Source organism: Buttiauxella sp. (assembly GCF_035271705.1).
Taxonomy (GTDB): domain Bacteria; phylum Pseudomonadota; class Gammaproteobacteria; order Enterobacterales; family Enterobacteriaceae; genus Buttiauxella.
In genome coordinates, this window is the sequence record NZ_DATERI010000150.1 from 1 (window position 1) to 47,756 (window position 47,756).

General features: G+C 50.0%; 45 protein-coding genes, 1 rRNA gene and 2 pseudogenes. 28 read left to right on the top strand and 20 right to left on the bottom strand.

From position 1 onward, the window contains the following. Positions 1–379, bottom strand: a 16S ribosomal RNA gene (locus VJY99_RS13705); the annotation flags it as partial. A gap of 499 nt (positions 380–878) precedes the next feature. Between VJY99_RS13705 and VJY99_RS13710 the strand changes: the two genes are divergently transcribed. Together VJY99_RS13710 and mdtD are read left to right on the top strand one after the other, a co-directional pair. Beyond that, a complete protein-coding gene (locus tag VJY99_RS13710) occupies positions 879–1,577 on the top strand; it encodes a FadR/GntR family transcriptional regulator (RefSeq protein ID WP_324119320.1) in 699 nt (232 codons plus the stop codon). Positions 1,578–1,619: 42 nt separating this feature from the next. After that, positions 1,620–3,002, top strand: coding sequence for a multidrug transporter subunit MdtD (gene mdtD / locus VJY99_RS13715; protein ID WP_324119322.1), 1,383 nt, complete (start codon positions 1,620–1,622; stop codon positions 3,000–3,002). Here the strand turns inward: mdtD and rbsR are convergent. The 7 genes from rbsR to kup form a co-directional block, all read right to left on the bottom strand. Continuing rightward, a complete protein-coding gene (rbsR, locus tag VJY99_RS13720; RefSeq protein WP_324119324.1) occupies positions 2,999–3,991 on the bottom strand; it encodes a ribose operon transcriptional repressor RbsR in 993 nt (330 codons plus the stop codon). The genes mdtD and rbsR overlap by 4 nt on opposite strands. 2 nt (positions 3,992–3,993) lie before the next feature. Next, positions 3,994–4,923: a ribokinase gene (gene rbsK / locus VJY99_RS13725; protein ID WP_324119326.1), complete on the bottom strand. Its 930-nt coding sequence runs from the start codon at positions 4,921–4,923 to the stop codon at positions 3,994–3,996. 70 nt (positions 4,924–4,993) lie between these two features. Next, positions 4,994–5,881 (bottom strand): ribose ABC transporter substrate-binding protein RbsB, encoded by an 888-nt coding sequence (gene rbsB, locus VJY99_RS13730; protein ID WP_324119328.1) that lies wholly within the window; start codon positions 5,879–5,881, stop codon positions 4,994–4,996. A 28-nt stretch (positions 5,882–5,909) separates the two neighbouring features. Then, positions 5,910–6,875, bottom strand: coding sequence for a ribose ABC transporter permease (gene rbsC, locus VJY99_RS13735; RefSeq protein ID WP_324119330.1), 966 nt, complete (start codon positions 6,873–6,875; stop codon positions 5,910–5,912). Next, the gene (gene rbsA, locus VJY99_RS13740) at positions 6,872–8,386 is read right to left on the bottom strand and encodes a ribose ABC transporter ATP-binding protein RbsA (RefSeq protein ID WP_324119332.1); all 1,515 of its coding nucleotides are present in this window, start codon (positions 8,384–8,386) and stop codon (positions 6,872–6,874) included. The genes rbsC and rbsA overlap by 4 nt, the downstream gene beginning before the upstream one ends. 7 nt (positions 8,387–8,393) lie before the next feature. Continuing rightward, positions 8,394–8,813 carry a D-ribose pyranase gene (rbsD, locus tag VJY99_RS13745; protein ID WP_324119334.1) on the bottom strand — a complete coding sequence of 140 codons (420 nt, stop codon included), beginning with the start codon at positions 8,811–8,813 and terminating at the stop codon, positions 8,394–8,396. Positions 8,814–9,092: 279 nt separating this feature from the next. Beyond that, positions 9,093–10,961 carry a low affinity potassium transporter Kup gene (gene kup, locus VJY99_RS13750; protein WP_324119336.1) on the bottom strand — a complete coding sequence of 623 codons (1,869 nt, stop codon included), beginning with the start codon at positions 10,959–10,961 and terminating at the stop codon, positions 9,093–9,095. A 225-nt stretch (positions 10,962–11,186) separates the two neighbouring features. On the opposite strand from kup, the gene ravA reads away from it, so the two are divergent. Continuing rightward, positions 11,187–12,680: an ATPase RavA gene (gene ravA / locus VJY99_RS13755; protein ID WP_324119338.1), complete on the top strand. Its 1,494-nt coding sequence runs from the start codon at positions 11,187–11,189 to the stop codon at positions 12,678–12,680. Then, a complete protein-coding gene (gene viaA / locus VJY99_RS13760; protein WP_324119340.1) occupies positions 12,680–14,131 on the top strand; it encodes an ATPase RavA stimulator ViaA in 1,452 nt (483 codons plus the stop codon). Before ravA ends, viaA begins: the two co-directional genes overlap by 1 nt. A gap of 4 nt (positions 14,132–14,135) precedes the next feature. Here viaA and asnA read toward each other — a convergent pair whose 3' ends face one another. Continuing rightward, entirely contained in the window at positions 14,136–15,128 is a 993-nt protein-coding gene (asnA, locus tag VJY99_RS13765; RefSeq protein WP_324119342.1) for an aspartate--ammonia ligase, read from the bottom strand. A gap of 156 nt (positions 15,129–15,284) precedes the next feature. Here asnA and asnC point away from each other — a divergent pair, with 156 nt between their 5' ends. The 13 genes from asnC (at position 15,285) to VJY99_RS13830 (ending at position 26,749) form a co-directional block, all read left to right on the top strand. Further along, complete coding sequence (asnC, locus tag VJY99_RS13770; protein ID WP_324119344.1) at positions 15,285–15,743, top strand: transcriptional regulator AsnC; 459 nt, start codon at positions 15,285–15,287, stop codon at positions 15,741–15,743. An 89-nt stretch (positions 15,744–15,832) separates the two neighbouring features. After that, a complete protein-coding gene (gene mioC / locus VJY99_RS13775) occupies positions 15,833–16,282 on the top strand; it encodes an FMN-binding protein MioC (RefSeq protein WP_324119345.1) in 450 nt (149 codons plus the stop codon). A 372-nt stretch (positions 16,283–16,654) separates the two neighbouring features. After that, positions 16,655–18,544 (top strand): tRNA uridine-5-carboxymethylaminomethyl(34) synthesis enzyme MnmG, encoded by a 1,890-nt coding sequence (gene mnmG, locus VJY99_RS13780; protein ID WP_324119347.1) that lies wholly within the window; start codon positions 16,655–16,657, stop codon positions 18,542–18,544. Between the two features lie 67 nt (positions 18,545–18,611). Next, a complete protein-coding gene (gene rsmG / locus VJY99_RS13785; protein WP_324119348.1) occupies positions 18,612–19,235 on the top strand; it encodes a 16S rRNA (guanine(527)-N(7))-methyltransferase RsmG in 624 nt (207 codons plus the stop codon). Positions 19,236–19,854: 619 nt separating this feature from the next. Then, positions 19,855–20,235 (top strand): F0F1 ATP synthase subunit I, encoded by a 381-nt coding sequence (atpI, locus tag VJY99_RS13790; protein WP_324119350.1) that lies wholly within the window; start codon positions 19,855–19,857, stop codon positions 20,233–20,235. A gap of 8 nt (positions 20,236–20,243) precedes the next feature. Then, the gene (atpB, locus tag VJY99_RS13795; RefSeq protein ID WP_324119352.1) at positions 20,244–21,062 is read left to right on the top strand and encodes a F0F1 ATP synthase subunit A; all 819 of its coding nucleotides are present in this window, start codon (positions 20,244–20,246) and stop codon (positions 21,060–21,062) included. Between the two features lie 48 nt (positions 21,063–21,110). Next, positions 21,111–21,350, top strand: coding sequence for a F0F1 ATP synthase subunit C (gene atpE / locus VJY99_RS13800; protein WP_004393045.1), 240 nt, complete (start codon positions 21,111–21,113; stop codon positions 21,348–21,350). Between the two features lie 61 nt (positions 21,351–21,411). Beyond that, positions 21,412–21,882: a F0F1 ATP synthase subunit B gene (gene atpF, locus VJY99_RS13805; protein ID WP_324119417.1), complete on the top strand. Its 471-nt coding sequence runs from the start codon at positions 21,412–21,414 to the stop codon at positions 21,880–21,882. Positions 21,883–21,896: 14 nt separating this feature from the next. Further along, the gene (gene atpH, locus VJY99_RS13810) at positions 21,897–22,430 is read left to right on the top strand and encodes a F0F1 ATP synthase subunit delta (protein WP_324119419.1); all 534 of its coding nucleotides are present in this window, start codon (positions 21,897–21,899) and stop codon (positions 22,428–22,430) included. A 12-nt stretch (positions 22,431–22,442) separates the two neighbouring features. After that, positions 22,443–23,984 (top strand): F0F1 ATP synthase subunit alpha, encoded by a 1,542-nt coding sequence (gene atpA / locus VJY99_RS13815; protein ID WP_324119421.1) that lies wholly within the window; start codon positions 22,443–22,445, stop codon positions 23,982–23,984. A 50-nt stretch (positions 23,985–24,034) separates the two neighbouring features. Further along, positions 24,035–24,898 carry a F0F1 ATP synthase subunit gamma gene (gene atpG, locus VJY99_RS13820; RefSeq protein WP_324119423.1) on the top strand — a complete coding sequence of 288 codons (864 nt, stop codon included), beginning with the start codon at positions 24,035–24,037 and terminating at the stop codon, positions 24,896–24,898. 28 nt (positions 24,899–24,926) lie between these two features. Continuing rightward, positions 24,927–26,309 (top strand): F0F1 ATP synthase subunit beta, encoded by a 1,383-nt coding sequence (gene atpD / locus VJY99_RS13825; protein ID WP_324119425.1) that lies wholly within the window; start codon positions 24,927–24,929, stop codon positions 26,307–26,309. 20 nt (positions 26,310–26,329) lie between these two features. Then, positions 26,330–26,749, top strand: a complete 420-nt coding sequence (locus tag VJY99_RS13830; protein ID WP_324119427.1) for a F0F1 ATP synthase subunit epsilon — start codon at positions 26,330–26,332, stop codon at positions 26,747–26,749. A 66-nt stretch (positions 26,750–26,815) separates the two neighbouring features. On the opposite strand, the pseudogene VJY99_RS13835 reads toward VJY99_RS13830, so the two are convergent. Further along, positions 26,816–27,274: pseudogene (locus VJY99_RS13835) on the bottom strand (right-handed parallel beta-helix repeat-containing protein); the annotation flags it as partial. Positions 27,275–27,717: 443 nt separating this feature from the next. On the opposite strand from VJY99_RS13835, the gene glmU reads away from it, so the two are divergent. From glmU to phoU, 8 genes and pseudogenes are all read left to right on the top strand, one after another. Beyond that, positions 27,718–29,085 (top strand): bifunctional UDP-N-acetylglucosamine diphosphorylase/glucosamine-1-phosphate N-acetyltransferase GlmU, encoded by a 1,368-nt coding sequence (gene glmU / locus VJY99_RS13840; protein WP_324119429.1) that lies wholly within the window; start codon positions 27,718–27,720, stop codon positions 29,083–29,085. A 192-nt stretch (positions 29,086–29,277) separates the two neighbouring features. After that, positions 29,278–31,107, top strand: a complete 1,830-nt coding sequence (gene glmS / locus VJY99_RS13845; RefSeq protein WP_324119432.1) for a glutamine--fructose-6-phosphate transaminase (isomerizing) — start codon at positions 29,278–29,280, stop codon at positions 31,105–31,107. 99 nt (positions 31,108–31,206) lie between these two features. After that, positions 31,207–31,929 (top strand): annotated as a pseudogene (gene rluF / locus VJY99_RS13850) (23S rRNA pseudouridine(2604) synthase RluF); the annotation flags it as partial. A gap of 143 nt (positions 31,930–32,072) precedes the next feature. Next, positions 32,073–33,113, top strand: coding sequence for a phosphate ABC transporter substrate-binding protein PstS (pstS, locus tag VJY99_RS13855; protein WP_324119434.1), 1,041 nt, complete (start codon positions 32,073–32,075; stop codon positions 33,111–33,113). 183 nt (positions 33,114–33,296) lie between these two features. Then, complete coding sequence (gene pstC / locus VJY99_RS13860) at positions 33,297–34,259, top strand: phosphate ABC transporter permease PstC (protein ID WP_324119436.1); 963 nt, start codon at positions 33,297–33,299, stop codon at positions 34,257–34,259. After that, positions 34,256–35,146, top strand: coding sequence for a phosphate ABC transporter permease PstA (gene pstA, locus VJY99_RS13865; RefSeq protein WP_324119438.1), 891 nt, complete (start codon positions 34,256–34,258; stop codon positions 35,144–35,146). Before pstC ends, pstA begins: the two co-directional genes overlap by 4 nt. Before the next feature lie 47 nt (positions 35,147–35,193). Then, positions 35,194–35,967, top strand: a complete 774-nt coding sequence (gene pstB, locus VJY99_RS13870) for a phosphate ABC transporter ATP-binding protein PstB (protein WP_324119440.1) — start codon at positions 35,194–35,196, stop codon at positions 35,965–35,967. A 13-nt stretch (positions 35,968–35,980) separates the two neighbouring features. Continuing rightward, on the top strand, positions 35,981–36,706 hold the full coding sequence (gene phoU, locus VJY99_RS13875) for a phosphate signaling complex protein PhoU (protein WP_324119442.1): 726 nt from the start codon (positions 35,981–35,983) through the stop codon (positions 36,704–36,706). 123 nt (positions 36,707–36,829) lie between these two features. Here the strand turns inward: phoU and yieH are convergent, their stop codons facing one another. Continuing rightward, a complete protein-coding gene (gene yieH, locus VJY99_RS13880) occupies positions 36,830–37,495 on the bottom strand; it encodes a 6-phosphogluconate phosphatase (protein ID WP_324119444.1) in 666 nt (221 codons plus the stop codon). Between the two features lie 305 nt (positions 37,496–37,800). Between yieH and VJY99_RS13885 the strand changes: the two genes are divergently transcribed. Beyond that, entirely contained in the window at positions 37,801–39,138 is a 1,338-nt protein-coding gene (locus VJY99_RS13885) for an NCS2 family permease (RefSeq protein WP_324119445.1), read from the top strand. Between the two features lie 99 nt (positions 39,139–39,237). On the opposite strand, the gene VJY99_RS13890 is transcribed toward VJY99_RS13885, so the two are convergent. Both VJY99_RS13890 and VJY99_RS13895 read right to left on the bottom strand, forming a co-directional pair. Beyond that, entirely contained in the window at positions 39,238–39,576 is a 339-nt protein-coding gene (locus tag VJY99_RS13890; RefSeq protein WP_324119446.1) for a RamA family antibiotic efflux transcriptional regulator, read from the bottom strand. 21 nt (positions 39,577–39,597) lie between these two features. Continuing rightward, on the bottom strand, positions 39,598–40,713 hold the full coding sequence (locus VJY99_RS13895) for an MBL fold metallo-hydrolase (RefSeq protein WP_324119448.1): 1,116 nt from the start codon (positions 40,711–40,713) through the stop codon (positions 39,598–39,600). A 188-nt stretch (positions 40,714–40,901) separates the two neighbouring features. Here VJY99_RS13895 and VJY99_RS13900 point away from each other — a divergent pair, with 188 nt between their 5' ends. Continuing rightward, positions 40,902–41,474, top strand: coding sequence for a TetR/AcrR family transcriptional regulator (locus VJY99_RS13900; protein ID WP_324119450.1), 573 nt, complete (start codon positions 40,902–40,904; stop codon positions 41,472–41,474). On the opposite strand, the gene VJY99_RS13905 is transcribed toward VJY99_RS13900, so the two are convergent. From VJY99_RS13905 to rpmH, 7 genes are all read right to left on the bottom strand, one after another. After that, positions 41,471–42,037: an NADPH-dependent FMN reductase gene (locus VJY99_RS13905; RefSeq protein ID WP_324119452.1), complete on the bottom strand. Its 567-nt coding sequence runs from the start codon at positions 42,035–42,037 to the stop codon at positions 41,471–41,473. The two genes, VJY99_RS13900 and VJY99_RS13905, sit on opposite strands and share 4 nt — an antisense overlap. 34 nt (positions 42,038–42,071) lie before the next feature. Beyond that, positions 42,072–42,800, bottom strand: a complete 729-nt coding sequence (locus tag VJY99_RS13910) for a hypothetical protein (protein ID WP_324119454.1) — start codon at positions 42,798–42,800, stop codon at positions 42,072–42,074. 219 nt (positions 42,801–43,019) lie between these two features. After that, positions 43,020–44,384, bottom strand: a complete 1,365-nt coding sequence (gene mnmE, locus VJY99_RS13915; protein ID WP_324119456.1) for a tRNA uridine-5-carboxymethylaminomethyl(34) synthesis GTPase MnmE — start codon at positions 44,382–44,384, stop codon at positions 43,020–43,022. A gap of 222 nt (positions 44,385–44,606) precedes the next feature. Next, on the bottom strand, positions 44,607–46,253 hold the full coding sequence (gene yidC, locus VJY99_RS13920; RefSeq protein WP_324119458.1) for a membrane protein insertase YidC: 1,647 nt from the start codon (positions 46,251–46,253) through the stop codon (positions 44,607–44,609). Positions 46,254–46,255: 2 nt separating this feature from the next. Further along, a complete protein-coding gene (gene yidD, locus VJY99_RS13925) occupies positions 46,256–46,513 on the bottom strand; it encodes a membrane protein insertion efficiency factor YidD (RefSeq protein ID WP_008926397.1) in 258 nt (85 codons plus the stop codon). Then, a complete protein-coding gene (gene rnpA, locus VJY99_RS13930) occupies positions 46,477–46,836 on the bottom strand; it encodes a ribonuclease P protein component (RefSeq protein ID WP_008926396.1) in 360 nt (119 codons plus the stop codon). The genes yidD and rnpA overlap by 37 nt, the downstream gene beginning before the upstream one ends. Positions 46,837–46,850: 14 nt before the next feature. Further along, positions 46,851–46,991, bottom strand: coding sequence for a 50S ribosomal protein L34 (gene rpmH / locus VJY99_RS13935; protein WP_003849659.1), 141 nt, complete (start codon positions 46,989–46,991; stop codon positions 46,851–46,853). Between the two features lie 597 nt (positions 46,992–47,588). Here rpmH and VJY99_RS13940 point away from each other — a divergent pair. After that, positions 47,589–47,756: DnaA N-terminal domain-containing protein (locus tag VJY99_RS13940; RefSeq protein WP_324119472.1), on the top strand; the 168-nt coding region annotated here is incomplete at its 3' end.

Here is a 47,756-nt window from a genome sequence, read left to right on the forward strand (position 1 = left end):
GCCCATTGTGCAATATTCCCCACTGCTGCCTCCCGTAGGAGTCTGGACCGTGTCTCAGTTCCAGTGTGGCTGGTCATCCTCTCAGACCAGCTAGGGATCGTCGCCTAGGTGAGCCATTACCCCACCTACTAGCTAATCCCATCTGGGCACATCTGATGGCAAGAGGCCCGAAGGTCCCCCTCTTTGGTCCGAAGACGTTATGCGGTATTAGCTACCGTTTCCAGTAGTTATCCCCCTCCATCAGGCAGTTTCCCAGACATTACTCACCCGTCCGCCGCTCGTCACCCAGAGAGCAAGCTCTCCTGTGCTACCGCTCGACTTGCATGTGTTAGGCCTGCCGCCAGCGTTCAATCTGAGCCATGATCAAACTCTTCAATTAAAAGCTTGATTTGCTTCAACTCGTGAAGCGGTGCTCAAAAATTAACTTTCGTAATAATTCAACTAAATGAATTACTGCTTGGTCACTCTTCAAGACTTGATATTTTTTTGATACCCGAAGGTATCTGAGATATCAATCCTGCGAGTGCCCACACAGATTGTCTGATAAATTATTAAAGAGCAGTGAGTTGGCCGCTTTCGCTTGCTAACTCGAGGTGGCGTATACTACGCGTTCCTCATTCAGAGTCAAGCGTTTATTTTCGCTTTTCATCTGGCTGACAAGCCGGTTTGTAAGCCGTTGTGCCGTGTCAGTGGAGGCGCAGTATAGGGATTTTCTGGAAGCTGACAAGTGTTTATTGCAAAAAGATTACCAAGCGTCTTTTTTTTCGCCAAAAGCACTGCAAAAGGCGTGTAACGCGGGATAAATGCTGTTTTAAGCATCAGAAAAGGAGACCTGGTGGCATACTACTAATAGAAACAACGCTAAAGGAATTGCATTTATGTCTCTCTCTGCTCAAAAACTCGCAGCTCAAAAGAACCTTTCCTATGTTCTTGCGGAAAAACTCGCTCAACGCATTCTCAAAGGCGAGTATGAAGCGGGAAGCATCTTGCCTGGTGAAATTGAATTAGGTGAACTCTTCGGGGTAAGCCGCACAGCTGTACGAGAAGCAGTAAAGACATTAACAGCAAAAGGAATGGTTTTACCTCGTCCCCGCATCGGGACTCGCGTTATGCCACGCGCCCACTGGAACTTCCTTGATAAGGAACTACTCACTTGGTGGATGACAGAAGAGAACTTTAACGATGTGGTGGATTACTTCCTTATTATGCGTAATAGCCTGGAACCCCAAGCCTGCGCCTTAGCCGCGATAAATGGTACACGTGAGCAGAAAGCCTTCCTCAACGAGAGGATGGCAGAGATGGTTAAATTGAAAGGCTCATTTGACCGTCAACGTTGGATAGAAGTCGATATGGCCTACCACGAGGAAATTTATGCAATGAGTGGTAACCCTTTCCTTTGTTCTTTCGCTAACTTATTCCGTTCTATTTATTACAATTACTTCACCGCCATAACCGATAAAGAAGTTATCAAGCTCGATTTGCACCAGGCAATCGTTGATGCCATTACCCAGGGTGACAGCCAAGCCGCGTTAGTCGCAGGCCAGGCACTATTAAAAGAACCCTTCGAACACGGGTAAAGCCTCACTTTCTCCTGCGCGCCTTAAAACATCAGGACAAAAATGACTAAAACAGCTCGCAGTATGGCCGGGTTACCGTGGATAGCGGCGATGGCCTTCTTTATGCAGGCGCTGGATGCCACAATTCTAAACACCGCGTTACCCGCAATTGCCCATAGCCTTGGCCGTTCGCCACTGGCAATGCAATCCGCGATCATCAGTTACACCCTTACCGTAGCCATGCTAATTCCCGTCAGCGGTTGGCTAGCCGACCGTTTTGGCACACGACGCGTGTTTATGGTCGCGGTATCTATCTTTACTCTCGGCTCGTTCGCCTGCGCGATGTCCAATTCACTCGGCGAGTTGGTTGTCTTCCGTGTAATACAGGGAATAGGTGGGGCGATGATGATGCCGGTCGCACGGTTAGCGTTAATACGTGCTTATCCGCGCAGTGAATTACTGCCCGTTTTAAATTTCGTCACCATGCCTGGACTGGTCGGCCCCATCTTAGGTCCGCTTCTTGGTGGTGTTTTAGTGACATGGGCAAGTTGGCACTGGATTTTCCTCATTAACATACCGATAGGTATTCTTGGGCTTATCTACGCCCGTAAGTACATGCCGAACTTTACGACTCCGCATCGTGGGTTCGATATAACTGGCTTTCTGTTGTTTGGTTTGAGTCTGGTGTGTATTTCGAGTGGAATGGAATTATTCGGCGAACGCATTGTTGCCAGCTATATAGGCATTCTGGTTATCATCAGCGGGCTTCTTCTATTAGCTGTTTATATCTGGCATGCCCGTCGCCACCCAACGCCACTTATCGCGCTACCGATGTTTCGCACCAGAACGTTCTCTATTGGCATCACCGGGAATCTCGCCTCGCGTCTGGGAACTGGCTGCGTCTCCTTCCTTATGCCTTTAATGCTACAAGTCGGATTTGGCTATTCAGCGTTGATCGCGGGATGCATGATGGCGCCCACAGCCATGGGATCACTACTGGCGAAATCGACCGTTACGCAAGTATTACGCCGGCTGGGCTATCGGAAAACACTGGTGGGAGTCACGCTGGTCATCGGCTTGCTGATTGGGCAATTCTCATTACAGTCGCCGGGGATGGAAATATGGCTACTCATTTTACCGCTGTTTATTCTGGGGATGGCGATGTCCACGCAATTCACCGCAATGAATACCATCACACTGGCTGATCTCACCGATGAAAACGCCAGTAGCGGCAATAGCGTTCTGGCCGTAACGCAGCAGTTGGCAATTAGTCTTGGGGTTGCGGTGAGTGCCGCGGTGCTCAGGCTCTATGAAGGTATCGAAAGCATTAATACTGTCGAGCAATTCCAGTACACATTCCTGACTATGGGCGCAGTGACGTTGGTTTCAGCTCTGGTATTCTTGCTGTTACGCCCGAAAGATGGGCGACACATGATAAAACGCTAGACGGAACCGCGCTCTACCAGCTCAGGTGTCAGCAACAAGCGCTGTTGTTCCAGAGTGGGTTGCGCCATGCGATGGATCAGTACATCCACGGCCAACTCACCCAACTCATCTTTAGGTTGATGAATGGTCGTGAGTGGCGGCGTCATATAACGCGCAAGTTCTATATCGTCATAGCCGACAACCGCCATATCTTGCGGAACCTTCAAACCTGCTTGATACAACGCCTGATAAGCGCCAACAGCCATCGCATCGTTGCCCGTGAATACCGCATGCGGTGGCTGTTCCAGCTCAAGAAGTGATTTCATGGCCGTGAAGCCGCCCTGAAACTCAAAGTCACCGATGATTTCGAAGCCTTCATGGACAGCAAGCCCTGCGCGATTCATGGCATTTCTATAACCTTCGAGCCGCAACCGCGCGGGTGTTTTATCCTGCGGCCCGGTAATGCAGGCGATGCGGGTATAGCCTTTATCAATAAGATGTTGCGTCGCCCTTTCGCCACCTAATAAAGAGTTGTCCTGAATGACATCACTTTCGCCTTCAAACGGCGACCAGTCCATCATGACGGTAGGAATAGAAGGATAACGGCTCATAATGTCGGGCGAAGGAAGATGTGTTTCGGTGCACAGCAGCAATAAACCATCAACACGCTTTTGCAGCAGCGTTTCCAGATTGCGGTTCATGCGCTGCTCATCACCCTCGGTGTTACACAACACCAGACTGTAACCACGCTCAAAACAACTGCGTTCAACACCGCGCACCAGCTCTGAATAAAACGGGTTACTACTAGCGGTGATTAACATCCCGATAGTGTGCGTTTGATTAAGCTTGAGACTACGCGCCAGTGCAGAAGGTGCATAGTTGAGCGTTTTGATTGCCGCATCGACCTTAGCGCGAATAGCATCACTCACGAAACGATTGTTATTAATGACGTGCGAAACCGTTGAAGTCGACACTCCCGCCATTTTCGCAACGTCTTTCATGGTGGTCATGATTATCCTTGCTGCTGCAAAAAATCGTCGATTTCATGACGCCACGGCACGGAAGGCTGTGCACCTTTACGCGTCACGGCAATAGCAGCCGCAGCATGAGCAAAACGAATGGCATCAGCCATCGGCTTTTCTTCCAGCAATGCGGTGACCAACGCACCATTAAAGGTGTCGCCTGCAGCAATAGTATCCACGGCTTTGACCTTAAAACCAGCAACACGCTGCCCTTTGCCGTTTTCACTCAGCCAAACGCCACGGCTACCGAGCGTAATAATGACGGTTTCGATACCTTTCGCATGCAGTGCCTGAGCAGCAACCGCCGCGTCATCATCATTTTCAACACGAACGCCAGTGAGCTTTTCGGCCTCGGTTTCGTTCGGGGTGATCATATCCACCAGCCCGAGCAATTCATCGGATAACTCACAAGCTGGAGCAGGATTGAGCACAACTTTGGTTTGATTTTTATGGGCAATTTTAGCCGCAGCCAGCACACTTTCCAGTGGTGACTCAAGCTGCATTAAAAGCACTGAAGCTTCAGCGATTTTCTGATTCTGTTCTGCCACCAGCGCCGGTGTTAATGCCCCGTTTGCACCGGCGTGAATGCCAATTACGTTTTCCCCCGCACCATTCACGAATATCAGCGCAACTCCGGTTGAAGCACCTTTAATCGTGCTAATCGGGGAGGTATCGATTTTGTCACTCGCCAGTTGTTTGCAAACGCAACTTCCCGTGTCGTCGTCGCCAACACACGCAATAAAAGCAATGTCTGCGCCGCTACGCCCGGCAGCAACTGCCTGGTTCGCACCCTTTCCACCGAACGCCACCTGATACTCTTGCCCTGTAACGGTTTCACCCGGCGTCGGAAAATGTTCGAGGTTAAGGATATGGTCAGCGTTAATGCTGCCAAGGACGACGAGATTGCCTTTCGTTTTCATTTTTATGTCCAGTTAAGTGCGCCACTCCCGATGAGTGAGTGGCGCGATGCCCTACTTTTCTTATGTCGTCTTATTTAGTAACCAGCTTCAACTCAACCGGGATCTTGGAGTCGACTTTCTCGCCTTTCAATACTTTATCTGCGGTTTGTACACCGATAACACCAATCTGGTCAGCCATCTGGGCCACTGTCGCCCCCAGTTTGCCGCCTTCTACTGCTTTCACGCCATCATCGGTTCCATCGAAGCCAACCACCAGAACGTCGGATTTACCGGCAGTTTGCAGTGCACGCAGTGCGCCCAGCGCCATTTCGTCGTTCTGAGCAAATACCGCCTGCACCTCAGGATGCGCAGTCAGCAAGTTCTGCATAACGTTCAGGCCTTTCGTACGGTCGAAGTCAGCAGGCTGGCTCGCCAGAACAGTAAACTTGTGCGCAGCAGTCGCTTGTTTGAAACCTTCGCCACGTTCACGCGCAGCAGACGCACCAGCGATACCTTGCAGTTCGATAACTTTCGCGCCTTCACCCAGTTTTTTAGCGATGAAGTCACCCGCCATTTTTCCGCCAGCAACGTTATCAGAAGCGATGTGACTGACCACGGTGCCCTGATTCGCCATACGGTCGAGTGTAATCACAGGGATTTTAGCCTGGTTTGCCATTTTCACCGCATTGCCCACCGCATCGGAGTCGGTTGGGTTGATAAGCATCAGTTTGGTGCCACGAACGGTCAGGTCTTGCACGTTCGCTAACTCTTTCGCCGGGTTGTTTTGTGAATCCAGCACAATCAGGTTGTATCCCAGTTTGTCCGCTTCCTTTTGCGCGCCGTCTTTCAGTGAAACGAAGAACGGGTTATTCAGAGTCGAGACAACCAGCGCAATAGTGTCTTTAGCCATCGCGTTTGCGCTAACAGTGGCGCTCAATGCAACAGCGGAAACCAAGATAGCCAGTTTTTTCATATTCATATTCAGATGTCCTGTAGGGTTATGATTGTTACTGCTTTTTGTTGTCCACCAGCACCGCCAGTAAAATAACCACTGCTTTGACGATCATCTGGTAATAAGAAGAAACACCTAATAAATTCAATCCATTGTTCAGGAAGCCGAGGATCAGCGCACCGATCAGCGTCCCGACAATGCGCCCTTTGCCGCCCGCAAGGCTTGTACCGCCCAGAACTACCGCCGCGATAGCGTCCAGCTCATAGCCCGTGCCTGCCATTGGTTGTGCGGAAGAAAGACGCGCCACTTCGATGATCCCAGCCAAAGACGCCAGCAGACCACACAGTGAATAAACGATAATTTTGACTTTGTTTACGCTAATGCCTGACAAACGTGTTGCCGCTTCGTTACCACCCAGCGCGTAGATATAACGACCCAAACGCGTGTGGTGCAGCATGTACCACGCGGCCAGGAACACAACGCCCATAATCCACACTGGCGTTGGGATCCCCAACGGACGGCCAATACCAAACCAGCCAAAGAGATCGGCGTTATCAGAGAATCCAGTATTTACCGGGCTGCCATTGGTATAAACCATGGTGACACCGCGCAGCAAAAGCATCATCACTAATGTCGCGATAAACGCCTGCACTCGCCCTTTAGCAACAATGACTCCCGTCACCGCACCGATACCCGCACCCAACGCCAGTGCCCCAGCAACAGCCACCAGCGCATTGACTTCTAAGCCCACAATCGAAGCCGCTACCGCTCCGGTCAGCGCCAGTAATGAACCGACGGACAGGTCAATCCCGGAAGTGAGAATGACCAGTGTCATCCCCACCGCCATAATGGCGTTCACGGAGGTCTGCTGCAGGATATTGAACAGGTTATTAACGGTGAAAAAGTTCGGGCTAAGGCTCGAGACAATCGCAATCAGCACTAACAGAGCGATCAGCGATTTTTGATCAAGCAACCACGCTTTCGTGAACCAGCGACGGGTAGGAATAGACTGGGTACTCATTTTACAGACTCCTGATTCACACGATTTAGCTTGCCGACGGCCGCCGCCATTAATATCTCTTGAGTGGCTTCTTCACGGGTAAACTCCCCGCCGTGATGCCCTTCATGCATCACCATAATCCGGTCACTCATCCCGAGAACTTCCGGCATTTCAGACGACACCAGAATGATGCTTAACCCATCGGCTTTGAACTGGTTGATTAACTGATAAATTTCTTTTTTCGCCCCGACATCAACGCCGCGAGTGGGCTCATCAAGAATCAGCACTTTGGGGCGCGTCATCAGGCCACGGGCAATCGCCACTTTTTGCTGATTACCGCCAGAAAGCAGGCCGATAGGTTGTTCCATTGATGGAGTTTTGACGTTGAACAAACGGATAAAGTCTTGTACAGCCTGTTGCTCATCTTTGTGCTTCAGGCTGCCGCCATTGTGGCTGAAATAGCGTAGAGCAGTCAGCGACATGTTTTCTTTAACTGACATGCCAAGCACCAGTCCGTCACGCTTACGGTCTTCAGAAATATAAACGATGCCGTTTGCCAGGCCGTCTTGCGGCGAACGCGTCACAACTTCGCGACCATCGAGTGCCACATAACCACCGGTACGCGGCAGCGCGCCGTAGAGCACTTTCATTAATTCAGTGCGACCCGCGCCCATCAAACCGGCAACCCCAAGAATTTCACCTTTGCGCAGAGTGAAACTCACGTCATGTACGCCAGGGCCGGAAAGGTTATCTACCTGCAGAAGGATTTCGCCAGGTTGTTTATCCAGACGAGGATATTGCTCTTCCAGTTTACGCCCGACCATCATCTCGATAAGCGTATCTTCGGTCAGCGTCACCACTTCGCGTTCGGCAATAAACTGCCCATCGCGGAAGACAGTCACATCATCGCAAATCTCGAAAATCTCTTTCATACGATGGGAGATATAAACAATGCCGCGCCCCTGTGCTTTTAGCTCACGGATAACGCGGAACAGAGAATCGGTTTCAGTATCGGTCAGCGCATCGGTCGGTTCGTCCATCACGATGACTTTTGACTCGAAGCTCAGCACCTTGGCGATTTCGACCATTTGCTGATCGCCAATCGACAAGTCGCCCACCAGCTTCTGGCTGGTAAAGCGCAGGTTCAGTTTCGCCAGCAGCTTGTCTGCTTCAGCGTACATTTTCGTCCAGTCAATCTTGCCAAAACGGCCAACAAATTCACGGCCAAGGAAAATGTTTTCCGCAATGCTGAGTTGCGGAATCAGGTTGAGTTCCTGGTGAATAATACCGATGCCCGCTTCCTGTGAGGATTTCGGGCCATTAAAAGTGGTTTCTTTGCCAAGCCATAACAGCGAACCCGCATCACGTTGGTAAATGCCGGTCAGGACTTTCATCATGGTGGACTTACCCGCGCCATTTTCACCCACCAGCGCCATCACGCGCCCTGAGTAGACGTTCAACGCAGCACCTGAAAGGGCTTTTACGCCTGGGAACGATTTATCGATCCCTTTTAATTGCAGTAAGGGTTCCATGCCGGCCTCAGAAAGTTACGCCAGCACAGAGAATGATATTCGCGTACGGGGAACACTCCCCGCTGCGAATGACCGCATGTGCATCAGCGGTGTGCTGCTTGAACAGTTCATGACTGATGTAACGAATAGAAATGGTGTTTCCCTGGTGTTGTTGCAGTTGCTCGATGTACTTGAGCAACGTTTCGTGGAGCTCTGGATTATGTTGTTGGATTTCCTGAGCAAGGATCGCTGCTTCAACTTGCATCTCTTGTGTTACGACTTCAACAACCTGCATAAAGCCAGGTACGCCGTGAGTCAGAGCCAAATCTATACGCGGTGTATTGCGTGGAATGGGCAACCCGGCATCGGCAATCACCAGCGTGTCGGTGTGGCCAAGACGGGAAATAACGGACGAGATATCAGCGTTGAGAACAGTGCCTTTTTTCATTTTCTTACTCCACTAGCGAAACGTTTCGCTAGTGTAAAGTGTAGGAAAAGAAGAGGGGATAAAACAACTATGAAGTGATGAAAATGTGATCGTCATCGAAACGTTTCGCTCATCAGTTTCACAAGCGGTGAAATGAGAGCGTGCACAACCACAATAAATCACGAGCGCACGTTATTGGGTGGAAGTGCCGGAATTGGGTTCCTGGAGGGACGCCAAACCCGGTAGTCGCCACGGGTATCTATACAAAAAAACGCCCCTTCGATTGAAGAGGCGTTAGCGTTAAATCTCGACCTGAGTCCCTAACTCAATAACCCGGTTTGGCGGGATTTCGAATTGATCAGGTGCTCGTAGGGCGTTGCGTTGCAGCGCAAGGAATAACTTGCCACGCAAACGCAGAAGCAACGGACGCTTGCCGATAATCAGCGACTCATGTGACATAAAGAACGACGTCTCCATCATTCGGCAACTTAGCCCTTCCAAACCACAGCGGTGGAATACCTCTTCCACATTTGGCGTTTCACGCCAGCCGTAACTTGCCACCACTCGCCAGAAGGTTGGCGACAATTGCTCAATAGAAACGCGTTTCACATTATGAACGTACGGCGCATCTTCTGTTCGCAGCGTCAACAGCACCACCCTCTCATGCAACACTTTGTTGTGTTTGAGGTTGTGCAGCATCGCAAATGGAATCACGTTAAGCGCGCGAGACATATAAACAGCGGTCCCCGGCACGCGGACTGGCGGCGATTTTTCCAATGAGGCAATCATCGCTTCCAGTGAGTTTCCATGTTCATGCATACGACGCAGCAGACGGAAACGCTCGCTTTTCCAGGTGGTCATGATAATGAACATGACGAGTGCCAGGCAGAGCGGCAACCAACCCCCAGAGAAGATTTTAACGGCGTTGGCGGAGAACAGCGGGATATCAATAAACAGGAACCCAGCCCCCATAAGCAAGACCGCAATCTTGTTCCAGTGCCAGTTTTTACGAGCCACGGTGCAAGAGAGGATTGACGTCAGCACCATCGTGCCGGTAACCGCAATACCATATGCCGCCGCCAGATTGCTCGAATGCTCAAAGCTAACAATCACAATCACCACAGAGATATAAAGTATCCAGTTAATTGCTGGAACGTATATCTGCCCGGACTCCATTTCCGAGGTGTGGATGATGCGCATTGGCGACAAATACCCCAGACGCACCGCCTGACGAGTCAATGAGAAGACTCCAGAGATAACGGCCTGAGAGGCGATAACTGTCGCCAGTGTTGCCAGAATCATCAGCGGTATTAGCGCCCAGTCAGGCGCCAGCAAGAAGAACGGGTTCTTGATAGCTTCAGGCGTTTTCAGCAGTAACGCCCCCTGGCCGAAGTAGTTCAGCACCAGAGAAGGCAGGACCACAGCGAACCATGCAATACGAATCGGGAATTTACCGAAGTGCCCCATATCCGCATACAACGCTTCAACACCCGTTATAGAAAGCACAACCGCGCCAAGCGCAAAGAACGAAACCGTTTTATATTCCAGGAAGAAATGCACCGCCCACGCAGGATTCATCGCATGAAGCACTTCCGGGTTGGCAATAATACTGCGTGCGCCTAACACCGCCAGCACCAGGAACCACAGCAGCATCACCGGAGCAAACAGTTTACCCACCATCCCCGTGCCGTGTTTCTGAATCATAAACAGCAACGTCAATACGACGATAGAGAGCGGAACGATATAGGCGTCGAGCTGCGGCGCGGCTATCTCAAGCCCTTCGATGGCAGACATAACCGATATTGCCGGCGTGATGACCACCTCCCCATAGAAGAAGCTGCCGCCGATCAATCCCATGATCACCAGCACCGACGTCATTCTCGCCGAGGTATGACGCCCAGCCAAAGACATTAGCGTCAAAATACCGCCTTCACCGGCGTTATCAGCACGCATAACAAAGGTCAGATATTTAACAGAAACGACTAAAATCAATAGCCAGAAAATCAAAGACAAAAAGCCAAATACGGCGTCACGTTCAACACCAAATCCAAATTGACCAGACAGACATTCACGAAGGGTATAAAGCGGGCTAGTACCGATATCGCCGTACACTACCCCAATTGCAGCCAGCGTTATTGCAGGCAATGATTGTTTATTATCAGCGCTCATAGACTAATCTTTTGTTGGAATCCCGAAAGCGTGTGCTTAATCCCTTGGCCCACAAAAAGGCGCACAGTATGCACGATAATGAAGTAAATCGTACCCCTAAATACAACAGGCTTAACTTATGTCAGGGGAAAAAAAGCCGTTCATCAATCCATTAACGATAATACAGATGAACGATATACTCGCTTTTTCGCTTAGTGATAACCGCGTAAGGATGCAACGCTAATTATGGCTCAATCACATTTATTGGCTGAAAGAATTTCACGACTTAGCCAGGCTCTGGAAAAAGGATTGTTTGAACGAAGCCACGCGGTGCGTCTTTGCCTGTTGGCAGCACTGAGTGGTGAAAGCGTATTTTTGCTTGGCCCTCCGGGGATTGCCAAGAGTTTGATTGCGCGCCGTTTGAAGTTTGCTTTCCAGCATGCTCGCGCTTTTGAATACCTGATGACACGCTTCTCCACACCTGAAGAAGTGTTTGGGCCATTGTCGATTCAGGCTTTAAAAGATGAAGGCCGCTACGAGCGTCTGACTGCGGGTTATCTGCCAGAAGCTGAAATCGTCTTTCTCGATGAAATCTGGAAAGCGGGCCCTGCCATCCTGAATACCCTGCTAACCGCCATAAATGAACGTCGTTTTCGCAATGGCGCGAGCGAAGAAAAAATCCCAATGCGTTTGCTGGTGGCAGCATCCAACGAACTGCCGGAAGCAGACAGCAGCCTGGAAGCATTGTATGACCGTATGCTCATTCGTCTGTGGCTCGACAAAGTGCAGGACAAAGGTAATTTTCGCTCAATGCTCATCAGTCAACATGATGAAAACGACAATCCGGTGCCAGAGAGCCTGCAAATCACCGATGATGAGTATTTCAAATGGCAGAAGGAAATTGGCACCGTTGCGCTGCCAGATAACGTCTTTGAGCTGATCTTCACCTTACGCCAGCAACTCGAGAATGCCTCTGGCGCACCTTATGTTTCTGACCGACGCTGGAAGAAAGCTATTCGCCTGCTGCAAGCCAGCGCCTTCTTTAGTGGCCGAAACGCCGTCGCTCCAATTGATTTGATCTTGCTTAAAGATTGCCTGTGGCATGACACTGCGGCGATGAATCTGATGCAACAACAGCTTGAAATATTGATGACCGGACACGCGTGGCAGCAACATGCCATGATCGGTAAATTGGGAGCCATCGTGCAGCGCCGTATTCAGTTACAACAGCAACATAGCGACCGCGAAGCCATCACTGTCACCAAACAGGGCGGGATGTTTACTCGCCGTCCGCAGTACCAGTTACCTGATTATCTTGCGGGAGAAACTCTGACATTATTGCTGCAGCAACCGCTGAAACTGCACGATATCGAAGTTATCCACGTGTCTATTTCCCGCGAAGCCTGTGCGCTATGGTTACTAAAGGGAGGAGAACTGCGCGGTAAACTCAATGGCATCGGTTTTGCCCAAGTACTGAATATGGAAGTCGACTCCAGCCATCATCTGGTTCTGCGTGACGTCAGCTTGCAAGGCACGCGGTTGGTGATGCCCGGTAAGCAGCAACAAGGGATACCAGAGGAGATCAAACAGCAATTCGACGCCCTGGAAGAGACCCTCCACCAGCAACATGAACGTTTTAACGATCAACAAAAATGTCTGTTTATCCACAACGAATGGCTCGGAAAGATCGAAGCCAGCCTGCGAGACGTTGCAGAACAAATTAAACAGGCGCGGCACTAATGCTCAGCGTTGAGGCACTCGATCTCATCCTCGCGATTAGCGAGGGTGGATTAATTGAAGAGATTATTATCACGCTGCTGGCGGCACCGCAGTTAGCCGTGTTTTTTGAGAAATTCCCGCGCCTGAAAAATGCAGTGCTCAAAGATATACCGCGCTGGCGAGAATTACTCAAAGCGCGCTTGCGTGACACGAACGTGCCGCAAGAACTGGCTCGCGAAGTATTGTGCTATCAAGAAAGCCAATTACTCACCACCAGTCAGTTATCCGTAAAACTTCCCGAAATTTTACTGCTACTGAAAAGTGTCGATTCACCCTTTTACGGGCAAGCACAAACGCTGGTAACGGAGATGCCTCATCTGACGCCTGCGCAACACACACTATTTCTGCAACGCTGGCGCTTGAGCCTGGTGGTTCAGACCACATCACTTAACCAAGAGTTGCTGGAAGACGAGCGTGATCAGTTGCTGGCTGAAGTGCAACAGCGCCTGGCATTAAGCGGCCAACTTGAGCCGGTACTGGTCGATAGCGATAACGCAGCGGGGCGGCTTTGGGATATGAGCGCCAGTTCGCTTAAACGGGGTGATTATCAGCTCATCGTCCAATACGGTGAGTTTCTTGCCAGTCAGCCGGAATTACTCAGACTTGCAGAACAACTTGGCCGCTCCAAAGAGGCCAAAGCCGTACCGAGAAAAGATGCACCGACTGAAACCTGGCGCATGCTGGTACGCGAGCCCGCCACCGTTCCTGAACAGGTTGATGGCCTCCAGCGTAGTGATGACATCTTACGTTTGCTGCCGCCTGAGTTAGCAACGCTTGGCATCAGCGAACTGGAATTTGAGTTCTACCGTCGGCTGGTGGAAAAACAGCTGCTGACTTACAGATTACATGGCGATTCATGGCGCGAAAAAGTCGTCGAGCGTCCCGTTGTTCACCAGGATTTTGATGAACAGCCCCGCGGGCCGTTTATTGTTTGCGTCGATACGTCTGGTTCAATGGGTGGCTTTAATGAACAGTGCGCCAAAGCCTTTTGTCTGGCACTAATGCGTGTTGCGTTGGCAGATAACCGCCGCTGTTTCATCATGCTGTTTTCCAGCGAAGTGGTGCGCTACGAAGTGTGTGGCGCGGATGGTATCGAGCAAGCGATCCGCTTTCTGAGCCAGCGTTTTCGTGGAGGCACTGATCTTGCCAGTTGCTTCCGGGCGATTGCAGAAAAAATGCAGGGTAGTGAATGGTTTGATGCTGATGCGGTGGTCATTTCCGACTTTATCGCCCAGCGATTGCCTGACGAGGTCGTGACGAAGGTAAAGGATCTACAACGTATTCATCAACATCGTTTCCATGCGGTGGCGATGTCGACACATGGCAAACCCGGCATCATGCGCATTTTCGACCATATCTGGCGCTTTGATACCGGGATGCGTAGCCGCCTGCTACGTCGCTGGCGGCGTTAATCACTTACAGCAATGAATCCACTTTAGCGTGAAGTTCTGCAGGCCATACGCCGCACTGAACCTGGCCAATATGTGGCTGTTGCAACATCAGCATAACTAAACGAGATTGACCGATGCCACCACCGATAGTTTGCGGCATTTCACCTTTCAGCAGTGACTGATGCCATTCGAGTTGCAGACGATCATCATCACCCGTCACAGCCAGCTGGCGTTTTAGCGTTTCAGCGTCGACGCGGATCCCCATAGAAGAAAGCTCAAAGGCGTCTTCCAGAATAGGGTTCCACACCATAATATCGCCGTTCAAACCTTTGAAATCACCCAAGCTGCGAGTTGACCAGTCATCGTAATCCGGCGCACGAACGTCATGACGTTTCCCGTCCGCCAGCTTACCGCCAATGCCAATCAGGAAAACAGCCCCCAGTTCTTTAGCGATGGCACGTTCACGACCTTTTGCATCAAGGTCCGGGAAACGCTGCTGCAATTCTTCACTATGAACAAAGTGAATTTGTTCAGGCAGGAAACAGGTCAAACCGTACTGCTCGCTGACTGCGGCTTCCGTGGCTTTCATTGCAGCCCAGATGCTTTCTACAGTTTGCTTTAGCGTCCCGAGATGACGTTCCCCCTCACCCATTACGCGCTCCCAATCCCACTGATCGACATACACAGAGTGAATAGGCGTCAAACGGTCTTCATCGGGGCGCAGAGCTTTCATGTGCGTGTAAAGCCCTTCGCCCGCGCTGAAGTCGTGCTGGCCGAGTGTTTTTCTTTTCCATTTGGCCAGCGAATGCACCACTTCAAACTGCGCTTCAGGCAATGATTTCACCTTCACTTGCACCGCTTTCTCGCAACCAGACAAATTATCCTGAGTACCATCACCCACACGGCTGAGAATCGGAGCCTGGACTTCCATCAGACCAAGCTTTTCTTCCAGTTGACGGGAGAAATGGGACTTAACAAAACTTATCTGGCGTTGTTTAGCGATGTAGGCAGTTTTCATGGTTTTCTCTTTATTGTGTTGTTTTACTGACGATGATTAAGCAACAAACACGGCATAACATTCAATAATCAACAACAAAAAAGCCTTACTGGTTTTCAATCGACTAATTTAAGGCTATAAAATCTGAAGTATCGTTACTAATCATAGGAAAAAGTGATGGATAATTATCAGATCGACAATCTCGATCGCGGCATTCTTGACGCATTAATGGAAAATGCCCGTACCGCTTATGCAGAACTGGCTAAACAATTCGGTGTAAGTCCAGGCACTATTCACGTGCGTGTTGAGAAAATGAAGCAGGCGGGGATCATTACCGGTGCACGAATTGACATCAGTCCTAAGCGGTTGGGATACGACGTTTGCTGCTTTATCGGCATCATTTTAAAAAGTGCCAAAGATTACCCTTCTGCGCTGGCCAAACTCGAAAGTCTGGAAGAGGTCACCGAGGCGTATTACACCACTGGCCACTACAGCATCTTTATTAAGGTGATGTGTCGATCGATAGACGCCCTTCAACAGGTACTTATCAACAAGATCCAAACAATTGATGAAATTCAGTCCACCGAAACACTGATCTCCCTTCAGAACCCGATCATGCGTACCATCAAGCCATGACGGTTATTTTTAATACCCATATTATCCACAGGTAGATCGCAGGCCTTACACAGCGTACAATGCCCATCGTTTCGAAAAGGTGGGACACAATGACAGAAGTTACTCTGATTAGCGGCAGTACCCTGGGTAGTGCCGAATATGTCGCTGAACATCTGGCTGAAAAGCTCGATGAAGCGGGTTTTACTACCCAGACGCTGCATGGTCCCCTGTTTGAAGATCTTCCCGCCAGTGGAATTTGGCTGATTGTCTCCTCTACACATGGAGCCGGAGATCTTCCTGATAACCTTCAACCTCTCTTTGACGCTATAAATGAAGAACGCCCAGATCTGAGTGCTCTTCATTATGGTGCTATCGGGATTGGTAGCCGTGAATACGATACTTTTTGCGGTGCGATTGAGAAACTGGACACCCTTCTGACGGAATGTGGCGCCAAAAGAGTTGGCTCTTTATTGAAAGTAAACATCCTCGATCACGACATTCCTGAAGATCCAGCTGAAATTTGGGTCGGATCATGGAAGAATTTGCTCCAGGATTTGTAAAGATCCCACTTTTTTTTGTGTATAACTATGCTCAAAAGCTTGGGTTAACCAGTAGTTATCCCAATAACAACTGCTGTACACTTTTTGAGTTGTGGATAACTACCGCTTTTGATCCCAGCTTATACGTTCTGGGATCACTGGGTGTACACAGCTAACGATCCTTCTTAATCAATTGATCTCTCTGGCATAAAATCGGTTATCCACAGAACATGCCGATCCTAATAAGAGATCATAATAAAGAGATCTTTAAATAAAAAAGATCTTCTTTTAATTACCAAAGATCCCGGGACTTTCTCCATCGACTAAAGTTGAGTAGAATCGCCAACCCCGGGAGTCACTCATCCCCCATTTGCAAAACCGTGAGGCAGTACCATGTTTTATCCAGATCCTTTTGACGTCATCATCATTGGCGGGGGTCATGCAGGCACCGAGGCTGCAATGGCCGCTGCACGGATGGGTCAACAAACCCTACTTCTGACACACAATATCGACACGCTAGGACAAATGTCTTGTAACCCTGCGATCGGCGGTATTGGCAAGGGACATCTGGTTAAAGAAGTGGACGCTCTGGGTGGTTTGATGGCGAAGGCTATCGATCATGCAGGTATCCAGTTTAGGATACTAAACGCCAGCAAAGGGCCAGCAGTACGGGCAACTCGTGCTCAGGCTGACCGAGTGCTGTATCGCCAGGCTGTACGTACAGCACTGGAAAACCAACCGAATCTGATGATCTTCCAACAAGCGGTTGAAGATCTGATTGTCGAGAACGATCGCGTTGTCGGTGCAGTGACACAAATGGGTCTGAAGTTCCGCGCTAAGTCTGTGGTACTGACCGTAGGGACCTTCCTGGATGGCAAAATTCATATCGGACTGGATAACTACAGCGGTGGCCGTGCAGGTGATCCGCCATCCATTTCGCTATCACGTCGTCTGCGTGAGCTGCCACTGCGTGTCAGCCGCCTGAAAACGGGCACACCTCCACGTATCGACGCTCGCACCATCGATTTCAGTGTCCTTGCCCAGCAACATGGTGATACCCCAATGCCGGTATTCTCGTTCATGGGGAACGTTAATCAGCATCCTGCGCAAGTACCATGCTACATCACGCACACCAACGAAAAAACGCACGACGTTATTCGTAAAAATCTCGATCGTAGCCCGATGTACGCAGGCGTTATCGAAGGGATTGGGCCACGTTACTGCCCGTCCATCGAAGACAAAGTGATGCGTTTTGCAGACCGTAACCAGCATCAAATTTTCCTTGAGCCTGAAGGACTAACCAGTAACGAAATTTACCCAAATGGTATATCCACCAGCCTGCCGTTTGACGTACAGATGCAAATCGTCCGTTCAATGCAAGGCATGGAAAACGCCAAGATCGTGCGACCAGGCTACGCTATCGAATACGATTTCTTCGATCCTCGTGATCTCAAGCCAACACTGGAAAGCAAATATATCCAGGGCTTGTTCTTTGCCGGACAAATTAACGGCACTACCGGTTACGAAGAAGCCGCTGCGCAAGGTTTGTTAGCAGGTCTCAATGCTGCACGCTTCTCAGCCGAGAAAGACGGTTGGGCACCTGCACGCTCCCAAGCTTATCTGGGTGTACTGGTCGACGATCTTTGCACCCTCGGTACCAAAGAGCCGTATCGCATGTTTACCTCGCGTGCCGAATACCGTTTGATGCTGCGCGAAGATAACGCTGATCTGCGTTTAACCGCAGCGGGTCGTGAACTGGGACTGGTGGACGACGAACGCTGGGCACGCTTCAACGAAAAACTGGAAAGCATTGAGCTTGAACGCCAACGTCTGAAAGACATCTGGCTGCATCCGCATTCTGAAAGTGTCGAAGAAGTGAATGCCAAACTGAGCGCACCGTTGTCGCGTGAAGCAAATGGCGAAGATCTGCTGCGTCGGCCAGAAATGACCTATGCTGAGATGATGCAATTATCTGTTTTCGCCCCGGGCCTTGAAGATCCACAATCTGCAGAGCAGGTAGAAATTCAGGTCAAGTACGAAGGTTACATCGTTCGCCAGCAAGAAGAGATTGAAAAACAACAACGTAACGAAAATACGTTGTTACCTGCAACTCTCGATTATCGGCAGGTGAGTGGTCTTTCTAACGAAGTGATCGCTAAACTTAACGATCATAAACCAGTCTCGATTGGGCAAGCATCACGCATTTCAGGAGTCACTCCGGCTGCGATTTCGATCTTGCTTGTCTGGCTAAAGAAACAAGGTTTGCTACGCCGTAGCGCCTGATGAACATATTTCAGGGCCGGGTTTACCTGGCCTTTTTTTTGACTGATGTTGATGGATACAAACCGCCGTGCTTAACAAACTGAATCGCCTGCTGGATAGTGCAGGCATTACGTTGCCAGAAAACCAGAAACAACAGCTGATAGGTTATGTTGAACTGCTCCACAAGTGGAACAAAGCGTATAACCTGACCTCAGTACGTCATCCTGATGACATGCTGGTGCGCCATATTCTCGACAGCATTGTTGTAGAGCCATATCTGCAAGGCTCGCGTTTTATCGATGTCGGTACAGGACCCGGTCTGCCGGGGATACCTCTGGCAATTGTGCGCCCTGACTCGCATTTCACGCTGTTGGATAGTCTGGGTAAGCGTGTACGCTTCTTACGCCAGGTTCAGCATGAGCTGCACCTTGAGAACATCACTCCAGTACAAAGTCGCGTGGAAGAGTTCCCTGCTGAACCACCATTTGACGGTGTAATCAGCCGTGCTTTTGCGTCGATGACGGACATGGTGACTTGGTGTAAACATTTGCCAGCGGAGAACGGTCGCTTCTATGCTCTTAAGGGTTTACGCCCTGATGACGAGATTGCAACCTTGCCTGAGAACTTTAGCGTTGAAGAAGTGATTCGCTTGCAGGTCCCACAGCTCGATGGTGAACGACATTTGGTGATGATTAAGGCAAACAAAACTTAATATTTATCAAAAAAAAGTGAGAAATGATTGTTTCGAGAAGGTTAAAAATACCAAGGGAAAAGGATGAAACCCCTGGTTACATTTAACTATACTTTAACCTTTTCACTCCTAGATTTTAACTTGATGTCTATTGTTAAGCTTGAACATGTTCAATAGTGAAAATATAACCGTGCTAATTATTGTGTGAATTTTTCACTCAACTTAATGTTAAAAGCTTGGTAAAAATGTCAATGAAATGTTTTTGGTGTGTTTCAGGGTGTTTTAAATAGAGTAGACAATAATCAGCTTATTTATCAGACATCTGTGTTTCGCACTTTAAGAGACAGACAAATGCACAAAGCCTGTTAGATGTTTGATTTGTGATCTGGTGCACGCTTTATTAGGCGGGTATTTCGGTTATTTGCCGTTTTCAGGAAAATTAGCGACATTCAGCAAAAGTTGAAAAATAACGGTACAGGAAAATATTTAAACATTTGTTCACCTTTTTGCTACTTATTGTTTGAAATCACGGGGCCGCACCGTATAATTTGCTCGCTTTTTGAGGCTTGACTCGGAGTCGTAAAGGAAGTTTTATACGACACGCGACATACCCCGAAGGGAGCAGGAGTTAGGATACGCCATGTCAGTGTCGCTATTGAGTAGAAACGTTGCTCGTAAGCTTCTGTTCCTTCAGCTTCTAGCAGTGATAGCAATCGGATTGCTGTTTTGCCTCAAAGACCCCGTGTGGGGGGCTTCTGCTTTTGGCGGAGGCATGGCAGCTTGGCTGCCAAATGCAGTATTTATGAATTTCGCCTGGCGTCACCAGGTGCATACACCGTCTAAAGGCCGTTTGGCCTGGACCTTCGCTATCGGCGAAGTGTTAAAGGTGATTGCGAGCTTTACCATACTGGTGGTGGCGTTAGCTGGTTTTAAGGCGGTATTGTTGCCGCTTATTGTGACGTGGGTTTCGGTGCTGGTTGTGCAGATACTCGCACCAGCTGTAATTAACAACAAAGGGTAAGAGGCATCATGTCTGCAGGAGAAATCTCTACACCGCAGGAGTATATAGGCCACCATCTGATGAACCTTCAGTTGGACCTGCGTACTTTCTCGCTGGTGGATCCGTATAACCCCCCGGCCACCTTCTGGACGCTCAATATTGACTCCATGTTTTTCTCAGTGGTCCTGGGTCTCTTGTTCCTGGTTATCTTCCGCAAGGTGGCAAAAAATGCTACCAGTGGTGTACCAGGGAAACTTCAGACAGCAGTTGAGCTAGTTATCGGCTTTGTGCATGGTAGTGTTAAAGACATGTACCATGGCAAAAGCAAAGTTATCGCTCCACTGGCCCTGACGATCTTCGTTTGGGTATTCCTGATGAACATGATGGACTTGCTGCCAATCGATTTGCTGCCGTATATCGGTGAGCATATCTTTGGTCTGCCAGCTCTGCGTGTGGTGCCGTCTGCGGACGTGAACATCACCCTGTCCATGGCGCTTGGCGTATTCATCCTCATTCTGTTCTACAGCATCAAAATGAAAGGCATTGGCGGCTTCACGAAAGAGCTGACGCTGCAGCCGTTCAATCACTGGGCATTTATACCATTCAACTTAATCCTTGAAGGGGTAAGCCTACTGTCCAAGCCTATATCACTTGGTCTGCGACTGTTCGGCAACATGTATGCCGGTGAGTTGATTTTCATTCTGATTGCTGGTCTGTTGCCGTGGTGGTCACAGTGGATTCTGAATGTGCCTTGGGCCATTTTCCACATCCTGATCATTACGCTGCAAGCCTTCATTTTCATGGTTCTGACGATTGTCTATCTCTCGATGGCATCTGAAGAGCATTGATTTTACTTACCACTACTGCGTTTTAACTGAAACAAACTGGAGACTGTCATGGAAAACCTGAATATGGATCTGCTGTACATGGCTGCCGCGATTATGATGGGCCTTGCGGCAATCGGTGCGGCGATCGGTATCGGCATCCTCGGTGGAAAATTCCTGGAAGGCGCAGCGCGTCAACCTGATCTGATTCCTCTGCTGCGTACTCAGTTCTTTATCGTAATGGGTCTGGTGGATGCAATCCCGATGATCGCTGTTGGTCTGGGTCTGTACGTGATGTTCGCCGTCGCGTAGTAAGCATTGCTTAATTCATCAAGCAATATCAGAACGTTAACTAACAAAGAGGCATTGTGCTGTGAATCTTAACGCAACAATCCTCGGCCAGGCCATCGCGTTTGTCCTGTTTGTTCTGTTCTGCATGAAGTACGTATGGCCGCCATTAATGGCAGCCATCGAGAAGCGTCAACAAGAAATTGCTGACGGTCTCTCTTCTGCAGAACGTGCCAAAAAGGACCTTGACCTTGCACAGGCCAACGCGACCGACCAGCTGAAAAAAGCCAAAGCGGAAGCTCAGGTGATCATCGAGCAAGCGAACAAACGCCGCTCACAGATCCTTGAAGACGCTAAAACTGAGGCAGAGCAGGAACGTGACAAAATCGTTGCGCAGGCTCAGGCAGAAATCGACGCAGAGCGTAAACGCGCTCGTGAAGAACTGCGTAAGCATGTGGCTCTGCTGGCGATTGCCGGTGCCGAGAAGATCATTGAACGTTCCGTAGATGAAGCTGCTAACAGCGACATCGTTGATAAACTGGTCGCTGAACTGTAAGGAGGGAGGGGCTGATGTCTGAATTTGTAACTGTAGCTCGCCCCTACGCCAAAGCAGCTTTTGACTTTGCCGTCGAACACCAGAGCGTTGATAACTGGCAATCTATGCTAAGTTTCGCCGCCGAGGTGACTAAAAACGAACAAATGGCAGAGCTACTTTCCGGCGCTTTTGCTCCGGAAACGCTCTCTCAGTCGTTTATCTCTATTTGTGGTGACCAGTTAGACGCCAACGGCCAGAACCTGATTAAGGTGATGGCTGAAAACGGTCGTTTGAAGGTTCTCCCTGATGTTCTTGAGCAATTCGTTCAACTGCGTGCAGCCCAAGAGGCTACGGTTGAAGTCGAAGTGACTTCTGCTAGTGCGTTAAACGAAGCCCAGCTTTCGAAAATCAGCGCCGCGATGGAAAAACGTCTGTCACGCAAAGTTAAGCTGAATTGCAAAATCGATAAGTCTGTAATGGCGGGTGTCATCATCCGTGCGGGTGATATGGTCATAGATGGTAGCGTACGCGGCCGTCTTGATCGCCTGACAGACGTCTTGCAGTCTTAAGGGGACTGGAGCATGCAACTGAATTCCACCGAAATCAGCGAACTGATCAAGCAGCGCATTGCTCAGTTCAGTGTTGTGAGCGAGGCTCACAACGAAGGTACAATCGTTTCTGTAAGTGACGGTATCATCCGCGTACATGGCCTGGCCGATGTTATGCAGGGTGAGATGATTTCCCTTCCGGGAAACCGTTACGCTATTGCACTGAACCTCGAGCGCGACTCTGTGGGTGCAGTAGTAATGGGTCCGTATGCTGACCTTGCCGAAGGCATGAAAGTTAAGTGTACTGGCCGTATTCTTGAAGTACCAGTTGGCCGCGGCCTGCTGGGCCGTGTGGTGAACACCTTGGGTGCACCAATCGACGGTAAAGGTCCTCTGGACCACGACGGCTTTTCTGCTGTTGAAGCGATTGCTCCGGGCGTAATCGAACGTCAATCCGTAGACCAACCGGTTCAGACCGGTTATAAGTCGGTTGATGCCATGATTCCAATTGGCCGTGGTCAGCGTGAGCTGGTCATCGGTGACCGTCAGACTGGTAAAACAGCGCTGGCGATCGATGCCATCATCAACCAACGTGATTCCGGCATCAAATGTATCTACGTTGCAATCGGCCAGAAAGCATCCACTATTTCTAACGTGGTTCGTAAACTGGAAGAACACGGCGCATTGGCTAACACCATCGTGGTTGTTGCTACTGCTTCTGAATCCGCTGCACTGCAATACCTGGCTCCGTATGCTGGTTGCGCAATGGGCGAATACTTCCGTGACCGCGGTGAAGATGCACTGATCGTATATGATGACCTGTCTAAACAGGCTGTTGCATACCGCCAGATCTCCCTGCTGCTTCGTCGTCCACCAGGTCGTGAAGCATTCCCGGGCGACGTTTTCTACCTCCACTCCCGTCTGCTGGAACGTGCTGCGCGTGTAAACGTCGAATACGTTGAAGCTTTCACCAAAGGTGAAGTGAAAGGTAAAACCGGTTCTCTGACGGCTCTGCCGATTATCGAAACACAAGCAGGTGACGTTTCCGCGTTCGTTCCGACTAACGTAATTTCGATTACCGATGGTCAGATCTTCCTGGAATCTACTCTGTTTAACGCCGGTATTCGTCCTGCGGTTAACCCGGGTATCTCCGTATCTCGTGTTGGTGGTGCAGCTCAAACCAAGATCATGAAAAAACTGTCCGGTGGTATCCGTACCGCTCTGGCACAGTATCGTGAACTGGCTGCGTTCTCTCAGTTTGCATCTGACCTTGACGACGCGACCCGTAAACAGCTGGCACACGGTCAGAAAGTGACCGAGCTTCTGAAACAGAAACAATATGCGCCGATGTCTGTTGCGCAGCAGTCTCTGGTTCTGTTCGCTGCTGAACGTGGTTACCTCGAAGATGTGGAACTGGCTAAAATCGGTAGCTTCGAAGCCGCTCTGCTGGCTTACGTTGACCGTGACCATGCTCCGCTGATGCAAGAAATCAACCAATCTGGTGGCTATAACGACGAAATCGAAGGCAAGCTGAAAGGCATCCTCGATTCCTTCAAAGCAACTCAGTCCTGGTAAAGTCTGGCGGCTTGTCTTAGGACAAGCCGCAAGGCATTGAGGAGAAGCTCATGGCCGGCGCAAAAGAGATACGTAGTAAGATCGCAAGCGTCCAGAACACGCAGAAGATCACCAAAGCAATGGAAATGGTCGCCGCGTCCAAAATGCGTAAAACGCAGGAACGCATGGCAGCCAGCCGTCCTTACGCAACAACGATGCGTAAAGTGATTGGTCACCTTGCTCTGGGTAATCTTGAATACAAACACCCTTACCTGGATGAACGCGAAGTCAAACGCGTGGGCTACCTGGTGGTGTCTACTGACCGTGGTCTGTGCGGTGGCTTGAACACTAACCTGTTCAAAAAGCTACTGGCTGACATGAAAGAGTGGTCCGATAAAGGCGTTCAGAGCGAAATCGCAATGATCGGCTCCAAAGGTGCCTCTTTCTTCAACTCTGTAGGTGGCAATATTGTTGCCCAAGTGACAGGTATGGGTGATTACCCTTCTGTCTCCGAGTTGATTGGCCCGGTAAAGGTGATGTTGCAGGCCTACGATGAAGGCCGTCTGGACAAGCTGTATGTTGTCAGCAACAAATTTATTAACACAATGTCTCAGGTTCCTACCCTTACCCAACTGCTGCCGTTACCGCCAGCAGAAGACAGTGAGTTGAAGAAGAAATCCTGGGATTATCTGTATGAACCTGATCCTAAAGCGCTGCTGGACACCTTGCTGCGCCGTTATGTGGAATCTCAGGTTTATCAGGGCGTCGTAGAAAACCTGGCCAGCGAGCAGGCCGCACGAATGGTGGCGATGAAAGCCGCTACCGACAATGGCGGCAGCCTGATTAAAGAGCTGCAGTTGGTTTACAACAAAGCTCGTCAGGCCAGCATTACTCAGGAACTCACCGAAATCGTCGGTGGCGCGTCCGCGGTATAACCAGGTTTACGTATTTAGAGGATTCGAGATGGCTACTGGAAAGATTATCCAGGTAATCGGCGCCGTGGTGGACGTCGAGTTCCCTCAGGATGCCGTACCAAAAGTGTACGACGCTCTTGAGGTTACAAATGGTAAAGAACGTCTGGTGCTGGAAGTTCAGCAACAGCTGGGTGGTGGCGTAGTTCGTACTATCGCCATGGGGACTTCTGACGGCCTACGTCGCGGTCTGGAAGTGACTAACCTTGATCACCCAATTGAAGTGCCAGTAGGTAAAGCGACTCTGGGCCGTATCATGAACGTCCTGGGCGAACCTATCGACATGAAAGGCGATATCGGTGAAGAAGAGCGTTGGGCTATTCACCGTCCAGCTCCAAGCTACGAAGAATTGGCTAGCTCCCAGGATCTGCTGGAAACCGGCATCAAAGTAATGGACCTGATTTGCCCGTTCGCTAAGGGCGGTAAAGTCGGTCTGTTCGGTGGTGCGGGTGTGGGTAAAACTGTAAACATGATGGAGCTTATTCGTAACATTGCGATCGAGCACTCCGGTTACTCTGTGTTTGCAGGTGTGGGAGAGCGTACTCGTGAGGGTAACGACTTCTACCACGAAATGACCGACTCCAACGTTCTGGACAAAGTATCTCTGGTTTATGGCCAGATGAACGAGCCACCAGGTAACCGTCTGCGCGTTGCACTGACCGGCCTGACTATGGCTGAGAAGTTCCGTGACGAAGGTCGTGACGTTCTGCTGTTCGTTGATAACATTTACCGTTATACCCTGGCCGGTACAGAAGTATCTGCACTGCTGGGTCGTATGCCATCTGCGGTAGGTTATCAGCCAACTCTGGCAGAAGAGATGGGTGTTTTGCAGGAGCGTATTACCTCCACCAAAACTGGCTCTATCACTTCTGTTCAAGCGGTATACGTACCTGCGGATGACTTGACTGACCCATCTCCAGCAACCACCTTTGCTCACTTGGATGCAACCGTGGTACTGAGCCGTAACATCGCGTCTCTGGGTATCTATCCTGCGGTAGATCCACTGGATTCCACCAGCCGTCAGTTAGATCCACTGGTTGTTGGTCAGGAACACTACGACACCGCGCGTGGCGTGCAGTCTATTCTGCAACGTTACCAGGAGCTGAAAGACATCATCGCCATTCTTGGTATGGATGAACTTTCTGAAGAAGATAAGTTGGTTGTAGCTCGTGCGCGTAAGATCCAGCGCTTCTTGTCTCAGCCATTCTTCGTAGCAGAAGTCTTTACCGGTTCTCCGGGCAAGTTCGTATCGCTGAAAGATACTATCCGTGGCTTTAAAGGCATCATGGACGGCGAATATGACCATCTGCCAGAGCAGGCGTTCTACATGGTTGGCACTATCGACGAAGCTGTTGAGAAAGCTAAAAAACTTTAACGCCTTAATCGGAGGGTGACATGGCAATGACTTACCACCTGGACGTCGTCAGCGCGGAGCAACAAATGTTCTCCGGTCTGGTCGAAAAGATCCAGGTAACGGGTATTGAAGGCGAGCTGGGTATTTATCCTGGCCACGCTCCACTACTCACCGCCATTAAGCCTGGTATGATCCGCATCGTGAAGCAGCATGGACAAGAAGAGTATATCTACTTGTCAGGTGGTGTTTTGGAAGTGCAGCCTGGCACAGTAACTGTGCTGTCCGATACCGCGATTCGTGGCGAAGATCTCGACGAAGCTCGAGCTCTTGAAGCGAAACGTAAAGCGGAAGAGCGTATGCACAGTTCCCACGGTGATGTGGACTACGCTCAGGCTTCTGCTGAACTGGCTAAAGCGATCGCGAAACTTCGCGTTATCGAGTTGACCAGAAAAGCGATGTAACTACCTGCTTGAAAAGACAAATGCCAGCCAGGCTTCCCTGACTGGCATTTTTTTCGCCTTAACCTTTTACTGTTTTGTCAGAAAATCACCAGTTTGGAATGAGCCATCTGCATTACGCTGCAAAGGCATTGGCAACTTCAAAGATTGAAAATCGTTAACGCTCAGTTGGTTCCCTACGCTGTTCTCTGTTCTGCCATCACGAATGAAATAGTTACTGTTATCTACATGCCCTGAAATCGCGTCATCATATTTCCCTTCGTGACTTCGCAATGAAATGTTATCGGCAAAACCATCGAGATGGTTACCAACCGCCACGCTGTTATGAATTTCATGCGCAACGGGCTGCCCTTCCCCACCCAATTTGAAACCGTTGCTGGTATTGTTTCGTGCAATTGAATTCTCGATCACCACAATGCCATTCGCACCGTCTTCAATTTTGTTAAACAAATCGTAACCATCATCGATATTGTCATGGGCATAGCATCCTTCGAGGCGATTACCGTTGCCGACACGCATTTTTACCGCCACGGCTCTCGATGGTTATCGGTTTAGAAAGGTCGGCAACATCGGCCGTTGCCAGTTTTTTGCCATTGATCGTGGCATTATTAACACCGACTTTTTCGGGTAATACGTTGGATGAAAAGTTAACGTCTGTTGATTGCCCAAATGCAATCGCATGCCAGACCGGGGGTTGCTGTGCGGTGGCATTTAGAGAAAACGAGATCTACCAGATATCTGGGGAAGGCTTTGTTTGCCGGTGAAAAGAAGTGTTAATCCCTAGAGAAATATGGCTTTTATTATTTCAAATGTACATTTTCAGCCCTTATACACCTACAATTGTGCTCATGAGCAACCCAAAAGTGCAGTTGACGTCCGTTTTTTAGTCATCACGTTTTGTGTCGCAAAATATGTAGAATTTTCAACGAGAAATCGTTTTACTTCACTCTCAAATTAAAGTCAGGACGCGTATGTCAAACAATGCGATGAGCGTGGTTATCCTAGCCGCAGGCAAAGGGACCCGCATGTATTCAGACCTGCCAAAGGTATTACATACTCTTGCCGGGAAACCGATGGTTCAGCATGTTATTGATGCAGCGAACAATTTAGGCGCACAGCGTGTACATCTGGTTTACGGTCACGGCGGTGATTTGCTGAAAAACACGCTTAGCGATGGCTCACTAAACTGGGTTTTACAGGCTGAGCAATTAGGCACCGGCCACGCGATGCAGCAAGCGGCACCTTTCTTTGCTGATGACGAAGACATCCTGATGCTTTACGGCGACGTACCACTCATTTCCGTTGAGTCCTTGCAGCGCCTGCGTGACGCCAAACCGCAGGGTGGCATTGGTCTGCTAACGGTAAAACTGGACGATCCAACCGGTTATGGCCGCATTGCTCGCGAAAATGGCATAGTGGTCGGCATTGTCGAGCACAAAGATGCCACTGAAGAACAACGCAAAATCGACGAAATTAATACCGGTATTCTGGTAGCCAATGGCGCGGACCTGAAACGTTGGTTAGCTAAGCTCGATAACAACAATGCTCAGGGTGAGTTCTACATCACGGATATTATCGCGCTGGCGCATCAGGAAGGCCGTGAAGTCACCGCTGTTCATCCTGACCGTTTAAGCGAAGTTGAAGGTGTGAACAACCGTCTGCAGCTGTCCCGCCTGGAACGCGTCTACCAAAGTGAGCAGGCAGATAAACTGCTGCTGGCAGGCGTCATGTTGCGCGATCCGGCTCGTTTCGACCTGCGTGGTGAACTGACGCATGGGCGTGATGTAGAAATTGATACTAATGTCATTATTGAAGGAAAAGTGACATTAGGTCATCGCGTCAAAATTGGTACTGGCTGCGTGATTAAAAACAGCGTGATTGGTGATGACTGCGAAATCAGCCCGTATTCCGTTGTTGAAGATGCAAATCTTGCAGCCGCTTGCACCATCGGCCCATTCGCCCGTTTGCGTCCAGGTGCTGAACTGGCAGAAGGCGCGCACGTTGGCAACTTCGTAGAAATGAAAAAAGCCCGTCTGGGTAAAGGTTCCAAAGCAGGCCACCTGAGCTACCTGGGCGACGCCGAAATCGGCGACAACGTGAACATCGGTGCGGGCACCATTACCTGCAACTACGACGGTGCGAACAAATTTAAAACTATCATCGGCGATGACGTGTTTGTTGGTTCCGACAGCCAACTGGTTGCTCCTGTGACCGTGGCTCGTGGTGCAACTATTGGCGCGGGCACGACAGTCACGCGCAACGTTGGCGAAAATGAACTGGTTATTAGTCGTGTTAAGCAGACTCATATCCAGAACTGGAAGCGTCCGGTGAAGAAATAATATTCTTTTCACCTTCTCCCGATGGGAGAAGATTGGGGTGAAGGTTGTTCTCGAAAATGACCCGCCCCGCAGCACTACCAAAACTATAACCCCACTCTCTACAAGGCTCGGGGCCCCGGAATCGAAAGATAACGGACATAATCAGGTCAGCGACAACACATGGCATAATGCCATTATCAGGAATCTAAACTTATGTGTGGAATTGTTGGCGCGGTCGCGCAACGTGATATCGCTGAAATCCTTCTCGAAGGATTACGTCGTCTGGAATACCGTGGTTATGACTCTGCGGGCTTGGCTGTGGTTGACGAAAAAGGTCACATGACCCGTCTGCGTCGCCTGGGCAAGGTCCATAAACTGGCAGAAGCAGCAGCTGAAACTGCGCTGCATGGTGGCACCGGTATTGCTCACACTCGCTGGGCGACTCACGGCGAACCTTCAGAAACCAACGCTCACCCGCATGTTTCCGAGCATATTGTTGTGGTTCACAACGGTATTATCGAAAACTATGAACCGCTGCGTGAAACACTGCAGGGTCGCGGTTACACCTTTGTTTCACAGACCGACACCGAAGTTATCGCCCACTTAGTTCACTGGGAACTGGAGCAAGGCGGTACTCTGCGTGAAGCGGTGCTGCGTACTATTCCTCAACTGCGTGGAGCTTATGGCACGGTTATCATGGATACCCGTGATCCAGAGGTTCTGTTAGCCGCACGCTCAGGTAGCCCGATGGTTATCGGTTTGGGCATGGGTGAAAACTTTATTGCATCTGACCAACTGGCACTGCTGCCAGTGACGCGTCGTTTCATCTTCCTTGAGGAAGGCGATATTGCGGAAGTGACTCGTCGTTCCGTCACCGTATTTGATACCAAAGGTGAGCAGGTTACACGCCCTGATATCGAATCCAACCTGCAATATGACGCTGGCGACAAAGGTATTTATCGCCACTATATGCAGAAAGAAATCTACGAACAGCCGAATGCGATTAAAAATACGCTGGTTGGCCGTATCAACCACGGCGCTGTTGATCTCTCTGAGCTCGGCCCGAAAGCTAACGAAATGCTGTCTCAGGTTGAGCACATTCAAATTGTGGCCTGTGGGACTTCCTACAACTCAGGTATGGTTTCACGGTATTGGTTTGAATCTCTGGCGGGCGTACCTTGTGACGTCGAAATCGCCTCTGAATTCCGCTACCGCAAATCAGCGGTTCGCCGTAACAGCCTGATGATCACTCTGTCACAGTCTGGTGAAACGGCAGATACCCTCGCAGCACTGCGTTTATCCAAAGAGTTGGGCTACCTGGGTTCTCTGGCAATCTGTAACGTTCCGGGTTCTTCTCTGGTGCGTGAATCCGATTTGGCGCTGATGACCAACGCAGGCACTGAAATCGGCGTGGCATCCACCAAAGCCTTTACCACTCAGCTTACCGTTCTGCTGATGCTGGTGGCGAAACTGAGCCGTCTGAAAGGTGCCGATGCTCAGATTGAGCAAGATATTGTTCATGGTTTGCAGGCGTTGCCAAGCCGCATCGAGCAAATGTTGTCTCAGGACAAACGCATTGAAGCGCTGGCTGAAGACTTCTCCGACAAGCATCACGCACTGTTCTTAGGCCGTGGCGATCAGTATCCGATCGCAATGGAAGGTGCACTGAAGCTGAAAGAGATTTCCTACATCCACGCAGAAGCGTATGCGGCAGGTGAGCTGAAACACGGCCCACTGGCGCTTATTGATGCGGACATGCCGGTTATTGTTGTCGCACCCAATAACGAATTGCTGGAAAAACTGAAGTCGAATATCGAAGAAGTTCGTGCTCGTGGCGGCCATCTGTACGTATTCGCCGACAGGGATGCCGGATTTACCAGCAGCGACAACATGCACATCATTGAGATGCCGCATGTAGAAGAAGTCATCGCACCTATCTTCTACACCGTGCCGTTGCAGTTACTGTCTTATCACGTCGCGTTGATTAAAGGCACTGACGTTGACCAGCCACGCAACCTTGCGAAATCTGTCACTGTAGAATAACGCGCTGCGTTATCTCTTGAAGCCTTTAAAAGCGCCTCTTGTGGGCGCTTTTTTACTTATGTGTGTATAGTTCGCCCTTTTACTGAGACATAGCGCAGAATGCTGACCGGTTCATCCATCCGAATTAATAAATACATCAGCGATAGCGGCATCTGCTCACGCCGTGAGGCCGATCGTTATGTCAAACAGGGCGAAGTTTTTATTAACGACAAGCAGGTCAGTTTTGGCGCTCAGGTTTTTGCCGGAGACGTGGTGAAAGTGAATGACCAGCTCATTGAGCCGCGTGATGAAAAAGGCCTGGTGTTGATGGTTTTGAATAAGCCTGTTGGCATCATTACCACGATGGAAAAGAGCGAACGGGATAATATCAGCGTTCTCATTCATAGCGACAAACGTGTCTCCCCGATAGGGCGCCTGGATAAAGATTCGCAGGGTCTCATTTTACTGACCAATCACGGTGATGTGGTGAATAAAATTCTGCGCGCGGGTAACAATCACGAAAAAGAGTATGTGGTCACCGTCAATAAGCCGATAACCGACGAGTTTATTACGGGCTTATGCTTGGGTGTACCCATGCTTGGAACGGTAACCAAACACTGCACAGTGACGAAAGAATCGGACCTGGTATTTCGGATTATTTTAGTTCAAGGGCTGAATCGCCAGATTCGCCGGATGTGTAAATATTTCAGCTACGAAGTGACCCGCCTTGAACGGGTCCGCATCATGAATATCCATCTGGAAGGCTTGCCGTTAGGGGAATCGCGCTACCTGAGTCGCGATGAACAGAACGAGCTAATGAAACGAATTGAACACTCAGAATCCTAAGTATGACAGTGAGAAATATGCCCCAAAGTGGCCTGTCATAAAACTGTCATATTTAATACATTTAACTGTCACCAAACTGTCCTATTTTCTATCCTGCAACCACTAAACAACGATTTATGTTCACCTCTGCAGGAGACATTATGAAAGTTATGCGTACCACTGTCGCAACTGTTGTTGCCGCGACCTTATCCCTGAGTGCTTTCGGCGCATATGCTGCTGCAAGCCTGACTGGCGCTGGTGCAACCTTCCCTGCGCCGGTGTATGCCAAATGGGCAGATACCTACAATAAATCAACTGGTAACAAAGTTAACTACCAGGGTATCGGCTCCTCCGGTGGCGTTAAACAAATCATTGCTAACACCGTGGACTTCGGCGCGTCTGATGCCCCACTGGCTGATGACAAACTGCAACAAGAAGGGCTGTTCCAGTTCCCGACTGTTATCGGCGGTGTTGTTCTGGCAGTTAACCTGCCTGGCGTGAAATCCGGTGAGCTGGTGCTCGACGGTAAAACTCTGGGTGACATCTACCTGGGCAAAATTAAAAAATGGGATGACGAAGCTATCGCTAAACTCAACCCAGGCATGAAACTTCCACAGCAGAACATCGCTGTTGTACGTCGCGCTGACGGTTCAGGGACTTCTTTCGTTTTCACCAACTACCTGGCGAAAGTGAACGAAGAGTGGAAAACTAAAGTCGGTGCAGGTTCAACGGTAAACTGGCCAACGGGTCTGGGCGGCAAAGGTAATGACGGTATTGCAGCCTTTGTACAACGTCTGCCGGGTTCAATTGGTTATGTTGAATATGCTTACGCTAAACAGAACAGCCTGGCTTACACCAAACTGATTTCTGCTGATGGCAAACCTGTAGCGCCTTCTGAAGAAAACTTTGCCAATGCGGCGAAGGGTGCTGACTGGAGTAAATCGTTCGCTCAGGATCTGACTAACCAGAAAGGTGACGGTGCGTGGCCAATCACGTCTACCACCTTCATTCTGGTTCACAAAGAGCAGAAGAACCCAGAGCAAGGCGCTGAAGTGCTGAAGTTCTTCGACTGGGCTTACAAAGACGGTGCAAAACAGGCGAGTGACCTGGATTACGCCGCCCTGCCAGATTCTGTGGTTGAGCAGGTTCGCGCTGCATGGAAAACCAACGTAAAAGACAGCTCTGGTAAGGCGCTGTACTAACTTACTTGTCATACTTCGAGTGACAGGTGCGTTGATTGCTCCCACTCCCCTCAGTCACATAGTTAATCTATGTTCCTGGGGTGAGTGAGTTTGTCACCTTGCGGGAACTCGAATTATTTAGAGTAAGTACTGGAATAAAATGATATTTGTTCCGGTTTAACCCAACACAACAAAGAGTAAGCTATGGCGGTAAGTAAGCCGACGTTCAAGTCCCCTGGTAAGCAAGGTGATGTCATTTTCAGTGCGCTAGTTAAGCTGGCTGCGCTGATTGTGCTATTCCTGCTGGGCGGCATCATCATCTCCCTGATCATCTCCTCCTGGCCGAGTATCCAGAAGTTTGGTTTCTCGTTCCTGTGGACCAAAGAGTGGGATGCTCCTAACGATATTTACGGTGCATTGGTTCCGATTTACGGCACGCTGGTGACTTCGTTTATCGCTTTGTTGATTGCTGTGCCTGTGAGTTTTGGTATTGCGCTGTTCCTGACGGAACTGGCACCAAACTGGTTGCGCCGTCCTTTAGGGATTGCCATTGAGCTGCTGGCCGCTATCCCCAGTATCGTATACGGCATGTGGGGGCTGTTTATCTTTGCTCCGCTATTTGCGACTTACTTCCAGGAACCGGTCGGTAATGTGCTTTCTGCTGTACCGATTGTTGGCGAACTGTTCTCAGGCCCAGCATTCGGTATCGGTATTCTCGCCGCAGGCGTCATCCTGGCCATCATGATCATTCCTTACATTGCTGCGGTTATGCGCGATGTATTTGAACAAACCCCTGTGATGATGAAAGAGTCGGCCTACGGTATTGGCTGCACCACATGGGAAGTTATCTGGCGCATTGTTTTACCGTTCACCAAAAATGGGGTGATTGGCGGTGTAATGTTGGGTCTGGGCCGTGCTCTGGGTGAAACCATGGCAGTCACCTTTATCATCGGTAACACCTACCAACTCGACACGGCTTCGTTGTATATGCCGGGCAACAGTATTACCTCTGCCCTGGCGAATGAATTTGCTGAAGCCGAATCAGGTCTGCACACCGCAGCGCTGATGGAGTTGGGGCTGATTCTGTTTGTGATCACCTTTATCGTACTGGCAATCTCAAAGTTCATGATTATGCGTCTTGCGAAGAATGAAGGAGCACGCTCATGACAACCATGGAAATGCAAAGTCGCACTGCACTGGCTGAATCTCGCCGCAAAATGCAGGCACGCCGTCGGTTTAAAAACCGTATCGCGCTGACACTTTCAATGGGAACCATGGTATTCGGCCTGTTCTGGCTGGTGTGGATTCTGTTCTCGACTTTTACACGTGGGATCGACGGTATGTCGATTGCGCTGTTCACAGAAATGACGCCTCCGCCAAATACTGCTGGTGGCGGGCTTGCGAACGCCCTTGCAGGGAGCGGCCTGTTAATTCTGTGGGCGACCGTTTTCGGTACACCGTTGGGCATCATGGCGGGGATTTATCTGGCGGAGTATGGCCGTAAATCGTGGCTGGCAGAAGTGATTCGTTTTATTAACGACATTCTGCTTTCAGCACCGTCAATCGTGGTGGGTTTGTTCGTTTACACCATCGTGGTCGCGAAGATGGAGCACTTCTCTGGCTGGGCTGGGGTGATTGCACTGGCACTGTTGCAGGTCCCCATCGTCATTCGTACCACAGAAAACATGCTGAAACTGGTGCCAGACAGCCTGCGCGAAGCGGCTTACGCTTTGGGTACGCCAAAGTGGAAAATGATATCTGCAATTACGCTTAAAGCTTCTGTTTCCGGGATTATTACCGGGGTGTTGCTGGCGATTGCTCGTATCGCGGGTGAAACGGCCCCTCTGCTGTTTACGTCGCTCTCCAACCAGTTCTGGAGCACCGACATGATGCAGCCAGTGGCTAACCTGCCGGTGACGATTTTCAAATTTGCCATGAGCCCGTTTGCCGAATGGCAACAGTTAGCCTGGGCTGGCGTTCTGATTATTACTCTGTGCGTGTTACTGCTCAATATTATGGCGCGCGTGATTTTTTCTAAGAGTAAACACGGTTAAATTTTGCGGCGCGGCAACGGCGGCGCCGGATGGAGATTAAGAAACAGATGAGTATGGTCGATACAGCCTCTGGCATCATTCAGGTTCGCGATTTGAACTTCTTTTACGGCAAATTCCATGCCCTGAAAGACATCAATCTGGATATCGCTAAAAACCAGGTTACCGCATTCATTGGCCCGTCAGGTTGTGGTAAATCCACCCTGCTGCGTACATTCAACAAAATGTACTCACTCTACCCGGAGCAGCGTGCTGAAGGCGAAATCTTGCTGGATGGGGAAAATATCCTCACCCAAAGCCAGGACATCGCCCTGCTGCGCGCCAAAGTAGGTATGGTGTTCCAGAAGCCGACGCCGTTCCCAATGTCGATTTACGACAACATCGCGTTCGGTGTGCGTCTTTTTGAAAAGCTGTCTCGCAGCGATATGGATGAGCGCGTGCAATGGGCTTTGACCAAAGCCGCATTGTGGAACGAAACCAAAGATAAATTACACCAGAGTGGATACAGCCTCTCCGGTGGTCAGCAGCAGCGTCTGTGCATTGCGCGTGGTATTGCGATTCGCCCGGAAGTGTTGCTGCTTGATGAGCCGTGCTCAGCACTGGATCCAATCTCTACCGGTCGTATCGAAGAGTTGATCACTGAGCTGAAACAAGATTACACCGTGGTAATTGTTACCCACAACATGCAGCAGGCGGCTCGTTGTTCAGATCACACCGCGTTTATGTACCTGGGTGAGTTGATCGAGTTTAGCGAAACCGACACGCTATTTACCACGCCTGCAAAAAAACAAACCGAAGATTACATTACTGGCCGCTACGGTTGATTTGGAGAACAAAATGGATAGCCTCAATCTCAACAAACACATTTCCGGCCAGTTTAACGCCGAGCTGGAATATATCCGCACCCAGGTGATGACGATGGGTGGGCTGGTGGAGCAACAACTTTCTGATGCGATAACCGCCATGCACAACCAGGATGGCGAGTTGGCGAAGCGCGTCATCGAAGGTGACCATAAAGTCAATATGATGGAAGTCGCTATTGATGAAGCCTGCGTGCGTATCATCGCTAAGCGTCAGCCAACCGCCAGCGACCTGCGCCTGGTGATGGCTATCATCAAAACGATTTCTGAGCTGGAACGTATCGGTGATGTGGCGGATAAAATCTGTCGCACTGCGCTGGAGAAATTCTCGCAACAGCATCAACCGCTACTGGTGAGCCTCGAGTCTTTAGGCCGTCACACCGTGCAGATGCTGCATGACGTGCTGGACGCGTTTGCGCGTATGGATCTCGATGAAGCCGTGCGTATCTATCGTGAAGATAAGAAAGTTGACCAGGAATACGAAGGCATCGTACGCCAGTTGATGACTTATATGATGGAAGACTCACGCACCATTCCAAGTGTGCTGACCGCGCTGTTCTGTGCGCGTTCTATCGAGCGTATCGGTGACCGCTGCCAGAATATCTGTGAGTTTATTTTCTACTTCGTCAAAGGACAGGACTTCCGTCATGTCGGTGGCGATGAGCTGGATAAGTTGCTGGCGGGTAAAGATCCGAAAGAGTGATCATACTCGTCATACTTCAAGTTGCAGGGGTGTTGGCTGCACCTCGAATTATTTAGAGTATATATTCCCTCACTCTGACTCGAACCATTCCCTCTCCTGGGGGAGAGGGTTAGGGTGAGGCATTTAACCCGTAATATTCCAACCCCGTGCACGCCATAACTCTGGCAACTGCGCTAAATCGGTAAAGGTCGTCACTTTCGGATGCTCAATCGGCGGGTTATGCGGATCGGCGCAAAAATAGAAAACTTCCATTCCTGCGGCTATACCTGATTGCGCACCAGCCATCGAATCATCCACCAGCACGCAGTTTTTCACATCCACGCTCAACGCATCGGCGGCATGGAACATGATTGCTGGATCGGGTTTCCATAGCTGAATATCGTAGCCGCTAAACAGTTTGTCCGGGAAATGGCCGAGCATGCCAGTTTTACCCAGCGAATGATGCATTTTGCTGACCGGGCCGTTGGAGACAATACACATTGGCACCTTGATTTGCGCCACTAATGCTGCGGCACCTTCAATCTCCACCAGCTCGCTATCAAACAGTCGCGAAACTTCTGCGCGATAAATGGGTTCCAGCTCCTCTTTTGACAGATTCATTCCATATTGGGCATTAATGGTGTCGATAATCTCGTAGAGCTTTATGCCCTTAAAGGTTTTATGAACTTCCTCAAGCGCAAGTTCAATGCCGTATTGCGCAAACATATGCACGTAGGCTTTGGAGCAAATCACCTCACTATCAACCAGTGTGCCATCGCAGTCGAAGAACACAGCATCTATCCGGGACATACCGCTTCCTTATGTCTACCCATCGCCCTTTAATATGCAGGGTTGTTGGCTGCTCTCATTCACCCGAACCACTGACTTGAGTCAGTTCATCGGGATTCATTCGATTGCCGCCTACCTGCATCTTGAAGTCGCTCGGGTATAAGATTAAATATCTACTTTACCCAATTTGCAGAGTTTTTGCGGCACGCAATCGTTGCCGTATAAGAAAATTCAATGAAAAAAAATTAACATGGGTCATTATGTTTAGGTGTTTTTGGTATAGGATAGCGACGAATTTCCCCTCTCAATGTTCGGAATTAAGACTAATGAGCCAACCACAATCTACTCCGGCTGCAAATCCGGGGCTGCTCGAGCGTGTGTTTAAACTGCGCGAACACGGCACCACGGCACGCACTGAAGTGATCGCCGGTTTTACGACCTTCCTGACGATGGTGTACATCGTTTTCGTGAATCCGCAGATCCTTGGTGTCGCGGGTATGGACACTCAAGCCGTTTTTGTCACCACCTGTTTGATTGCCGCATTAGGTAGCATCCTGATGGGTATTTTCGCCAACCTGCCCGTTGCTCTGGCGCCAGCGATGGGCCTGAATGCGTTCTTCGCTTTTGTGGTTGTTGGCGCGATGGGCATTTCCTGGCAAGTCGGTATGGGTGCCATTTTCTGGGGTGCCACGGGTCTGCTGCTGTTGACTATTTTCCGCGTGCGTTATTGGATGATTGCCAATATCCCAATGAGCCTGCGTGTGGGTATCACCAGCGGTATTGGTCTGTTCATCGGCATGATGGGCCTGAAAAACGCCGGGATTATCGTTGCGAACAAAGACACGCTGGTGACCATCGGTAACCTGACTTCGCACAGCGTACTGTTGGGCGCGCTCGGCTTCTTTATCATCGCCATTCTGGCTTCGCGTAACATTCACGCTGCAGTGCTGGTTTCCATTGTGGTCACTACGCTGCTGGGCTGGATGTTGGGTGATGTGCAATATCACGGTATTGTTTCTGCGCCACCAAGCGTACTTTCTGTTGTGGGCCAGGTGGATTTAGCCGGTTCACTGAACATTGGACTGGCTGGGGTCATCTTCTCCTTTATGCTGGTTAACCTGTTTGATTCCTCCGGTACACTGATTGGCGTAACAGACAAAGCCGGTCTAACCGATGAAAAAGGTAAATTCCCTCGCATGAAGCAGGCGCTGTATGTTGATAGCGTATCTTCTGTTGCGGGTGCGTTTATCGGGACTTCTTCTGTTACCGCGTATATCGAAAGTTCTGCTGGCGTGTCTGTAGGCGGGCGTACTGGCTTGACTGCGGTGATCGTTGGTTTGCTGTTCCTGTTGGTTATCTTCCTGTCCCCGCTGGCCGGTATGGTTCCGGCATATGCAGCAGCAGGCGCTTTGATTTACGTTGGCGTGTTAATGACATCCAGTCTTTCCCGCGTGAATTGGGATGACCTGACAGAAGCGGTTCCTGCGTTCATTACTGCGGTGATGATGCCATTTACCTTCTCAATCACCGAAGGTATTGCGTTGGGCTTCATCTCTTACTGTGTGATGAAACTCGGCACGGGCCGCTGGCGTGAAATCAGTCCATGTGTGGTTGTTGTGGCGTTGCTGTTCATTCTGAAAATTGTGTTTATCGACGCACACTAATACCCGTCATACTTCAAGTTGCAGGTACGTTGGCTGAAGCCTTTTGTCCTGCAACTCGAATTATTTTGGGTATAAAGATGTTTAAAATATAGCCAGTCATTATGGCTGGCTATGATTTTCCCTTCGATACCGACCCGGTGGCTGATGAAACGTTCGCGTGAATATGCGCGTAAACGTCTGCTGTGAATCAAAGCCGTACTTCAGACTAATATCGTAAACCTTGTTATCGGTATCGCGTAAATCACGCGCCGCCAACAGTAGTTTGCGGTCGCGAATGTATTTCCCGAGACTCTCGCCTTTGTAATGCATAAACAAACGCTGCAAGTGCCACTTCGAATAACCCGCGTGATCGGCAATATCATCAATACGTAATGGTTGATGCAAATTGTCGTCAATCCATTGAACAATGGTGTCGATAACTTGAGCTGAAATTGTCATTCATCCCCCTGCGCGATTCGCTTACATGGCATTGGCAGCTTCCCACCAGGCGCTAAATTGTTGTGCGTTGTCGTTCACCCAAACAGGTTCGCCCTGCTTTGGTGTTAAAAGACGGAAGCTTTTGCCTTTACTGAATTCAGCCAGGCTTTTGTACGGCGCATCCCAAGTGTGTTTTGCCAGCACAAAGCGACCCGCATGGCCTGGTAACACAGCGCGAGCATTAAGCTCTTCAGCTGCGATCGCGGTTTCTTTCGGCATCATGTGGATGTTGCTCCAGTCCTCGTCATACTGGCCGTTTTCCATAATGGCGAGGTCTACTGAACCAAACTGTTCCCCAATAGCTTTAAAATGCGGTCCATAGCCGGTATCCCCGCTGTAATAGACTTTGTGCGCGTCGGTCACGAACATAAAACTCGCCCATAATGTCTGATTGCTCTTCAGACTGCGGCCAGAGAAATGACGCGCGGGTAAAACATGCACGGTCAGCTCATTTGAAACTTTTACCGTCTGGTTCCAGTCTTTTTCATGAATAATGTCGCTATTTATGCCCCAGTAACGCAGATGCGATCCGACTCCGAGCGGAGTGATCACCTGGCGAATTTTAGGTTTCAGCGCTTTGATGGTGGCAAAATCCAGATGATCGTAATGGTCGTGGGAAATAATCAGCAGATCGATTTCGGGCATCGACGCCGCCGTCCATGGGTAATCCCCAGGGAAAGCCTTATTCAGAAATGAAAAGGGTGCTGCGTAATTGCTGAATACTGGATCAATCAGAATGCGCTTACCTGCCAGTTGCAGGTACCACGACGAGTGGCCGAGCCAGACCATGGTATCTTGCTCCAGCGGTATGCTGGCCAGATCGGTTTTAACTAACGGTAATGGCTGCTGCGGGCGTGAATTTTCCCGCTTAGTGGTTAAAAACTCCCACCACGCCGCAATTTTACTTTTCTGCCCAGTATAACCCTGTGTCGGAACTTGGTTGCGAAATTGCCCATCTACAAAGTTTGCAGAACGTTCAACTAAACTGAGTTCTTCTCCCTGTGGAGCCTGACCAAATCCGGCATTCAGGACGAAAGGTAAACTGACTGCAGTTGCTATCAACATAATGAGTACCGCACATAAGGAGAGACGTTTCATTTCCTGGCCTGCATGTTCGAACCATCCGCTGGTACGATGCTAATAAACTTGATAATGAGTGAGTAAGCACTCATTATAGATAGGAAGTGATTAGCGTCAAGATACTTTTCAAACTCCGACATTGAGCGTTGCAGTGGCGTAGTCGGCGTGATTCAATTTGGTTTTCTGAATGTATAGGGTAAAACGTTGTGGCTCGTCCGAAGAGTGAAGATAAAATATTAGCGTTACTGGAAGCGGCGACAACGGCTATTGGCCTGTCGGGGACCGCAGCATCGACTGCGCAGATTGCCCGTGGTGCTGGTGTGGCAGAAGGTACGCTGTTTCGCTATTTTGCCACTAAGGACGATCTGCTCAACGAGCTCTATCTCCATCTGAAGAAAGATTTGTGCCAGGCGATGCAGGCCAATCTCGACAGAACTTTAAAAGATCCGAAAGAATATACCCGTTATGTCTGGAACAGTTACATCGACTGGGCCATCTGCAACCCTGAGGCACATCGGGCAATTCGTCAGTTGTCTGTGAGCGATAAGATAGGCGATGACACGAAGCAAAAAGTGGCGGAGTTATTCCCGGAATTACACGAAATCTGTTCGCAATCGATTTTGAAAGCTTTTCAGTGCAGCCCGTACCGCGCATTTAGCGATGCAATTTTTTCTTCACTGGCAGAAACCACAATGGAGTTCGCCAGCCGCGAACCAGAACGTGCTGGCGATTTTAAGGCGCTAGGCTTTGAAACTATGTGGCGCGCTTTAGCTAACTAGCTTTTAACGCGCTGAATATAATCGCCAAACGCGGTGAGCTGCCCGGTCAGGTGATCGAGCGTGCTTTGATCAACCACTTCGCCCGTTTGCGCATCCACTTTGTTCTGAATCACGCCACCCATAAACTCAGGCTTGTTCATTACCATCGCATCAAGGAACACCAGAATCTGGCGTAGATGGTACTGACAGCGTGCGCCGCCAATTGCGCCCATTGAACTGGTCTGAATCAGCACAGGTTTCCCCGCCAGCGGTTGTTCTGGCAAACGAGACAGCCAGTCGATAGCGTTCTTCAGGCCACCAGGTACCGAGTAGTTATATTCTGGTGTGACAATCACGACGCCATCTGCGGCGCGAATTTGTTCTGCAATCGCTTCAACGGAGGACGGGAATCCTTCTTCTTGCTGTATATCGGCGTCATATAGCGGTATGTCTTTAATCGACGGTAACGCGTCAACGCTCATCCCCACAGGGGCGATTCTTGGCAGAGTGCGGGCGACCATAGCGTTGAAAGAGCCATGGCGAAGGCTACCTAATAACGTGACTATCTTTAACGTGTCGGACATGGATACCTCTTTTTGTCTGGACGTTCATGAAAAATCAGTTCTGATGTAACACTTTTTCTGACGACATGCTGGTTAAGCGAATGATGCTGCCATTGTGAGAGCGATAGCGAGATTTTACATCCCACAAGCGATGCCAATTTTGCGGGCTTTCGAACTCCCACAAACTGAGCTTTTCAATTGCAGGCGACACTACACAACCCCAGATTAACAGACCTTCCACATCACTGATCGCTTCAATTTCTGACTGACAATTAACACGAATACGCCCAGCACCAGGCAGAAGCTGCAAACTATCTTCGCGACTGGTTAATTTAAACGCACTTTGGTGCAACGTGCGCAGTTGAGCTCGCGCCTCACCTGGGTTTTTTTGATTGTTTATCCAGATTGACTCATTGCTGCGAAACGTTGAACACGATGCGACGGACGGGAGATGACCGAAAGACTGATTAATTTCGATATCCAGCCCGCAGCAGCCCTCGGTCGTGACCAGTACACCGACTTTATTCCCGGCATAGGCAATGCTGAAATCCATGAGTGAAGGGTCGGCAAAGTGTGGGCGTCCGGCATCGGTGGTGACAATTTTCGGCAGTTGTTGAATGCCATAAAGCATATGAAGTAATTCAGCGAGCAAGCTACGTGAGGCTAAAAATCGTGAACGCCGATGTTCTGGCATTTGACGAGCGTGGGCCAGGCATTCTTCATCCAGCCGGCTCGAAAAAGGGGATTTTGGATTGATCGTCCATCTTGCGAAATGCGTTGCCATTCGTCTCTCCTTGATAATAGGCAATCTTCTTATCATTCGATTGTAGGTTTTTTACCAACGAAACGCACGGAGATGAACGTGTAAACAAGATTAAATTTTCATCAAATGATAAACCCTATGAATATTTTGATTTTAATCAGACGATGCGGCAAAAAAAATCCCGCAACAGCAGGCGTGTTGCGGGATGAGTAAGAAGTGAGCGTGCGCTTACTTTTTAGATTACTTACCAATACAGAAGCTGGAGAAGATGCGTCCTAGCAAATCATCAGAGGTAAATTCCCCGGTGATTTCACTCAGGCTTTGCTGAGACAGTCGCAGTTCTTCGGCCAGTAATTCTCCGGCCCATGCGCCCAGCAGTTGCGCTTTCCCTTGTTGCAGATGGGTTGCTGCCTGTTCCAGCGCTTGCAGGTGGCGACGACGCGCCAGGAACCCGCCTTCCATATTGGTTTCAAAGCCCATGCTTTGTTTTAGATGATCGCGCAGCACATCTACGCCTTCACTGGTACGTGCAGAGAGACGCACAAGTGAGTGACCATTCACATCGCTCAGACCCAGCGTTTCACCTGTGACATCAGCTTTGTTACGTACCACGGTAATCGGCAAACGAGTCGGTAAGCGTGCAATAAAGTCAGGCCAAATTTCGGCGGGGTCGGTGGCGTCGGTCGTTGTCCCGTCAACCATGAACAACACGCGGTCAGCCTGTTCAATCTCGTTCCAGGCACGTTCGATACCGATACGCTCAACTTCGTCGCTCGCTTCACGTAAACCCGCAGTATCGATAATATGCAGTGGCATACCGTCGATGTGAATATGTTCGCGCAGTACGTCGCGGGTGGTGCCAGCAATATCCGTCACAATCGCCGCTTCCCGGCCAGCCAGAGCGTTAAGCAGGCTCGATTTCCCGGCATTTGGGCGCCCGGCAATCACCACTTTCATCCCTTCGCGCAACAGGCTTCCCTGACGCGCTTCAGCACGTACCGCATCCAGATCGCCAATCACCTGGTTGAGCTGAGCTTCAATTTTACCATCCGACAGAAAGTCGATTTCTTCATCCGGAAAATCAATCGCCGCTTCCACGTAAATGCGCAGATGAGTCAGCGCTTCAACCAAATGGTTAATGCGGGCAGAGAAAGCACCCTGCAAAGAATTTAACGCTGAACGTGCTGCTTGTTCGGAACTGGCATCAATCAGATCGGCGATGGCTTCAGCCTGTGCCAGGTCGAGCTTATCATTCAAAAACGCACGCTCGGAGAACTCACCAGGCCTTGCAATACGCAGGCCTGAGAGCGCCAGGATGCGCTTTAACAGTAAATCCAGGATAACCGGGCCACCGTGACCTTGCAGTTCCAGCACATCCTCACCGGTGAAGGAATTAGGGCCAGGGAACCACAGCGCGATGCCTTGATCCAGAACGGTGCCGTCCGCATCACGGAATGGCAGATAATCGGCGTAACGTGGTTTGGGTAATTTGCCCAGAATGGCTTGCGCCACTTCACGTGCCTGAAGGCCTGAGACGCGCAGGATACCGACCCCACCACGTCCCGGCGGTGTCGCCTGGGCAACGATTGTCTCGTTATGGCTCATTACTGTCCCTTCGTGATTGATTGGTGGATGACGCTTCGCTTATCCACCCGACGAAATAAAAAAGGCGGTCAATTGACCGCCTTGTCTTGTTTCTATCGTTACTCGAAATAATTTACGTTGCAGGAAGACGGCAAGTTTGAGAATCCCCAGAAGCTTACATTAGTAAGTGACTGGGGTGAGCAAACGAAGCCAACGCACCTGCAGCGTGAAGAATGAAGAGTATCAGGTCTTTTTCTTATCGCGGCTGTGTAAGCCACGTTTCTCAAGACCGCGATAAATCAGCTGCTGCTGGATGATGGTCACTGTGTTACTGACGATATAGTACAGTACCAGGCCTGACGGGAACCACAGGAAGAACACCGTGAAGATGACCGGCATAAAGGTCATGATCTTCTGCTGCATCGGGTCGGTCACGGTGGTAGGCGACATCTTCTGAATGAAGAACATCGTCAAGCCCATCAGGATCGGCAGGATGTAGTACGGGTCTTGTGCAGACAAGTCATGGATCCACAGTGCGAATGGCGCATGGCGCAATTCCACAGAACCCATCAGCATGTAGTACAACGCCAGGAAGATAGGCATCTGGATAACCAGCGGGAGACAACCACCCAGCGGGTTAACTTTTTCAGCTTTATACAGGGCCATCATTTCCTGGCTCTGGCGCTGCTTATCGTCACCAATACGTTCACGCATGGCGGCCAGTTTCGGCTGCAGCATACGCATTTTCGCCATGGAGGTGTACTGCGCTTTAGTCAGCGGGTACATGATGCCACGAACGATAAAGGTGATAACGATAATGGAGAAGCCCCAGTTACCGATGAAGCCGTGCAGGAATTTCAACAGCTTGAACAGCGGCTGAGAAATAAACCACAACCAACCATAATCCACAGTCAGGTCAAGGTGCGGCGCAACGGCTGCCATTTTGTCCTGAATTTCCGGGCCTACCCACAGGGTGCTACCCAGTTGAGCGGTTTGGCCTGGCTGAACCAGTTGTGGTGCGGATTTATAACCAATCGCCGCCACATCATTGCTCAGTTTGGTGGTATAGAAGTTGTTAGTGCCCTGATTACGCGGAACCCAAGCTGTTGCGAAATACTGCTGCAACATCGCAACCCAACCATTGTTGGCGTTAACACTCAGGTTTTCACCGTCAGCGATGGTATCGAATTTATATTTTTCGTATTTCGCATCAGGTGTTGAGTACGCAGCGCCACGGAAGGTATGCAACGCAAAGTTGTTACTTCCAGTATCGCGGTGCGACGGCAAATTGATGGACTGCTTCAACTGACCAAAAGTCGCCAGTTCCAGTGGTTTCTCACCGGTGTTCTTCACGTTGTAATCCACGCTTACCGCAAACTCGCCGCGTTTCAGGGTGAAGGATTTAGTGAAGACGTTGCCCGCCGCATCAGTATAAGTCATTGGAATAATCAGTTCGTTCTGGCCTTCTGGCAGTACGAAGCTGTCGCTTTCAACGTTATACAGTGGACGATCACCGTTAGCCGGGTTATCTGGGCCATCACGACCGGTCAGGCCACTTTGTGCCTGGTAGACAAACTCTGGCGTCGTTTCCAGTAACTGGAACGGCTCATTAGAAGTGAGCTCTTTCGGGTAGGTCAGTAACTGTGCCTGCTCAACATCACCACCACGGGTGTTGATGGAAAGCTCAAGGACGTCAGTTTTAACCGTGATGATTTTTCCCTGGCCACTGGTCGGTACACCCTGGCTTGCGGCGTTACCTGCTGCGGTGGTCGTAGTCTGCGTGGTCTGTTGCACCTGTGGTTTTGGAGCGTGATCCTGCTCCCAGGCTTGCCAGATCATGAAAGACACGAACAACAAAGCGATGAGAAAGAGATTGCGTTGCGAATCCATCGTTAATGTTCTCTGGTATCAAAGGTTTTTGGCGGCACAGGATCGTCACCACCCGGGTTCAAGGGGTGGCATTTTAATACGCGTTTTAATGTCAACCAACTGCCTTTTATCAGGCCGAACCTGCGTAATGCCTCAATTCCGTAATGAGAGCAGGTCGGGTGAAACCGACAGTGTGGTCCCAGTAATGGACTGATACCGCGTTGATAGACGCGTATCAGGACGATCAGGAGCCGCGCGCCAGGCGACAGTGACGACGCCATAATTTCTCCAACGCTTCCGCCAGCATACGGTTATCCAGATCGGCAACCCCCTTCTTCGCGACCACCACGAAGTCCATCGACGGCAGTTCATGTTGACGCAGACGAAAGCTTTCGCGGGTCAATCGCTTGATCCGGTTGCGTTCATGAGCGCGTTTCACATGTTTTTTAGCGACGGTGAGACCGATGCGGGGATGCCCCAGCGCGTTAAGGCGGCCGAGAATAGTAATTTGCGGCGTGCCAGCCCGTTGTGGCTGCTGGAAGACGAAAGTGAAATGAGTGGGAGTTAACAAACGTAACTCCCTGGGAAATGCGAGCTTACCCATCAGGGCTTGCTTTATTACTTAGAAACGGTCAGACGAGAACGGCCTTTAGCACGACGACGTGCCAGAACCTGACGACCATTTTTTGTTGCCATACGAGCACGGAAACCGTGTGAACGGTTGCGCTTCAGTACGGACGGTTGAAAAGTGCGTTTCATGGCGGTTTCTACCTAAACTTGAAAATTTTCACTGGGTGACGCGTTTCGGGCCAGAAAATCGACCTACGCCTCAATGTGTCTTTAATAAAGAGGCGGGATTGTAATAATTGTACAGTCCCGAGTCAATTTACTTCGCGTGTCATAGTGCCTGAAAACCCGCATACAGCCCGCAGAGTCCCGACTTTGCGCCTGATGGCTCATTGTCGGGTGGAGAATTATACGGGCTCCGCACTAAAGCGCAAGGATCGCGCGGGATCTTATTGCGATCGGCTCACCGGATCCTGGGGATAAAATGAGATAACGTCCGAAATTTTCATCTATTGCGTCAGATCTCTGCTGGTTTTTCCCGCAACTGGCGTAAACTTCTTTGCGCGCCTCTGGCCTGTGGATAAAAAGGATCAAAACTGTGTAGAAAGGGGAGATCTCTGCCTCGCTTTGCGCTATGATCCGCCCTTCCGCTGACGATCCTCCGGTGATTGCAGGACGGAAAACCGCTGATAGCGGTCGCAGGCGCTTTCTTAGTGTCTGTGTCAAAAATGAACGTTTCTTAGAGTAACGCCTACTATTCTTTTCGAATTTGTACGAGTGGAGTCCGCCGTGTCACTTACGCTTTGGCAACAGTGTCTTGCCCGTTTGCAGGATGAGCTTCCTGCCACCGAATTCAGCATGTGGATCCGTCCACTCCAGGCTGAGTTAAACGACAATACGCTTGCCTTGTATGCTCCAAATCGCTTCGTACTCGACTGGGTTCGGGACAAATACCTT

Excerpts from the sequence above, each read along its gene's own strand:
- atpG (WP_324119423.1), top strand. The coding sequence starts at position 24,035 with ATGGCCGGCGCAAAAGAGATACGTAGTAAGATCGCAAGCGTCCAGAAC.
- VJY99_RS13895 (WP_324119448.1), bottom strand. The coding sequence starts at position 40,713 with ATGAAACGTCTCTCCTTATGTGCGGTACTCATTATGTTGATAGCAACT.
- rbsB (WP_324119328.1), bottom strand. The coding sequence starts at position 5,881 with ATGAATATGAAAAAACTGGCTATCTTGGTTTCCGCTGTTGCATTGAGC.
- VJY99_RS13910 (WP_324119454.1), bottom strand. The coding sequence starts at position 42,800 with ATGGCAACGCATTTCGCAAGATGGACGATCAATCCAAAATCCCCTTTT.
- rbsA (WP_324119332.1), bottom strand. The coding sequence starts at position 8,386 with ATGGAACCCTTACTGCAATTAAAAGGGATCGATAAATCGTTCCCAGGC.
- atpI (WP_324119350.1), top strand. The coding sequence starts at position 19,855 with ATGTCAGTGTCGCTATTGAGTAGAAACGTTGCTCGTAAGCTTCTGTTC.
- atpA (WP_324119421.1), top strand. The coding sequence starts at position 22,443 with ATGCAACTGAATTCCACCGAAATCAGCGAACTGATCAAGCAGCGCATT.
- VJY99_RS13890 (WP_324119446.1), bottom strand. The coding sequence starts at position 39,576 with ATGACAATTTCAGCTCAAGTTATCGACACCATTGTTCAATGGATTGAC.
- mnmG (WP_324119347.1), top strand. The coding sequence starts at position 16,655 with ATGTTTTATCCAGATCCTTTTGACGTCATCATCATTGGCGGGGGTCAT.
- atpB (WP_324119352.1), top strand. The coding sequence starts at position 20,244 with ATGTCTGCAGGAGAAATCTCTACACCGCAGGAGTATATAGGCCACCAT.
- atpH (WP_324119419.1), top strand. The coding sequence starts at position 21,897 with ATGTCTGAATTTGTAACTGTAGCTCGCCCCTACGCCAAAGCAGCTTTT.
- mdtD (WP_324119322.1), top strand. The coding sequence starts at position 1,620 with ATGACTAAAACAGCTCGCAGTATGGCCGGGTTACCGTGGATAGCGGCG.
- asnA (WP_324119342.1), bottom strand. The coding sequence starts at position 15,128 with ATGAAAACTGCCTACATCGCTAAACAACGCCAGATAAGTTTTGTTAAG.
- rnpA (WP_008926396.1), bottom strand. The coding sequence starts at position 46,836 with ATGGGTAAGCTCGCATTTCCCAGGGAGTTACGTTTGTTAACTCCCACT.
- rbsK (WP_324119326.1), bottom strand. The coding sequence starts at position 4,923 with ATGAAAACGAAAGGCAATCTCGTCGTCCTTGGCAGCATTAACGCTGAC.
- yieH (WP_324119444.1), bottom strand. The coding sequence starts at position 37,495 with ATGTCCCGGATAGATGCTGTGTTCTTCGACTGCGATGGCACACTGGTT.
- glmS (WP_324119432.1), top strand. The coding sequence starts at position 29,278 with ATGTGTGGAATTGTTGGCGCGGTCGCGCAACGTGATATCGCTGAAATC.
- atpD (WP_324119425.1), top strand. The coding sequence starts at position 24,927 with ATGGCTACTGGAAAGATTATCCAGGTAATCGGCGCCGTGGTGGACGTC.
- asnC (WP_324119344.1), top strand. The coding sequence starts at position 15,285 with ATGGATAATTATCAGATCGACAATCTCGATCGCGGCATTCTTGACGCA.
- VJY99_RS13710 (WP_324119320.1), top strand. The coding sequence starts at position 879 with ATGTCTCTCTCTGCTCAAAAACTCGCAGCTCAAAAGAACCTTTCCTAT.
- yidD (WP_008926397.1), bottom strand. The coding sequence starts at position 46,513 with ATGGCGTCGTCACTGTCGCCTGGCGCGCGGCTCCTGATCGTCCTGATA.
- viaA (WP_324119340.1), top strand. The coding sequence starts at position 12,680 with ATGCTCAGCGTTGAGGCACTCGATCTCATCCTCGCGATTAGCGAGGGT.
- kup (WP_324119336.1), bottom strand. The coding sequence starts at position 10,961 with ATGAGCGCTGATAATAAACAATCATTGCCTGCAATAACGCTGGCTGCA.
- pstS (WP_324119434.1), top strand. The coding sequence starts at position 32,073 with ATGAAAGTTATGCGTACCACTGTCGCAACTGTTGTTGCCGCGACCTTA.
- glmU (WP_324119429.1), top strand. The coding sequence starts at position 27,718 with ATGTCAAACAATGCGATGAGCGTGGTTATCCTAGCCGCAGGCAAAGGG.
- VJY99_RS13905 (WP_324119452.1), bottom strand. The coding sequence starts at position 42,037 with ATGTCCGACACGTTAAAGATAGTCACGTTATTAGGTAGCCTTCGCCAT.
- rbsD (WP_324119334.1), bottom strand. The coding sequence starts at position 8,813 with ATGAAAAAAGGCACTGTTCTCAACGCTGATATCTCGTCCGTTATTTCC.
- mnmE (WP_324119456.1), bottom strand. The coding sequence starts at position 44,384 with ATGAGCCATAACGAGACAATCGTTGCCCAGGCGACACCGCCGGGACGT.
- VJY99_RS13885 (WP_324119445.1), top strand. The coding sequence starts at position 37,801 with ATGAGCCAACCACAATCTACTCCGGCTGCAAATCCGGGGCTGCTCGAG.
- pstC (WP_324119436.1), top strand. The coding sequence starts at position 33,297 with ATGGCGGTAAGTAAGCCGACGTTCAAGTCCCCTGGTAAGCAAGGTGAT.
- pstB (WP_324119440.1), top strand. The coding sequence starts at position 35,194 with ATGAGTATGGTCGATACAGCCTCTGGCATCATTCAGGTTCGCGATTTG.
- rbsR (WP_324119324.1), bottom strand. The coding sequence starts at position 3,991 with ATGACCACCATGAAAGACGTTGCGAAAATGGCGGGAGTGTCGACTTCA.
- rpmH (WP_003849659.1), bottom strand. The coding sequence starts at position 46,991 with ATGAAACGCACTTTTCAACCGTCCGTACTGAAGCGCAACCGTTCACAC.
- phoU (WP_324119442.1), top strand. The coding sequence starts at position 35,981 with ATGGATAGCCTCAATCTCAACAAACACATTTCCGGCCAGTTTAACGCC.
- ravA (WP_324119338.1), top strand. The coding sequence starts at position 11,187 with ATGGCTCAATCACATTTATTGGCTGAAAGAATTTCACGACTTAGCCAG.
- atpE (WP_004393045.1), top strand. The coding sequence starts at position 21,111 with ATGGAAAACCTGAATATGGATCTGCTGTACATGGCTGCCGCGATTATG.
- rbsC (WP_324119330.1), bottom strand. The coding sequence starts at position 6,875 with ATGAGTACCCAGTCTATTCCTACCCGTCGCTGGTTCACGAAAGCGTGG.
- mioC (WP_324119345.1), top strand. The coding sequence starts at position 15,833 with ATGACAGAAGTTACTCTGATTAGCGGCAGTACCCTGGGTAGTGCCGAA.
- yidC (WP_324119458.1), bottom strand. The coding sequence starts at position 46,253 with ATGGATTCGCAACGCAATCTCTTTCTCATCGCTTTGTTGTTCGTGTCT.
- pstA (WP_324119438.1), top strand. The coding sequence starts at position 34,256 with ATGACAACCATGGAAATGCAAAGTCGCACTGCACTGGCTGAATCTCGC.
- VJY99_RS13830 (WP_324119427.1), top strand. The coding sequence starts at position 26,330 with ATGGCAATGACTTACCACCTGGACGTCGTCAGCGCGGAGCAACAAATG.